The organism is Pseudomonas sp. BF-R-26 (genome assembly GCF_019947395.1).
Classification (GTDB): Bacteria; Pseudomonadota; Gammaproteobacteria; order Pseudomonadales; family Pseudomonadaceae; genus Aquipseudomonas; species Aquipseudomonas farris.
On sequence record NZ_JAGYGK010000004.1, the window covers coordinates 229,319 to 286,989 of the forward strand.

The 57,671-nt window shown below is 57.9% G+C and carries 43 protein-coding genes and 1 pseudogene (2 of these 44 running past the window's edge); 36 read left to right on the plus strand and 8 right to left on the minus strand.

All coding sequences use genetic code 11. The features are described from left to right. From KGB18_RS07060 to KGB18_RS07070, 3 genes are all read right to left on the minus strand, one after another. Nucleotides 1–3,055, minus strand: the 5' portion of a protein-coding gene (locus KGB18_RS07060; RefSeq protein WP_201060387.1) for an efflux RND transporter permease subunit. It extends 137 nt beyond the left edge of the window; 3,055 of the gene's 3,192 nt are visible here — the first part of the coding sequence; it begins with the start codon at nt 3,053–3,055; its stop codon lies off the left edge, out of view. A gap of 15 nt (nt 3,056–3,070) precedes the next feature. Next, nucleotides 3,071–4,324, minus strand: coding sequence for a multidrug efflux RND transporter periplasmic adaptor subunit MexE (gene mexE, locus KGB18_RS07065; protein ID WP_201060388.1), 1,254 nt, complete (start codon nt 4,322–4,324; stop codon nt 3,071–3,073). A 494-nt stretch (nt 4,325–4,818) separates the two neighbouring features. Next, on the minus strand, nt 4,819–5,421 hold the full coding sequence (locus tag KGB18_RS07070) for an XRE family transcriptional regulator (protein WP_003202223.1): 603 nt from the start codon (nt 5,419–5,421) through the stop codon (nt 4,819–4,821). 161 nt (nt 5,422–5,582) lie between these two features. On the opposite strand from KGB18_RS07070, the gene KGB18_RS07075 reads away from it, so the two are divergent. Next, nucleotides 5,583–6,278, plus strand: a complete 696-nt coding sequence (locus KGB18_RS07075) for a B3/4 domain-containing protein (protein WP_065946807.1) — start codon at nt 5,583–5,585, stop codon at nt 6,276–6,278. 29 nt (nt 6,279–6,307) lie between these two features. Further along, nucleotides 6,308–7,201, plus strand: a complete 894-nt coding sequence (locus KGB18_RS07080) for a dihydrodipicolinate synthase family protein (RefSeq protein ID WP_150675445.1) — start codon at nt 6,308–6,310, stop codon at nt 7,199–7,201. A gap of 56 nt (nt 7,202–7,257) precedes the next feature. Here the strand turns inward: KGB18_RS07080 and KGB18_RS07085 are convergent, their stop codons facing one another. Further along, entirely contained in the window at nt 7,258–7,740 is a 483-nt protein-coding gene (locus tag KGB18_RS07085; protein ID WP_223569595.1) for a DinB family protein, read from the minus strand. A gap of 249 nt (nt 7,741–7,989) precedes the next feature. Here KGB18_RS07085 and thrC point away from each other — a divergent pair, with 249 nt between their 5' ends. The 13 genes and pseudogenes from thrC (at nt 7,990) to KGB18_RS29985 (ending at nt 19,840) form a co-directional block, all read left to right on the plus strand. Further along, entirely contained in the window at nt 7,990–9,393 is a 1,404-nt protein-coding gene (gene thrC / locus KGB18_RS07090) for a threonine synthase (protein WP_223510693.1), read from the plus strand. Nucleotides 9,394–9,407: 14 nt separating this feature from the next. Continuing rightward, complete coding sequence (locus tag KGB18_RS07095; protein WP_003202213.1) at nt 9,408–9,845, plus strand: Lrp/AsnC family transcriptional regulator; 438 nt, start codon at nt 9,408–9,410, stop codon at nt 9,843–9,845. A 117-nt stretch (nt 9,846–9,962) separates the two neighbouring features. Next, a complete protein-coding gene (locus tag KGB18_RS07100; RefSeq protein WP_150675448.1) occupies nt 9,963–11,012 on the plus strand; it encodes a homoserine dehydrogenase in 1,050 nt (349 codons plus the stop codon). Nucleotides 11,013–11,014: 2 nt separating this feature from the next. Beyond that, nucleotides 11,015–12,433 (plus strand): aldehyde dehydrogenase family protein, encoded by a 1,419-nt coding sequence (locus KGB18_RS07105; RefSeq protein WP_223569596.1) that lies wholly within the window; start codon nt 11,015–11,017, stop codon nt 12,431–12,433. Nucleotides 12,434–12,484: 51 nt separating this feature from the next. Continuing rightward, a complete protein-coding gene (locus KGB18_RS07110; protein ID WP_191629724.1) occupies nt 12,485–13,687 on the plus strand; it encodes a trans-sulfuration enzyme family protein in 1,203 nt (400 codons plus the stop codon). Between the two features lie 139 nt (nt 13,688–13,826). After that, entirely contained in the window at nt 13,827–14,144 is a 318-nt protein-coding gene (locus tag KGB18_RS07115) for a DMT family transporter (RefSeq protein ID WP_150675451.1), read from the plus strand. Between the two features lie 170 nt (nt 14,145–14,314). Next, nucleotides 14,315–15,097: a transporter substrate-binding domain-containing protein gene (locus KGB18_RS07120; RefSeq protein ID WP_045792160.1), complete on the plus strand. Its 783-nt coding sequence runs from the start codon at nt 14,315–14,317 to the stop codon at nt 15,095–15,097. 52 nt (nt 15,098–15,149) lie between these two features. Continuing rightward, nucleotides 15,150–15,878, plus strand: a complete 729-nt coding sequence (locus tag KGB18_RS07125) for an ABC transporter permease (RefSeq protein WP_045792159.1) — start codon at nt 15,150–15,152, stop codon at nt 15,876–15,878. Beyond that, the gene (locus tag KGB18_RS07130) at nt 15,875–16,585 is read left to right on the plus strand and encodes an ABC transporter permease (RefSeq protein ID WP_045792158.1); all 711 of its coding nucleotides are present in this window, start codon (nt 15,875–15,877) and stop codon (nt 16,583–16,585) included. The genes KGB18_RS07125 and KGB18_RS07130 overlap by 4 nt, the downstream gene beginning before the upstream one ends. A 52-nt stretch (nt 16,586–16,637) precedes the next feature. After that, complete coding sequence (locus tag KGB18_RS07135; RefSeq protein WP_045792157.1) at nt 16,638–17,399, plus strand: ABC transporter ATP-binding protein; 762 nt, start codon at nt 16,638–16,640, stop codon at nt 17,397–17,399. Between the two features lie 12 nt (nt 17,400–17,411). Then, nucleotides 17,412–17,915 (plus strand): Lrp/AsnC family transcriptional regulator, encoded by a 504-nt coding sequence (locus tag KGB18_RS07140; protein WP_223569649.1) that lies wholly within the window; start codon nt 17,412–17,414, stop codon nt 17,913–17,915. 35 nt (nt 17,916–17,950) lie between these two features. Continuing rightward, nucleotides 17,951–18,982, plus strand: a pseudogene (locus KGB18_RS29980) (cache domain-containing protein); the annotation flags it as partial. 93 nt (nt 18,983–19,075) lie between these two features. Further along, on the plus strand, nt 19,076–19,840 hold the full coding sequence (locus tag KGB18_RS29985) for a methyl-accepting chemotaxis protein (RefSeq protein ID WP_411736812.1): 765 nt from the start codon (nt 19,076–19,078) through the stop codon (nt 19,838–19,840). A gap of 27 nt (nt 19,841–19,867) precedes the next feature. Here the strand turns inward: KGB18_RS29985 and KGB18_RS07150 are convergent, their stop codons facing one another. Further along, nucleotides 19,868–20,503, minus strand: coding sequence for a LysE family translocator (locus tag KGB18_RS07150; RefSeq protein WP_013693447.1), 636 nt, complete (start codon nt 20,501–20,503; stop codon nt 19,868–19,870). A 505-nt stretch (nt 20,504–21,008) separates the two neighbouring features. After that, a complete protein-coding gene (locus tag KGB18_RS07155) occupies nt 21,009–21,923 on the minus strand; it encodes a LysR family transcriptional regulator (protein WP_223569597.1) in 915 nt (304 codons plus the stop codon). A gap of 268 nt (nt 21,924–22,191) precedes the next feature. Between KGB18_RS07155 and KGB18_RS07160 the strand changes: the two genes are divergently transcribed. The 4 genes from KGB18_RS07160 to pgm all read left to right on the plus strand — a co-directional run bounded on the left by KGB18_RS07160 (nt 22,192) and on the right by pgm (nt 28,495). After that, the gene (locus tag KGB18_RS07160) at nt 22,192–23,214 is read left to right on the plus strand and encodes a zinc-dependent alcohol dehydrogenase family protein (RefSeq protein ID WP_123722834.1); all 1,023 of its coding nucleotides are present in this window, start codon (nt 22,192–22,194) and stop codon (nt 23,212–23,214) included. Nucleotides 23,215–23,779: 565 nt separating this feature from the next. Beyond that, the gene (locus KGB18_RS07165; RefSeq protein ID WP_187326493.1) at nt 23,780–25,270 is read left to right on the plus strand and encodes a hypothetical protein; all 1,491 of its coding nucleotides are present in this window, start codon (nt 23,780–23,782) and stop codon (nt 25,268–25,270) included. 67 nt (nt 25,271–25,337) lie between these two features. Continuing rightward, on the plus strand, nt 25,338–26,738 hold the full coding sequence (locus KGB18_RS07170) for a PLP-dependent aminotransferase family protein (RefSeq protein WP_223569598.1): 1,401 nt from the start codon (nt 25,338–25,340) through the stop codon (nt 26,736–26,738). 110 nt (nt 26,739–26,848) lie between these two features. After that, complete coding sequence (gene pgm / locus KGB18_RS07175) at nt 26,849–28,495, plus strand: phosphoglucomutase (alpha-D-glucose-1,6-bisphosphate-dependent) (protein WP_201060393.1); 1,647 nt, start codon at nt 26,849–26,851, stop codon at nt 28,493–28,495. An 85-nt stretch (nt 28,496–28,580) separates the two neighbouring features. Here pgm and KGB18_RS07180 read toward each other — a convergent pair whose 3' ends face one another. After that, on the minus strand, nt 28,581–29,276 hold the full coding sequence (locus KGB18_RS07180) for a pirin family protein (protein ID WP_123722830.1): 696 nt from the start codon (nt 29,274–29,276) through the stop codon (nt 28,581–28,583). Between the two features lie 279 nt (nt 29,277–29,555). Here KGB18_RS07180 and KGB18_RS07185 point away from each other — a divergent pair, with 279 nt between their 5' ends. The 3 genes from KGB18_RS07185 (at nt 29,556) to KGB18_RS07195 (ending at nt 34,798) form a co-directional block, all read left to right on the plus strand. Then, nucleotides 29,556–32,030: a UvrD-helicase domain-containing protein gene (locus tag KGB18_RS07185; protein ID WP_223569599.1), complete on the plus strand. Its 2,475-nt coding sequence runs from the start codon at nt 29,556–29,558 to the stop codon at nt 32,028–32,030. 213 nt (nt 32,031–32,243) lie between these two features. Further along, on the plus strand, nt 32,244–33,620 hold the full coding sequence (locus tag KGB18_RS07190; RefSeq protein WP_123722920.1) for a pyridoxal-phosphate dependent enzyme: 1,377 nt from the start codon (nt 32,244–32,246) through the stop codon (nt 33,618–33,620). Beyond that, a complete protein-coding gene (locus KGB18_RS07195; protein WP_123722828.1) occupies nt 33,617–34,798 on the plus strand; it encodes a cystathionine gamma-synthase in 1,182 nt (393 codons plus the stop codon). The genes KGB18_RS07190 and KGB18_RS07195 overlap by 4 nt, the downstream gene beginning before the upstream one ends. 171 nt (nt 34,799–34,969) lie before the next feature. Here KGB18_RS07195 and KGB18_RS07200 read toward each other — a convergent pair whose 3' ends face one another. Continuing rightward, entirely contained in the window at nt 34,970–35,245 is a 276-nt protein-coding gene (locus tag KGB18_RS07200) for a DUF1652 domain-containing protein (protein WP_095631396.1), read from the minus strand. A gap of 276 nt (nt 35,246–35,521) precedes the next feature. Here KGB18_RS07200 and KGB18_RS07205 point away from each other — a divergent pair, with 276 nt between their 5' ends. The 14 genes from KGB18_RS07205 to KGB18_RS07270 all read left to right on the plus strand — a co-directional run. Further along, entirely contained in the window at nt 35,522–36,337 is an 816-nt protein-coding gene (locus KGB18_RS07205; protein WP_123722827.1) for an AraC family transcriptional regulator, read from the plus strand. A gap of 51 nt (nt 36,338–36,388) precedes the next feature. After that, a complete protein-coding gene (locus KGB18_RS07210) occupies nt 36,389–37,795 on the plus strand; it encodes an NAD(P)/FAD-dependent oxidoreductase (protein ID WP_223569600.1) in 1,407 nt (468 codons plus the stop codon). Nucleotides 37,796–37,899: 104 nt separating this feature from the next. Then, a complete protein-coding gene (locus KGB18_RS07215; protein WP_123722825.1) occupies nt 37,900–38,985 on the plus strand; it encodes a polyamine ABC transporter substrate-binding protein in 1,086 nt (361 codons plus the stop codon). Nucleotides 38,986–39,076: 91 nt separating this feature from the next. Continuing rightward, the gene (locus tag KGB18_RS07220) at nt 39,077–39,535 is read left to right on the plus strand and encodes an REP-associated tyrosine transposase (protein WP_123722824.1); all 459 of its coding nucleotides are present in this window, start codon (nt 39,077–39,079) and stop codon (nt 39,533–39,535) included. Nucleotides 39,536–40,385: 850 nt separating this feature from the next. Then, nucleotides 40,386–41,843 (plus strand): serralysin family metalloprotease, encoded by a 1,458-nt coding sequence (locus KGB18_RS07225; RefSeq protein ID WP_123722823.1) that lies wholly within the window; start codon nt 40,386–40,388, stop codon nt 41,841–41,843. A 96-nt stretch (nt 41,844–41,939) separates the two neighbouring features. After that, the gene (locus tag KGB18_RS07230) at nt 41,940–42,362 is read left to right on the plus strand and encodes an AprI/Inh family metalloprotease inhibitor (protein WP_123722822.1); all 423 of its coding nucleotides are present in this window, start codon (nt 41,940–41,942) and stop codon (nt 42,360–42,362) included. A gap of 185 nt (nt 42,363–42,547) precedes the next feature. Next, nucleotides 42,548–44,335, plus strand: coding sequence for a type I secretion system permease/ATPase (locus KGB18_RS07235; protein WP_223569601.1), 1,788 nt, complete (start codon nt 42,548–42,550; stop codon nt 44,333–44,335). Then, the gene (locus tag KGB18_RS07240; RefSeq protein ID WP_223569602.1) at nt 44,332–45,681 is read left to right on the plus strand and encodes an HlyD family type I secretion periplasmic adaptor subunit; all 1,350 of its coding nucleotides are present in this window, start codon (nt 44,332–44,334) and stop codon (nt 45,679–45,681) included. Before KGB18_RS07235 ends, KGB18_RS07240 begins: the two co-directional genes overlap by 4 nt. A 2-nt stretch (nt 45,682–45,683) precedes the next feature. Continuing rightward, nucleotides 45,684–47,063 carry a TolC family outer membrane protein gene (locus KGB18_RS07245; protein ID WP_123722819.1) on the plus strand — a complete coding sequence of 460 codons (1,380 nt, stop codon included), beginning with the start codon at nt 45,684–45,686 and terminating at the stop codon, nt 47,061–47,063. A 108-nt stretch (nt 47,064–47,171) separates the two neighbouring features. After that, nucleotides 47,172–50,129, plus strand: coding sequence for an autotransporter serine protease (locus tag KGB18_RS07250; RefSeq protein ID WP_223569651.1), 2,958 nt, complete (start codon nt 47,172–47,174; stop codon nt 50,127–50,129). Nucleotides 50,130–50,328: 199 nt separating this feature from the next. After that, nucleotides 50,329–53,424 carry an autotransporter serine protease gene (locus KGB18_RS07255; protein ID WP_223569603.1) on the plus strand — a complete coding sequence of 1,032 codons (3,096 nt, stop codon included), beginning with the start codon at nt 50,329–50,331 and terminating at the stop codon, nt 53,422–53,424. A gap of 23 nt (nt 53,425–53,447) precedes the next feature. Then, the gene (locus KGB18_RS07260) at nt 53,448–55,148 is read left to right on the plus strand and encodes a polyurethanase (protein WP_123722817.1); all 1,701 of its coding nucleotides are present in this window, start codon (nt 53,448–53,450) and stop codon (nt 55,146–55,148) included. A gap of 97 nt (nt 55,149–55,245) precedes the next feature. Then, nucleotides 55,246–57,099 carry a polyurethanase gene (locus tag KGB18_RS07265; RefSeq protein WP_123722816.1) on the plus strand — a complete coding sequence of 618 codons (1,854 nt, stop codon included), beginning with the start codon at nt 55,246–55,248 and terminating at the stop codon, nt 57,097–57,099. Nucleotides 57,100–57,371: 272 nt separating this feature from the next. Next, nucleotides 57,372–57,671 carry the 5' portion of a hypothetical protein gene (locus KGB18_RS07270; protein WP_223569604.1) on the plus strand. The gene runs 75 nt beyond the window's last position, so only the first 300 of its 375 coding nucleotides appear in the window; its start codon is at nt 57,372–57,374; its stop codon lies off the right edge, out of view.

The following is a 57,671-nucleotide window of genomic DNA, read 5'->3' on the forward strand; positions in this document are numbered from 1 at the left end:
TCCCGGAGAACACCGCCACACCCATGGCATGACGCATTTCGGCACCGGCACCGCTGGAGAAAACCAGAGGCACAACACCCATGATGAACGCGAAGGAGGTCATCAGGATCGGCCGCAGACGCAGACGGCAAGCTTCCAGTACCGCTGCCAACGGGCCGAGGCCTTCTTCCTGTTTATCCTTGGCAAACTCGACGATCAGAATCGCGTTCTTACACGCAAGTCCCACCAGTACGATCAAGCCGATCTGGGTGAAGATGTTGTTGTCGCCGCCCGAGGCAATCACACCAGTAATGGCCGACAGCAGGGTCATCGGAACGATCAGGATCACCGCCAGTGGCAGGCTCCAGCTCTCGTATTGAGCCGCGAGCACCAGGAACGCCAGCAGTACGCAGAGCGGGAACACGAACAGCGCCGTGTTGCCGGACAGAATCTGCTGGTAGGTCAGGTCGGTCCACTCGTAGGTCATGCCGTTGGGCAATTCGTCCTTGAGCAGTTTCTCGATGGCTTTCTCGGCCTGGCCGGAGCTGTAGCCGGGGGCTGCCGCACCGTTGATTTCAGCGGTGATGAAGCCGTTGTAGTGCATCACGCGGTCCGGCCCCGAGGTGTCGCTGACCTTGATGAAGGTCGCCAGCGGAATCATCTCGCCCCGGTTGTTACGCACTTTCAGCTGACCGATCTGGTCCGATTCGAGGCGGAACTGTTGCTCAGCCTGAACGTTGACCTGATAGGTGCGACCGAAGCGGTTGAAGTCGTTGGCATACAGCGAACCCAGGTAGATCTGCAGGGTGTCGAAGATGTCACTGACGGCAACGCCGTGGGTCTTGGCTTTTTCCCGGTCAATGGCGGCATCGACCTGCGGCACGTTCACTGTGTAGCTGGTGAACAGGCCGGCCAGTTCCGGCACGCTGTGGCTTTTGGTGATGATGTTCATGGTTTCTTTGTACAGCTCGTCATAGCCCAGGTTGCCCCGGTCTTCGATCTGCAGGCGGAAACCGCCAATGGTCCCCAAGCCTTGTACCGGCGGCGGCGGGAAGATCGCCATATAGGCTTCCTGAATCCCGGCGTACTGGCCGTTCAATGCACCGGCAATCGCACCGGCGGACATGCTCGGATCCTTACGCTCGTCGAATGGTTTGAGGGTGACGAACACGATGCCGGAGTTAGGGCTGTTGGTGAACCCGTTGATCGACAGACCCGGGAAGGCCACCGCGCTTTCCACGCCAGGCTGTTTCAGGGCCAGGTCGGACATGCGCTTGATCACGTCTTCGGTACGGTCCAGGCTCGCGGCATCCGGCAGTTGCGCGAAGGCCACCAGGTATTGCTTGTCCTGGCCAGGTACGAAACCGGTCGGGGTGTTGGAGAAACCGAAGAACGTCAACACCATCAGGCCGGCATACACAAGCAGGGCGATACCGCTGCTGCGGATAACCCGGCCCACGGTGCCGACATAGCCGTGGCTGGCCTTGTCAAAGAAACGGTTGAACGGACGGAACAACCAACCGCCGAAGATTTTGTCCAGAACCTTGGAAAAACGGTCTTTCGGCGCGTCATGACTCTTGAGCAATACCGCAGCCAGAGCCGGCGACAAGGTCAACGAGTTGAAGGCCGAGATCACGGTCGAGATCGCAATCGTCAGGGCGAACTGTTTATAGAACTGCCCGGTCAACCCGGAGATGAACGCAGCCGGGATAAACACTGCGCACAACACCAGCGCCGTCGCGATGATAGGGCCGGTCACTTCACGCATCGCACGCTTGGTGGCTTCTACAGGGGCTAATCCGAGCCCGATGTTTCGCTCGACGTTCTCCACCACCACAATCGCATCGTCGACCACGATACCGATGGCCAGTACCAGCCCGAACAGCGACAGGGCGTTCAATGAGAAGCCGAACAGGTGCATCACGGCAAACGTACCGATCAGCGAAACCGGCACCGCCACCAATGGGATGATCGAGGCGCGCCAGGTTTGCAGGAACAGGATCACCACGAGCACAACCAGGATCAGCGCTTCGAAGAGGGTGTGAACCACCGCTTCGATCGAGCCGCGCACGAAGATCGTCGGGTCATAGACGATGCTGAAGTCCATGCCTTCCGGGAAGTTCTTCTTCAGCTCGGCCATTTTCTCCCGAACATCGTTGGAGATCTGGATCGCATTGGAGCCAGGGCGCTGGAAGATCGGGATCGCCACCGCCGGCTGGTTGTCCAGCAGGGAGCGCAGGGCGTATTGGCTGGAGCCGAGTTCGACGCGAGCGATGTCTTTCAGACGAGTGATTTCACCATTTTCGCCGGAGCGAATGATGATGTTCTCAAACTCTTCTTCGGAAACCAGACGGCCTTGCGTGTTCACCGACAGCTGGAACGCGGTGGCATTCGGCGCAGGCGGAGCGCCCAGGGCACCGGCCGCCACTTGACGGTTCTGTTCACGAATCGCGGTGACCACATCGGTGGCGGTCAGGTTACGCGAAGCAGTCTTGTTCGGATCGAGCCATACCCGCAGCGAGTAATCGCCCATACCGAACAGCTGCACGTCACCGACACCGCCCAGACGCGCCAACTCATCCTTGATGTTGAGCAAGGCGTAGTTGGACAGGTAAAGCATGTCGTAGCGTTTGTCCGGCGAGGTCAAGTGCACAACCATGGTCAGGTCGGGCGACGCCTTGTCCACAGTGATACCGATGCGCGTCACTTCCTCGGGAAGTTTGGGCTCGGTCCGGGTCACGCGGTTCTGAACCTGTACCTGCGCGTTATCCAGGTCAGTGCCCAGGGCGAAGGTGATGGTCAGGGTGATCTTGCCGTCAGCGGTGGACTGCGAGGACATGTACAGCATGTTCTCGACGCCGGTGATGGCTTGCTCCAACGGAGCGGCCACGGTTTCACCGATGACTTTAGGGTTGGCGCCCGGGAAGTTGGCACGGACCACAACGGTCGGCGGCACAACTTCCGGGTATTCGCTGATCGGCAACTGGAACAGCGAGATGGCGCCGGCGATCAGGATCAGCAGCGACAGTACCGCTGCAAAGATCGGCCGTGAAATGAAGAATTGGGAAAAATTCATCGGAGTAATTGTCCCTTAACCGCGTGGAGTGGCAGCTGCCACTTTCACAACTGCACCCGGCGCGACCTTGGCAGGTGCGACTTGAGGCAGGTTGCTGGCTTCCAGCGCTTGTCGTTGTTGTGCGAGGGCCGCGAGGGTTTCCTGGCTGGCCATCGGGATCACTTCAGGGGTGACCGGTGAACCAGGGCGAACCCGTTGCAAGCCCTTGACGATGATGGTGTCGTCCTTGTTCAGGCCACTGCGCACGATGCGCAGACCTTCGATCTTCGGACCCAGTTCGACAGGGCGGTAAGCCGTTTTGTTGTCGGCATCCATCACCAGCACGAACTTTTTACCCAGGTCGGTACCGACCGCTTCGTCGTTGATCAACACCGCGGAGTAAGTGCCGCTGCCCACCAGCTTCAGGCGTGCATAAAGACCCGGGGTGTAAGTGCCGTCGCTGTTGTCGAACACCGCACGACCGCGGATGGTGCCGGTCTTCGGGTTGACCTGGTTGTCGACGAAGTTCATCTGACCCTGGTGCGGGTTGCCGTCTTCATTGGACAGGCCGAGGTAAACCGGGGTAGTTGCACCGCGTTGACCCTGGCGGGCGAGCTGGGTGTATTTAAGGAAGACACGCTCGTCGGCGTCGAAGTAGGCGTAGACCTTGTCGGTGGACACCACGCTGGTCAGCGCGGTGGTATCGGCGGTAACGAGGTTGCCGGCGGTGATTTCCGCACGGCTGACACGGCCGCTGATAGGCGCAGTGACGCGGGTGAAGCTGAGGTTCAGTTTGGCCAGGTCCAGTTGCGCCTGGAGGGCGCCGACGGCAGCGCGGGCTTCTTGAGCCGCGCTGGTGCGCGAGTCGGCGAGTTCAGCGGAAATCGCGTTGCTGGTGCGCAGACGTTCGCCGCGCTGGGATTCGTTTTCGCTGCGGGTGGCGGTGGCACGAGCCTGGGCAACCAGGGCTTCGAGGCGGCGGACCTCAGCCTGGAATGGACGCGGGTCGATCTGGAACAACAGATCGCCTTTCTTGACCAGCGCGCCTTCGGTGAAGGCCACGTCATCGATCTGGCCGGAAACCCGTGGACGAATCTCTACCGTTTCCGGCGCTTCAAGGCGCCCGGTGAATTCGTCCCACTCGTTGACCGGTTGTTCCAGCACCTTGGCCACGCTGACCTTGGCCGCGGGCATGGTGGCGGCAGCGTCCGGGGTCTTGCCGCAAGCGCTCATCACCAGCACGGCCAACACGGCCAAGGGGAAGCGCAAATGTTTGAGTGACTGTTCCATGGATGCATCCGCCAATGTATTGAGATGGACGGATGATGCTTGGCGGGGTTGTATGGCACGAATCGAATGAACCGAAGGTAACTATCATTCGGAATGATATAAGCTCAAAGCGAGCCCTCTAGCATGCACCTTCCGTTAGTGGGCTATCAAATGAAATGATGACAAATCAGTGTTGCAGGGAGTGTAAGGGATTGACCCGAAACCGTGTCACGGCTTTCGCGGGCAAGCCTCAACCCAAAACTCAGGATCAAGCCAGACTATCCGGATCCCCAAAAAACATTTTGACTTGGCTCTAGAACAATGTTTTCAGGCAGAAAAATTTCAAATATGCCCCCAGTTTTGCCCCCAGTTGCATGCGATGCACTCGCAATTGCGAGTGCGCGCCCTGGCGGTGATGCTACGTGGGGCTTGATGGCTTTCGGTGGCACAGCCCTTTTGAAATTGGCTGGTTCGCCCGCCTTACATATGCTCACTGGCTGCCAGTCTGCCGGTATCTACTGATGCATCTCCGTCACGGACATGGTGAACACCAACTTGGATCTGCCAGCGTTGGAATAGGAATGAGGTACATCGGTTTTCGCCACTGCCGAACTCCCCGCAGGGATGACCAACTCTGTTTCCCCTACCACGCATTTCAGCGTGCCTTTCTCCACATGAAACAGTTCAAGCGTGCCCTGAGGATGCCCCTGTGAAGCGAAAGATTCGCCTGGATGCATTTCCCAACGCCACAGCTCGATCATATTAGGGCCGGACGTTCCCGCCAGGAGGCGCGCCGTTCCTCCCAGGTCACCGGTCCAGAGCGTGGGGATGTCTTGGCTGTCGATGATATGGGCGGATGGGGCTTCGGTCACATTGACGATGTCTGCAACAGACAGTCCAAGCGCGGCGGCGATTTTGCAAAGGATGCCGATACTGGGGTTCGCCGTACATTTCTCTATTTCGACGACCATTCCTTTGCTCACCCCTGAGCGGCGGGAAAGCTCATCCAACGTGATCTTCTTTGCTTTGCGCGCCTGTTTGAGCGTGCGCGCGACGGCCAGGCTGACGGCTTGAGCGTCAGCACCAGAGGTAGTCGACAGGCTGGTATTCGTGGTCATTGATGAGGGTCATGAGAAAAAATGTGTAGGGATTCTCGGCCTTTAACGATCGCCCCGTCAATCTGCACACGCGTTATAGTAGATGATAATGGTCATTATATTGACTTTATTGGTCGTCACTGACTAGCATGAAATGACATTTGGATTCCTGGAGGTTTTTGATGCTGTCCGTACTGCCGTTGATCGATCAAGCCGTTGCAGAATTGGCTCCGGAGTTCAGGGCCCTGAGCATTGTGGTGGGAGCTGCGCCGCTGATTCATCCTGAGGTTGCTCAGTCTGCGCTGGATCGCGCTTGCAAGGCCGTGCAGGAAGGTGGGCCAAGCTGGGGAGAAGCGCACCTGGCCGCATGGGCGGAGACATTCCGAAAGTTCGGCGCAAAGCCGCAGCGGACGCCTTGTTCAGCTGAGGCGCTGCGTAAACGGGTTTTACGTGACGGAAGCTTGCCGAGCCTGGATCCCATCGTCGATCTCTACAACGCAATCAGTATTGAGTACGCCATCCCTGTTGGCGGGGAAAACATTGAAGCCTATGTGGGCTCCCCACGGCTGGTAGTCGCCGATGGCACCGAGCCTTTTGACACCATGAAAGAGGGCGCTCCTGCTTTCGAGTATCCAGACCCCGGCGAGGTTGTCTGGCGCGATGACAAAGGCGTGACCTGCCGTCGCTGGAATTGGCGGCAAGGTGTCAGAACCCGTCTCGGTGCTGACGCGAAGAGCATGTGGTTCATTTTGGAGAGCTTGCCGGCGATGCCGCTTGAAGCCTTGACGGAAGCGGGGGACAAGCTGATCGAAGGGTTGCAGCAAATGATGCCAGGCGTCCAGATCGAAAGCTCACTGATTGGTCTTGGGGTCAAATAGTCGACGAGCCACTGCAAGGAGTGATGACGATGTTTACCGGCCTTAGTGCATTTCCTCTGACACCTATGAATGAGCGAGGGGTGGACGAAAATGCTTTTACCCGTCTTGTGCAGCAACTGGTGGCGGCGAAAGTAGATTCCATCGGGGCTCTCGGATCCACCGGAAGTTATGCGTATCTTTCTCGCGCCGAACGTTCTCGAGTTGCGCAGTTGGCGGTAGAGGCGGCGGAGGGTGTGCCTGTGATGGTGAGCATCGGAGCGCTGCGTACACGCGACGTTTTGCTGCTGGCCGAGGATGCGCAAGCCGTGGGAGTCAAAGCCTTATTGCTGCCACCCGTGTCGTATCAAAAACTGACTCAGGACGATGTTTTTTCGATGTACGAAATGGTTTCGGCCAACGTCTCAGTCCCGCTATGTGTCTATGACAATCCGGGTACCACCCATTTCGATTTTACCGATGAGTTACATGGGCGTATCGCGGAGTTACCCAACGTCAGATCAATCAAAATTCCGGGCGTCCCCGACGCGCCGCACCTGGCCAGGGAGCGCGTGGTACGTCTGCGAAAATTGATTCCGAGCCACGTGACGATCGGAATAAGCGGCGATGCGTTAGCGGCTATTGGCATGAATGCCGGCTGCGATGCCTGGTACTCCGTCATGGGCGGTTTGTTCCCCAACACAGCGCTCGCAATCACGCGAGCTGCATTGTCAGGGGACGCCGCTGAAGCCGCGCGCCTTTCTGAATCGTTGAAGCCGCTCTGGGCTTTGTTCAGGCAATTTGGCGGTAGCTTTCGAGTGATAGCAACAGCGGCGGAGCTTCTCGGGTTTACTCACTCTCCGAGTCTACCCCTGCCGCTCAGAACCATCGCCGGGGAAGGGCGAGAGCAAATTGCTGCGGTGATCCAGGCGCTTGAATTGAGCTGAATGTTGACAGGGATGTTCTGCCTCACCCTTGGTGGGTGAGGCAGAAGTCCCAATATCTACAGCTTCAAAAACGTTGTGAAATGATCCTGGTGCCCCTCCAGAATGTCCCTTGGGAGGATTGTGCCAACAGCGCCTCGATGCTGCAGGCCATGAGAAAGTACATGAGCAAGGATTTGCTCCTTGGTCATGTTGCCGGGTTTGCCGTCCTTGAAGATAAATGCCACCGGGTCAGACAGCTCCGTTGCAGTGACTGATTTTGTGTAGTCAACAAACCACTGATTTGCCTTTGTGAATGCCTCTTCCAGCTGACGAATGTCTTGCCGTTGCTCAGTGACGACGTCGTCAAATTCCTCCGGTTTACCTTGCAGTCTGGCGATGAACAACTGGTCCACAATATTGATGTGCCTGAGCCAATAACAGGCCTTCTCCATTTCCACAGGGAAGGACTGTGCAATGGGCGCTTTCAAGCACCGGAATAGCGCCTCCTCAGACCATGCCTTGTACTGATAAAGCGAGTGCAGCAGGTTTTTGGCACACATGGTGTTCTCCCATTTTCTAAGCGTCTTTCTAAGCGTCGTCGGCCCTTGGCACATCACAGGAGCTGGGACAAAGGGGGGGCGTGCAACGGAGCGGAATACCGTTGGCGAGATATAATAGTCACTATATTGACTTTTATAGTCAATGGTATGAAGCTTCATCAAAGGCGATTAACGCCGCCGCATTGAACTCCAACAGAGCCCCACCTTGCAGGTGGCCCGCTCGGAAATGGCTTGAGGGTGTCTTGGATCATGAAGTACGTCAGCACACGGACCCCTGGTAGAACATTCGATTTCAGCGAGGTGCTGATGGGGTCGTACGCGCCTGACGGTGGCTTGTACGTGCCCCACAAGGTGCCTCGCTTCAAAAAGGAGGAACTCTCAAAGCTCGAATGGTTGCCCTTTCATGAATTGGCTCGCTATGTAATCGAGCCATTTTTGGGGGGCTGGATCGAGCAAGGTCAGCTGTCCCGGATGCTTGAGGAGACCTTTGATTGTTTTAAAAGCAACGCAGTGACACCGCTGTACCAGACAGCAAGTAACGAGTGGATACTCGAGTTGTTTCATGGGCCGTCAGGCGTCTATCAAGACTTTGGCCTTCAATTGATGTCTCGCTTTATCAATCACGATTTGCTGAAGTCTGGAAAGAAAACGCTGATGGTAGGTTGTACAGGCGGAGATACAGGGGTTGCTGCAATAAAAGCATTTTCGGGAATGAAGGGCGTTACTGTGTTGGTGTTACATCCCGCCAAGGGTTTAACCACGGAGGATCGCCGACGCTTACTGAGTAAGGACGAAGGAAATGTTGTCAATATTGCGGTCGACGGAGATTATTCTGATTGTCATCGTTTATGTGAGCAGTTCCTGAAACAAAATAATGATGCGCAGCAGTATCTTATTTCGTTCAACTCAGTGCATTGGGTTCGCATACTCGCACACCTGTCCTTCTATTTTTATTCCGCTCTTCAGCTCGGCGCGCCTAAAAGAGAGGTTGCTTTCAGTGTGCCGACTGGGAATTTTGGCGCCCTGTACGCTGGTTATATTGCCAAGCAAATGGGGCTGCCCATTCGACAGCTAATCGTTGCCACGAATGCTAACGCCGGATTGCATAACTTTCTCCAATCAAATCTGTACAGTCGAAATGAGATTCGTACGACCAGAACGCCCACTATGAATGTTTCATTAGCCTCTAATTTTGAGCGCTTGCAGTGGAGTATTTTAAATCGATGTGGAGAAAAAGTAGCTCGTAATATGCAGTTGTTAGAAGGCGAGGGCACCATCCACTTAGAGCAGGATGAATGGTTGGAGGCGCGCAAATTGTTTGACTCACTGGCTGTGGACGATGCGGACGCATTCAGTTGTATTCATGAGGTCTTTGCACAGAGTGGGTATCTTGTCAGCCCCAATACCGCTATCGGCTTGCGCGCTGCACGTGCGAGCAGGCGCAGCTTGCTGATCCCCATGATTTGCCTGGCGACGACACATCCGTCGAAGATTGGCGCTGCAACCCATAAGTCGGAGATTGTCGGCCACCTGAATACAGGCGGTGCTCCTGCAGTCGCCGAACAAGACTGTACTTCAATTGCTAACGACATCAGGGCGCTGACCTCGCTGGTCAAGGCCTTATCCAAAGACACGGAGTCTCACTCGTTATAAGTTCGGAGCCAGAGATGAAACGTGTTTTAGATAAAGTTGATGAAAAAATTTTGGAAGAGCTCACCCGAAATGCACGGTTGGCCCACAACGATATTGCCCTAAAAGTTAATTTGTCCAGGAATGCAGTCAGGCTGCGGATTGAGCGACTGGAACGTGATGGTTATGTCCGAGGCTACACAATTATTAAAGGTATGCCCTCAGCCGATGCAGGCCCCATTAATGCATTGATCTTCGTTTATCGTCAGGACCGTATGCGAGATTCAGAAGTTGTTCGCTCCGTTGGTGCAATGCCTGAAGTCATTTCCTGCAATGTGATGAGTGGCGACCTTGATATCGTACTGACGGTTCAGGCGATGAATGCAGATCGTATCCACAGGGTATGGAGTGAAATTTCGGCGCTGCCGGGTGTCCTGAACACCGTGACCTCTTTTGTGCTGTCCAGCACTAAGTAGCAAGTTGCGTTGTTGCGTGAGCATTTTGCTCGTAACAACGTTCTGTTTGCCATATTCGTAAAGTTAAGTTGGCGGATTACTATCTCAGCACCACAACATAACAATGAGAACCCTGTCGTGACTGAATACAAAATTGCGTTGCTTGGTTTTGGTGGCGTTAACCGCGCGCTGACTCAGCTTATTGCCGATAAGAATTCGCGCTGGGCGGATGAGTTAGGTTTCACGTTGAAGATTGTCGGTGTCAGTGACCTTTACCTCGGCTCAATCATTAACAAAGACGGCTTGGATGCTCATGAATTGGCTGCAGTGCCTGCTGCTAAAGGCGGCTTCAGGACGCTACCCGGCGGCAGTGCTGAACCGGCGAACGAAACCGTCATCCGTTTCTCAGGTGCCGATATTGTGGCTGAAGCAACCTTCACCAATCCTGTGGATGGTGAACCGGCTACTACCTTCTGCCGCTGGGCGTTGGAGAAGGGCGTCAGTGTCGTGACCACCAACAAAGGGCCTGTGGCGTTGCATGCACAAAGCTTGAAGGCGCTGGCCGATAGCGCCGGTGCCCGCTTTGAATTTGAAGGTTCTGTCATGAGCGGAACCCCGGTTATCCGTTTGGCCAAGGAGTCACTGGCAGGCTCGGAAATCACCGGCTTCAAAGGGATCCTCAACGGCACGTCAAACTTTGTCCTCTCCAGCATGGAGACGGGGTTGGACTTCTCGAGTGCTGTCGCAAAAGCCCAGGAGTTGGGTTATGCCGAAGCCGATCCAACAGCGGATGTAGAAGGGCACGATGTGCGCTTGAAGGTCGTCATCCTCGCCAATGAACTACTGGGCGCAAAACTCAAACCAAGCGATGTCTTGTGCAAAGGGATCTCTGAAATCACGGCCAAGGATATCGCCGAGGCAACGAAAGCGAATGCCCGTTGGAAGCTGATTGGCAGTGCAGAGAAACGGAGCGATGGCTCGATTTCGGCCTCGGTGAGTCCACAGCTATTGCCATCGAGCGACGCACTCTCAGCAGTGAGCGGAGCCACCAACGCAATCACGTTCAATACCTCCATTCTCGGTCCCGTCACCGTAGTGGGGGCAGGGGCAGGTCGTTTTGAAACCGCCTTCGCATTGCTCGCCGATATCGTGAGCATTCACAACCACAAAACCACGTCAGGTAAATAATCATGAATAGCTTGAGTCTCTCGCTCGCTGCTGATTATAAGGCCATTAAGGTGCTCAGCCCGTTTGACGGCAGCAAGGTGGGGGAAGTGGCAGACATACCTGCATCCTCAGCCACCACGATAGTCGACACTGCTATTTTGGGGGCCTTGATTGCCAAGGATCTGCCGCGACATGAGCGCGCGCGTATCTTGGAAAAGGCCGCAAGCTCAGTCGAGCGTGACAAGGAGTCCTTTGCCAAACTGATCGTCGCGGAGTCGGGAAAAACGCTGAAGCAGGCGCGAAAGGAGGTGTTGCGCTGCGTCAACACCTTGAAGTTGTCTGCCGAAGAGTCCAAGCGTAATGCCGGTGAAGTCATCCCTTTTGATGCTTATGTCGGGTCTGAATCCCGTCAGGGCTGGTTCACCCGTGAACCGTTGGGCGTCATCGTCGCCATCACCCCTTACAACGACCCGCTTAATCTGGTCGCACATAAATTGGGACCTGCCATTGCAGGGGGAAATGCGGTCGTTCTCAAACCGTCTGAGCTCACACCGCTGTCAGCGATCAAGTTGGTGGAGTGCTTGATCGATGCGGGCCTGCCTCCGGTTGTCGTCACCGTCGCTACAGGCGGCGCCGCGCTGGGCAAGGCGTTGGTGGCCCACCGTGCGGTGCGCATGGTGTCGTTCACGGGCGGCTTCGTCACCGGTGAGCAGATCGCTCACACGGCTGGCCTCAAGAAGCTGGCGATGGACCTTGGCGGTAATGCACCGGTCATCGTGATGGCTGATTGTGATTTGGATGATACGGTCGATTCATGCGTGTCGGGCGCTTTCTGGGCGGCCGGTCAAAACTGCATCGGTACTCAGCGGATCCTCATCGAGGCCCCACTCTACGAGGTCTTCAAAACGCGCTTTGTTGAGCAGACCCGTAAGTTGATCGTTGGCAACCCTGCTGATGAGCAGACGGACGTGGGGCCGATGATTACTGAGGCATCAGCCAAGCGTACCGAAGAGGTGGTCAATGACGCCATTGCCCAAGGCGCCACCTTGTTGTTTGGCAACACACGCAACAGCTCGCTCTATTCACCTACCGTGCTGGAAGGCGTCGACCGCCATTGCAAGTTGTGGTGCGAAGAAGTGTTCAGCCCGGTGGTCATCCTCCAGAGCGTTGCGTCCCTGGATGAGGCATTGACGCTGGCTAACGAACCTGAATACAGCCTGCATGCCGGGATCTTCACCAGCAATCTGAACGTTGCAATGACAGCCGCCAAACGACTGGAGGCGGGCGGGGTGATGATCAACGACTCTTCCGACTATCGCTTCGATGCAATGCCTTTCGGCGGTTTCAAGTACGGGAGCATGGGCCGTGAGGGCGTACGTTTCGCTTACGAAGATATGACGCAGCCCAAGGTTATTTGTATCAACGGTGTGAGTGGAAGCTAAACAACTCGCTCGACTCAAGAATGAATCACACAACAATAAAGAGGAATCGACATGCGCCCCGATAAGCACAATCTTTCGACATTATCTGCAGCGACGCTGGCTGTTCATGGCGGGAATGTCGCGGATGCCACGAGTGGCGCCGTCCGTACGCCGTTGGTCATGGCTAACTCCTATCTTCTGCCGGAAGATCCGGCGACCATGGATTGGTCGAGCCCGGATGGTCTCGTGTACACGCGCAATCAAGGCCATAACCAAGTCTGCCTTGAGAAGAAACTCGCGGCCCTTGAGGGGTGTGAAGACGCCGTGGTATTCGCGACCGGTGTCGCTGCTTTGCACTCGGTGTTTTTTTCATTCTTGAAAAGTGGCGACCACGTCATTGTCAGTGACATCACCTACCAGGCGGTCTGGCGGCTTTTTGCAGAACTACTGCCTGAACGTTACGGTATTGAAGCAACCTTCGTAGACGTCGGTGACCTGGAGTCGGTGCGTAAGGCTATTCGGCCCAATACCAAGTTGATCCACACCGAAACGATCGCCAACCCCACCACCAAAGTTGCAGACATTGCCGCACTGGCTGAGATTGCACACGTGCATGGCGCGCTTATCTCTGTGGATGCCACGTTCACGCCCCCGCCATTTTTCCGTGCGAGTCAACACGGTGTCGACTTCGTCATTCACTCACTGACCAAGTACATCAACGGTCATGGTGATGCCATGGGTGGGGTGGTGATCGGCTCTAATCAGCTGATCAACAAGATCAAGAATGATGCGTTGGTTGACCTCGGCGCGACCATTTCGCCGTTCAACGCGTGGATGATCATGCGCGGATCGGTCACGTTGCCACTGCGCTTGAAGCAATTGTTGAATACGGCCGAAAAGTTGGCTCAGTTTCTGGATGGCGATGATCGGATTGCCTACGTCTATTACCCAGGCTTGCCTTCCCACCCGCAGCACGAATTGGCGCGTCGGCAATTTGCGGGCAAGGGTTATGGTGCGGTAATGGCGTTTGCCGTAGAGGGTGATCCTGATACCCAGAACCGTTTTGTGTCGAACCTGCGCATCATCACGTCGGCCGTTTCATTAGGGCATGACGAATCGCTGATCGTGCATGTGGGTGCAGAAGGTCGGGGGGGCTTTGATAAGTACCCTGAGGAGTTCCGCCAGTATGGTCATTTGCGTTTTTCTGTCGGGCTGGAAGATCCAGATGACTTGATCAAGGATATTACGTTCGCGCTGGATGCAACATTCAAGTGATTTGAATACAGGCGTCATGTAACCAGGGTTTGGTCAACCCGTCTTTACCCCCGTGCTCGCGGGGGTTTTTTTAATAAGGTTGGCGCGTTAGTGTTCTCTAGCGCGAACTATCTGTTTGCCTGTTATTTGGGAGTTGCTCATGGCTTGGGTAAGTTTGATCATTGCAGGTCTATTAGAAGTTGTCTGGGCTTTTTCGATGAAGCAATCCGAAGGGTTTACGCGGTTAGTGCCAACGGTAATTACATTCATCACCGTGATCGCCAGTTTTGCGCTGCTTTCGTTCTCGATGAAGAACTTGCCACTGGGCACGGCGTATACCATCTGGACCGGTATCGGCGCGGTGGGTGCGTTTGCGGCGGGTATTTTCTTCATGGGCGAACCCGCCACGCTGTTGCGGATCGTGGCGGCCGTATTGATTGTCAGTGGTTTGTTAATGATGAAACTGGTGTCTGCTTGAAAGGCGAGCATTTTGCTCGTGATAACGTTCAATTTGCCATATTCGTAAAGTCGCCGTACTCAGGTAACGTTCAAGTCAAGGCGCTGGCCTTGGTAAATAATAAGTGTCACGTTTAACGCTGTCAGATGTTTACTGCCCTTAATCCAACTACAATACCTAGGGATGTACTTATGATTTCGCTAAAAAAGTTGTATGTGATAATGGGCTTGGCGTTGTGCACAAGCGCAGTGTCGGCCAAAGAATACTCCACCTTGCGTTTCGGCGTAGATGCCAACTACGCACCGTTTGAGTCCAAGGCAGCCGATGGTAGCCTCAAGGGATTTGATATTGACCTGGGCAACGCGATTTGCGCCAAGCTTTCAGTCAAATGCATCTGGGTGGAAAGCGATTTTGATGGCCTGATCCCGGGCCTCAGAGCCGGTAAATTCGACGGCATCCTGTCATCCATGACCGTAACAGCCACTCGTGAAAAAGCCATTGATTTTTCAAACGAGCTTTTTTCCGGGTTCACGTCCTATGTGTTCAAGAAAGGTTCGGGCCTGAGCACAGATGTGGCATCACTCAAAGGCAAAACGGTTGGCTATTTTCAAGGCAGTATCCAGGAAGCCTACGCCAAGGCCGTACTGGACAAAGCCGGGGTAAAAATCCAGTCCTATCAGAACCAGGACCAGGTGTATTACGACCTGGTAGCGGGGCGGCTGGATGCATCCCTGCAGGATGCGCTTCAAGCTCAACTGGGTTTTATCAACTCACCCCAGGGCACTGATTACGAAATGAGCCCGTCGGTGGAGAGCCCCTACCTTCCCTCCAAAACAGCCATCGGCATCGCCAAGGGCAATACAGAGCTCAAGGCGTTGCTGGATAAAGCGATCCAGGCCCTTCACGACGATGGCACCTATGATTCGATCCAGAAGCAGCACTTTGGCGATCTGAATCTTTACAGCGGCAAATAACCACCCGGCGCTCGTCCGCCGGATGGGCGTTTTTCGCTATAGGTTGTTGATCATGTTCGAAACACTATTAGGCGCATTGGGGCTCTCTGCATTCAGCCTGCAAGGCTTCGGCCCTCTGCTGCTCGAAGGCGCCTGGATGACCGTCAAGCTGTCCCTGTGCTCCCTGGTACTTAGCGTATTGCTCGGGCTGATCGGGGCCAGCGCCAAACTTTCCAGTCTTAAGCTGCTGCGCTTGCCGGCGCAGCTCTACACCACGCTGATTCGTGGGGTGCCCGATCTGGTACTGATGCTGTTGATTTTCTACAGCCTGCAAACCTGGCTGACGGTCATCACGGTGGCGTTGGGCTGGGAGTACATCGAAATCAATCCCTTCGTCGCAGGAATTATCACCCTTGGGTTTATCTACGGTGCTTATTTCACCGAAACCTTCCGCGGCGCCATGCTGGCAGTGCCCCGTGGCCAGGTCGAAGCCGCTACCGCCTATGGGTTAAGTCGTGCTCAGCGTTTTCGCTTTGTGGTGTTCCCGCAAATGATGCGGTTTGCCCTCCCGGGGCTGGGTAACAACTGGATGGTGATTCTCAAAGCCACCGCATTGGTGTCGATCATCGGTCTGGCTGACTTGGTTAAAGCTGCCCAGGACGCGGGAAAAAGCACCTATCAATTGTTCTTTTTCCTGGTACTGGCTGCACTGACCTACCTGATCATCACCAGTGTCTCCAATTTCGTCCTGGGCTGCCTGGAAAAACACTACGCCGCGGGTTCACGGGAGGCGGTGCGATGATCGAACTACTACAAGAGTACTGGCGGTCATTCGTCTACAGCGACGGCCAGCAAATTACCGGTCTAGCCATGACGTTGTGGTTGCTCAGTGCATCGCTGTTCATCGGCTTTGTCGTATCGATTCCACTGTCCATCGCTCGAGTCTCGCCGAGGTTTTACGTGCGCTGGCCGGTGCAGTTCTACACCTACCTGTTCAGGGGCACACCGCTCTATATCCAGCTGCTGATCTGCTACACCGGGATCTATAGCCTGGCAGCAATACGTGCTCAGCCTGTGTTGGATGCATTTTTTCGCGATGCGATGAACTGCACCATTCTTGCCTTCGCCTTGAACACGTGCGCCTACACCACAGAGATATTTGCCGGGGCCATTCGCAACATCGCCCATGGCGAGGTCGAGGCGGCAAAAGCGTATGGCCTCTCGGGATGGAAGCTCTATGCGTTTGTGATCATGCCGTCAGCCTTGCGTCGCTCGCTGCCGTATTACAGCAACGAAGTGATCTTAATGCTGCACTCGACCACGGTGGCATTCACCGCCACGGTACCGGACATTCTCAAAGTCGCCCGTGACGCGAACTCTGCGACCTTTTTAACCTTTCAATCGTTTGGGATTGCGGCACTGATTTACCTGGCGGTGACCTTTACGCTGGTCGGCCTGTTCCGAATTGCCGAACGTCACTGGCTGGCTTTTTTAGGGCCGACTCACTGAGCCTTGTTTCTGACAGGGCTGCTCCCAATCCGCTTAGAGGATGATTGCGAACATGTACAAATTGACGGTTGACGGGCTACACAAAAGTTACGGTACCCATGAAGTACTCAAGGGCGTTTCCCTGCAAGCCAAAACGGGCGATGTCATCAGCCTGATCGGCGCCAGCGGCTCGGGAAAGAGTACGTTCCTGCGCTGTATCAATTTTCTCGAAACACCTAACGACGGTGCCATGAGCCTGGATGGCAAACCGATCTGCATGGTTAAAAATCATGCGGGATTGCGTGTGGCGGATGATCGCGAGCTGCAACGACTGCGTACCCGTTTGGCCATGGTCTTCCAGCATTTCAACCTGTGGGGGCATATGACTGTGCTGGAAAACATCACCATTGCCCCGCGCCGGGTGCTAGGCGTCAGCAAACAAGAAGCGGAGGACCGAGCCCGGCGATATTTGGAAAAAGTAGGTTTGCCTGCCCGTGTTGCCGATCAGTTCCCTGCGTTTCTTTCCGGTGGTCAACAGCAGCGGGTAGCGATCGCCCGCGCCCTCGCCATGGAGCCCGAGGTCATGCTATTCGACGAACCCACCTCGGCGCTCGACCCTGAGGTGGTGGGCGAGGTGCTCAAAGTCATCCATGGGCTTGCTGAAGAGGGGCGCACCATGATCATGGTGACCCATGAAATGGGGTTTGCACGCAAGGTGTCGAACCAACTGCTGTTTCTTCATCAGGGACTGGTTGAAGAGCAGGGCGGACCTGAGATTCTGGATAACCCACGAAGCGAGCGCCTGCAGCAGTTTCTGTCCAACGGGCTGAAGTGAAATGCCTTGGCTATGACCAGCGTAAGAAAGAACCACGGGGCCTCTGAGTGTTTGGGACGTATCGATGAAGCCATCGTCGACGTGCTGCGCCGCAACGGGCGCATCACCTATAAAAAACTCGCCTCACTGGTGCACTTGAGCGAGAGCCCTTGTCAGCAACGCGTTCGCAAGCTGGAAAGGCTGGGAGTCATCCGCGGTTACGGTGCGTTCATTGACGAGCACAAGCTATCACCCGGTTTGTCTCTGGTGGTTCTGGTGACGCTGGCTGAGGGCAGGGGATGCAACACGCAAAAGGTATTTGAGGCCCTTGTCAGTGCTTGCCCGCAAGTCATTGAGTGTCACCTGGTGAGTGGTGCGCTTGATTACTGCCTCCGAATGCGCTGCCGGAATATGGAGCATTTCCGCTCAGTCACTGAATGCTGGCTGGAGAGCACTGAACTGCACATCGAGAAACTGGCGGCCTATCCGCAGTTGGCCGTCATCAAGCCTTCATCGACGCACCTTGGTATCGAATAACAACTACAACACCCCAAGCCTATGGATAAACCATGATGATTGCCAACCTGAAGTTCAGTCATAAGGTATTGCTTGCGGCATCATTTGTTATTGTCGCAGCGTTTTCGCTTTTTACGCTTTACAACGACTCGATTCAGCGCAAAACCATCCGCACGAACCTTGAAAACCATCTTGAAGAAATGAGCAAGATCACGGCCGCAAGCGTTCAGTCCTGGCTCTCTGGGCGGATACTTCTGGTTGATCATGTTGCCCAGACGGTTGCCAATGATCCAGCGCCGCAAAACATCACGCGGCTGCTGGAGCAGAGGTCGTTGCTGTCGACGTTTACCTTCACTTATCTAGGTAGTCGTGACGGTAGTTTCATCATCTGGCCGAAGGACGATCTACCCGCTGATTACGATCCTCGCACCCGGCCTTGGTATACGGACGCAATGACTGCCGGAGGGACCACACTGACTGAGCCGTATCTGGACGTGACGACGGGTCAACTGATGATGACCATTGCAACGCCGGTCAGTCACGACGGCCAGGCGCTTGGAGTGGTAGGCGGGGATCTGACACTGGAGACGCTGGCAAACATAGTCAGCTCGCTCGATCTGGGTGGAATTGGCTATGCCTTTCTAGTCAACGCTGATGGCAGGGTGCTGGTTCATCCAGAAAAAGAACGGGTGATGAAGCAACTGAGCGATATTTACCCCCTGAACACGCCAGCACTTAGCACCCATATCAGCGAGACGGAGCAGGAAGGAAAACCTCAAATTTTGATGTTCTCGCCGATCAAGGGGCTGCCTTCGGTGAACTGGTATGTCGGTTTGTCCATCGACAAAAGTAAAGCTTACGGGGCACTTGGTGATTTTCGCACTTCCGCCATTTTGGCGATGGTTATTGCCGTGGCGACCACGCTGCTTCTGCTGGGCCTGCTTATTCGCGTACTGATGCAGCCCCTGAGGTTGATGGGTACAACCATGCGGGATATCGCCCAGGGAGAGGGCGACCTTACCCGCCGCTTGAGTGCGCATTCGAAAGATGAGTTCGGAGAACTGGCCGCAGACTTTAACCTTTTCGTGGAGCGCATCCAGCACTCAATACGTGAGGTGTCTTCTGCCACCAAGCATGTCAATGAAGTGGCTAGACGCGTGACGCAGACCTCCAGTGCCTCCATGACAAACTCGGATGACCAGGCCAATCGCACCAACAGTATTGCAGCGGCAATTAACGAGCTGGGTGCGGCGGCCCAGGAAATTGCGCGTAACGCTGGTGACGCTTCCCTTCAGGCGTCGGATGCCCGACGCCAGGCAGAAGATGGCCGCGAGGTAGTGACCCAAACGATAAATGCCATGGACGAGCTATCAGGAAAAATCCGCACTTCATGCAGCAACATAGAGGCGCTGAATGGTAAGACGGAAAATATCGGACGGATTCTTGAAGTGATCAAAGGCATTTCCGAACAGACCAACCTGCTGGCACTCAATGCCGCCATCGAAGCCGCGCGGGCGGGTGAAGCCGGGCGTGGTTTTGCTGTGGTAGCTGACGAAGTTCGCAGCCTGGCTTACCGCACTCAGACGTCGGCCCAGGAAATCCACACAATGATTGAGGCGCTTCAGCTTGGCGCACGTGAGGCGGTGCTCACCATGAATGAAAGCGAGCGCTACAGTAAGGACTGCGTGATTATCGCCTACCAGGCCGGTGAGCGGCTGGGCAGTGTCAGTCAGCGCATCGGCGAAATTGACGGAATCAACCAGTCGGTGGCGACCGCAACTGAAGAGCAAACTTCAGTCATCGATTCGCTGAACGTGGACATCACCGAGATCAAAACTCTCAACCAGGAAGGGGTGGAAAACCTTCAGGCTACACTGCTTGCTTGTGACGATCTTGAACGGCAAGCCACACGACTCAAGCAGTTGGTGGATGGCTTTCGAACTTAGGCCATCCTCGCAAGGGTTGGCTTTGAATCACGTGCGGGAGAACAGCAGCCTAAAACCTGCGGCGCCAAAGACCAACGCAAGGGTGCCTTCAATCCATCCGCGCGCCCTGCGATACCCCCGAATCATCGGTGCCGTGGAGAAAACGATCGCATAGCCGCAGAAAATAGTAATGCTCAACACGGCACAGCCAGCCAGGATGATTACAACCGTTTCAGGCGTCGCTTGTGGTCCTAAACCCAGTGTCATCGTTGCGATCCAACCCAGTAAAGCCTTTGGGTTGGTAAGGTGCATAAGCAAGCCCCGCCGGTAGAGGCCAAAGCCCGAGACGGTTGGTGCTGCGGCCAGCGCTTTCTCAATTTGCTCGTCAGGTGTCAGAGCAGAACGTCCCGCTTTCAGGGCTAGGAACAGCAAGTACGCTCCGCCGACGATCTTGAGTACGAAGAGTGCCTGGGTGAATTGAAGCAGAATGGCCGAGACGCCTGTGGCGGCCATTGATCCCCAAAAAAAAGAACCACTGATAACTCCGGCTGCAAGCATCAGCGCAGGTTTTCTGCCTTGGTGCATGGCAACGCCCATGATCCGCATATTGCTGGGGCCCGGGCTTGCAGCTCCAACAATGTAGGCGGTAAAAACGAGTAGAAGGTGGTGAAAATCAAATGACATTAATGGCCCCTTGAGTGGTGCGTAATAACCAGCAGCTTAAGTGTTCACAAGCTATCCGTCATTGCGTTCTTTAGTCGCATTTTCTGGCTGATTTAATTTTCATGTCATGGGACTGGATCGCGCTGAATGTGGTGTTTTCCATCGCCAACGTCCGGGATCGTGATACACCTTAGAAAACCGCGAAGAGGTCAGCATGGACCGAGCAAAGGGAACCGCTATTCTCGACAAAACCTTCGGCGTTCTTGAAGCGACTTGGGAGCGTCTCACTGAGTGAGACGCTGGCACGGCATAGTCCTCAGCCGAGTTTGCCCACGTCAATCCCATCACCAGTGTGTGACTTTTTCGAGATTGGGCTGCTGGACCTTAGGCTGGGGGCATCCTTTTCAAACCATCCCAAACATGCCCTCAGATTTGCCCCCAGGTGTCTCATCCTCTGGAAGTGGATAGATCTCCATGGTCTATGAAAAGGCAGAAATGATTAGCTGAATAGCCTGCCAGATGACGCCTAGAGACTCTCAGGGTCGCCAAAGAACATCTGAATCCGCGACCTTAACCAACGCTCACCCGGGTCATTATCCTGCGACCCACGCCAAGCCATGTGCAATTCAAAACTACGCACCGGCAACGGCGGGTCTTCCGCGCGAACGCCACCGGCCGCGGTCAACGCTTCAGCTGTGTAATCAGGCACGGTCGCAACGATATCAGTCCCGCTGATCAGCGTACTGAGCCCATTGAACTGCGGCACCGCCAGCACCACATGCCGTTTGCGGCCGAGTTTCTCGAGCTCTTCATCTATAAAGCCGCTCAGGTCGCCCGCGAACGAAACCAAAGCATGGGGGCGCTCGCAGAAATCATCCAGGCTCAATGGCCCCGGCACCGTGTCGGCCCGCAGCAGTTTCGGCATGCTGCGGCGCAGCACTTTGCGCTTGGCGTTGGCTGGCAGATCGGCGGTGTAGCTGACGCCGATGGAAATCTCGCCCGAGGCCAGCAGGTTCGGCATCAGGATGTAGTTGGCCCGACGCACCACGAGCACGATCCCCGGCGATTCCGCGCGCAGCCGCTTGAGCAGCATCGGCAGCAGCGCGAACTCGACATCGTCCGACAAGCCGATGCGGAACACCGCGGTGCTGGTCGCCGGGTCGAATTCCGCCGCACGACTGACCGCGGTGGAAATCGAATCCAGGGCCGGCGAGAGCAGGGCGAAGATTTCCACCGCTCGGGCGGACGGCTCCATGCTGCGACCGGTACGCACGAACAGCGGGTCATCGAACAGCCCGCGCAGGCGCGAGAGCGCCGCACTGATGGCCGGCTGGCCGAGGAACAGTTTTTCCGCAGCGCGGGTCACACTGCGTTCGTGCATGAGTGTTTCGAAAACGATCAACAGGTTCAGGTCGACACGACGCAGGTCATTACGATTCATCTGGAGTCCTGGCAGATTCAGCAAACTTGACGTGAGCGGCCATATGAGAAGAATGGCCGGCATGAATCTTACGGGCAAAGGCTGGTACTCTGCACAGAGTAATTCAGTTTTTTCTGAAAGGCTGCTTCGGTTTTTACGGCATTGGATGATGTCGCCGTCGCTGCGGAATCAATGACAGGCATGTCGACTATTAATAGCCACTGATGGTCTTGGGTAGAAAGCCCAGATAGAGTTCAGGGCATTAGAGGTTACTTTGACGAGGTTTGCGATGTCCCGCACGATCCGTTTTCACAAGTTTGGTCCAGCCGAGGTGCTCAAATGCGAAGAGCATGCGGCCGCTCTGCCTGCGCCGGGCGAAGTGCAGGTGCGCGTCGAAGCGATAGGCATCAGCTGGTACGACATTCTCTGGCGCCAGAACCTGGCCTCATCCCATGCTCGTCTGCCTTCAGGCCTTGGTCATGAAATGGCTGGCGTGGTCACGATGGTCGGCGACGGCGTCGATGATCTGGCCGTTGGTGACAAGGTCGCCAGCTTCCCGGCCGAGAGTCCCAATGACTACCCGGTTTACGGCGAACAGATCGTTCTGCCGCGCTCGGCGTTGACCCGCTACCCGGATGTACTTACCCCGATCGAAGCCAGCGTGCACTACACGCCGCTATTGATCGCTTATTTTGCCTACGCTGACCTGGCGCGAGTCAAACCCGGGCAATTTGCCCTGGTGACCGACGCCAGCCACTGCGCCGGTCCGTCGTTCGTACAACTGGGCAAAGCCCTCGGTGTGCGAGTGATTGCAGCGACCAAAACCGCGGATGAGCGTGAGTACCTGCTGTCCCTGGGCGCCGAGAAAGTCATCGTCACCGAAGAACAGGATCTGCTGATGCAGATCAACAAGATCACCGATAACCGCGGCGTCGATGTGGTGTTCGATGGCCTTGGCGGGCCGCAGATGTCGCTGCTCGGCGATGTGCTCGCACCTCGTGGCAGCCTAGTGCTCTATGGCCTGCAAGGGGGTAACCAGACGCCATTCCCGGCCTGTGCGGCGTTCCAGAAGAACATTCAGTTCTTCGTGCACTGCATCGGTAACTTCACCGGCAAGCCGGAACTGGGCATCGTCCAGGATCAGGCCGCACTGCAACGTGCCCTGCGTGATATCAACCAATTGACCGCGGACCGTGTGCTGCTGCCGCTCAAGACCCGGGTGTTTCCGTTTTCCGAGTTTGTCGAAGCACACCGCTATATGGACGAATGCCCATGCCGCGAACGGGTCGCCCTTCAGGTCGAGCCTGCGTAAGCTGTTCCTCTGCAAGAGTCCGTGAGAGCACGGACTCTTCTGCTGGCAGTCACTCCCAAATGAGACGTCCATCGATCTGTCGGTGGGCCGGTTCAGCAACTGAACTGGTTTTTGCTCTCAATCTGTATCTTCTAATCATTATATAAGCCCTGATAATTGAATGATTAATTTCATCTCAAGGAAAGAGTCATGGCTGAGTATCAGGCTGAAACTCCTCAATGCGCGCCGGCAATATATGCTCAACAAATAATGCAGCGTCGCTCAGTTGTCTTACATTCACTGGCAACTTCTTTCTTTATTTCTTGTGCTAAGTGTCTGTGGGACGCTGTCGGAAATTTCCTAGGACCGCGCACGGGAGCACAAGACGCCCGTTCTACCGCGCGTTGCGGCGATATTGATGTGCCAGGGGTACCCGCGACATTCAATCATTTCAAATAATTACACAATGCTTAAGTGCTAGCATTTGAATAACAATATCGGCACTCCATTCATGACAAGCAACCTGTTGCGCAATACACCTCCTTGTTTGCGCGGCGTTGAACTTATGAGTCACAGGTAAATAATGATGACCGCTACCCATGATCAGGCAATGAACTATGTTTATCAGCAAATGCTGCAGCGTTTGTTGGGTTTTTTCTCTCGCGCCGAGCGCACGGCATTGCAATTGATGATTCAGCGCCTGGTGATGTCCGCAGGAGGTATGGAGCGTATCGGCGATTACAAGGTGCTGGCGATGCAGTCCGGGTCCCGCGACAGCTGCTACACCCTGGCACTATTGCGCGCCGCACAACTGAGTATCGCCGGCCGGGCGCCGGCGACGTTTCAGCTGCGAGTGGCGACCTTGCGCTTGAACGGTGCGGCCTCGACGGCCCTGGAAAACATCCATCGCAGCTGCAGTGCGTTGTTTCTCTACGACGATCCCCGGGTCGAAGTGTTGATGGTCGATAATCGTGAAGTCCTGCCGTTCAACCATCTGGCGTCGATCTCCGAAGCCGGTCGCGAGTCGAATCGGCTCAACCTGCTGATGGTCGGGCACCGCCGTGCCTGGGATGGGCCGCTTGATCTGTGGGATGACGGGTACTTGGCGACCGGCGAGTTTTACGGACAAATCGCCCGCTGGGACAAGGGTGTCGACGCTTTGATCAGCAGCGATACGCCCCGTCGGCAGAAGCAGTTTCTCGAGGGGTTGAACCGTGCAGCAGCCAAGGCCGGGCTCAAGGCCCCGGACCGTCGTGAAGCCGGCTATGAGGGCCTGTTCGCGCGGCTCGATGAATTGGGCAGCGATTGCTATAGCGAGTTTTATCCTGAGTCTGCTCAGGCGGCGTGGCGTCCCGCCGAGCGTTTTGAAGCGTGTCGCCGCACGACCTTCATCGATATTCACGACATGCTGGTCAGCAACCTGGAAGAGCGCTGGCCATTGCTCACCGATTTTCTAGGGTTTCAACCCGACGAGTTGTCGGCTCAGCTCAGTGATAACGACTACGTCAGTCTGTCGATATCCGCGCATATCCGTGGCTTGCAAGCGTGCTATGTACACGGTCGCACCTACGAGACGGGCGTCAGCGAGTATGTACAGCGGGCGCTGGTGATGATGCGGCGTAAACACGTTCCAGAGCGCTTTTGCGAACAGGCCATGAAGACGTTCGGCAACCCGATGACAATGACTGACCAGCGCGCATTGGCAGCGGCTGAAGCACAAAAGAACCTCGGTCTGAGCGAGGCTCAACTGGTGTGTCTGCTGTTCGCGCCTTTTGCCGATAACGGCGCGGCGCTTGAGCATTTTCTTCGTCAGTGCCATCCCGGCATGCTCGTGGCATTGCCGGACTTGCACCGGGCGATGCAGGGCGGTCCGGCACCCGAGCAGGTTCTGCAGTGGATGGTCGATGTCAGCGGGTTGTCGGTGAGTCTGATCGGTACGCTTTACCGCATGGCCCCGGTGGTTCGGGATGAGGGCAGGGGGCTCGGCACGGAAAGCGGCGAGGAGGGTGTGCAAGCTGAAGCCGTGGAACCTGACCGTGAAACGAGCGTGGCTGGCGAATGGTCGACGGGGCGGTGAAAGTGCCAGGTTTGACGGATTCAGCAAGGATGCGTCATGACGTTCGTAGTCTGTTCGGCCGTTACCCATGAAAGGACCACGAGATACCGATTTTGCCTACCAGGCGGTGTACCGTTACCTGACTAACCTGATCAATGAGCCGGGCGGTGACGTGCAAGTGCGCCTGCCCTCATTGCGACAGTTGGCGCACCGACTGAGTGTGTCGATCTCGACCATTCAGTACGCCTACTCGCTGTTGGAGAAGGAAGGGCGCGTCTATTCGGTGGCCAAGTCCGGCTACTACGCCGTACCCGTATCCTCAATAGGCATACCCGGCCGCGGCAAGGACTTGCTCGAAACGGTTTATGTCAACGCCAGACGTCCCGGCATGCTGGTGCTGAGCGCCGATGAACCGGCGTTATTACAACCCCTGGATAGCCCGTTGCTGTTGCTGGAGAGAGAACTGCTGCGCCAGTACCCACGCCAGCCACAACCGTCTTCACAACCCTGCGGCGAGCTGGAGCTGCGCACAGCCCTGGCGGCGCGCTACACCACTTCGCCGACACGTTGCTGGCATGCCGATGATGTCTATATCGGCGCCGACCTGCGGGGAGTCCTGGAAATATTGATCGCCGCTCTTGGCCTCAAAGACGCTGTGATGGTGGTCGAATCACCGTGCGATTGGGGCATTCTGCGTCTGCTCCAGGCTGCGGACGTGCGGGTGATCGAGCTGCCGTTACAAGCCGATGGTGGTCTGGATCTGGAGCAGTTGAAGGAACTGCTTGAGACCGAGCAGGTGCGACTGGTGATGCTTTCATCGGGGCTGAACATGCCACGAGGCAGTGTGGCGCCTGACAGCAACAGGCAATCCGCCGCACAGCTGCTGAAGCGACATGGCAGTTGGGTACTGGAAAACGATTGCTATGGCGAGCTTGAGTTCGAGCCGAACGGCCTGCGATTTCGCGATCTGCTGGACCCGGATCGGCTGATCGTGTTTTCCACATTCGAGAAATTCATCGGGTCGGAGGCGCCCTTCGGCTATCTGCTGTCGCGACAAATGCGTGCCAGATTGCAGCGGCACTTTTTGCTGCGCGCTTTCCGTTTGTCGTTGATTCGTCAGAAAGCCATTGCGCGGCTGTACAGCAACGGGCGCATCGACCAGCACCTGCTGGTATTGCGTCGACTGCTCAAGGAACGCATGGTGCAGATGACTCAGTTGCTTGAAGAGCGCCTGCCCGACGCGCTGCACTTCGTTGAGCCCCAAGGCGGGGCGACGATCTGGATCCGCTCGTTGCGCCAGGTCAATGTGCATCGAGTGTTCGAGCGTTTACTCAAGCAGCATGTGGTGATCGCGCCGGGAGAATTGTTCAGCTTGCAGGGCCTGCACGGGCAGCATTTGCGCCTGAGTCACACCTTCGGTGGTCACCACGACCTTGCCGACGCACTGGGACTGTTGGGGAATGCCTTGCGTCTGGAATCGATCGACTGAGCCGAGGCGCGAACCCTCCTCGGTACCTGACAATTGATAACGTCGCGCCAGGAGCAAACTGTCAGTAAACTCCTTTCTATTCCCGAACCACTCTCTCTCAGAGGTTTTGCATGACACTCAGTCCTTTTGCGGGCAAACCGGCACCGGCAGAACTGTTGGTCGACATCCCGCGACTGGTGACGGCCTATTACACCGGCCAGCCCGATGCAGCCATTTCTACCCAGCGCGTCGCCTTCGGCACGTCCGGACACCGAGGTAGCTCGTTCGATCTGAGTTTCAACGAATGGCACGTTCTGGCCATCAGTCAGGCGATCTGCCTGTACCGCGAAGCCCAGGGCATCGACGGTCCGCTGTTCGTCGGCATCGACACCCACGCGCTGTCCACGCCGGCCGGTGCCAGTGCCCTGGAAGTCCTGGCGGCGAACGGCGTGACGGTGATGATCGCCGAAGGCGATGAGTACACGCCGACGCCGGCCATTTCCCATGCGATTCTTTGCTACAACCGTGGGCGCACTTCGGGCCTGGCAGACGGCATCGTCATCACCCCGTCTCACAACCCGCCACAAAGCGGCGGCTACAAGTACAACCCTACCAATGGCGGTCCGGCCGATACCCACATCACCAAGTGGATCGAAGCCAAGGCCAACGAGCTGCTGGTGGCCAAACTCGCTGGCGTCAAACGCATCAGCTACGAGCAGGCGCTGAAGGCTAGCACCACCCATCGTCACGATTACCTCAACACCTATGTCGCCGACCTGGTCAACGTGATCGACTTCGACGCCATCCGCGATGCGAAGCTGCGTCTGGGTGTCGATCCGCTGGGCGGAGCAGGGGTGCGCTACTGGTCGGCGATCGCCGAGCACTATCGCCTGGACCTGGAGGTGGTGAATAAAGAGGTTGATGCGACATTCCGTTTCATGACCGTCGACTGGGACGGGCAGATCCGCATGGACCCATCGTCCAGCCACGCCATGCAAGGCCTGATCGGTCTGAAAGAGCGTTTCGACGTGGCCTTTGCCTGTGACCCGGATCACGACCGCCATGGCATCGTGACCCCGTCCGGGGGTTTGCTGGCACCCAACAACTACCTCGCGGTGTCGATCGATTACCTGTTCCAGAACCGTCCACAATGGCGCGCCGATGCGGCCGTGGGCAAAACCGTGGTCAGCAGTGGCTTGATCGATCGCGTTGCCAAGCGTCTGGGCCGTCGTCTGTACGAAGTGCCGGTCGGCTTCAAATGGTTTGCCGACGGTCTGTTCGATGGCTCCCTCGGTTTTGGCGGTGAAGAAAGTGCTGGCGCGTCGTTCCTGCGCAAGGACGGCAGTGTCTGGTGCACCGACAAAGACGGTTTGATTCCGGCATTGCTGGCCGCCGAAATGACCGCTCGCACGGGCCGTGACCCTAGCCAGGCGTATCGCGCGCTGACCGATGAGCTGGGCGAACCGTTCTCGGTGCGGGTCGATGCCAAGGCAAACCCTGAGCAGAAAGCGCTGCTGAGCAAATTGTCGCCAGACCAGGTCACCTCGACTCAACTAGCGGGTGAAACGATCCAGAGCATCCTCAGCCATGCACCGGGTAACGACCAAGCTATCGGCGGTCTGAAAGTCATGACCGAGAACGGCTGGTTCGCGGCGCGTCCGTCGGGCACTGAGGATATCTACAAGATCTATGCGGAAAGCTTTGTCAGCGACGAGCACCTGAAGCAGTTGGTGGCGGAAGCTCAGACCTTGGTGGATGGCGCGATTTCTGCGAAGTGATTGAGGGCCCCCTCGCCACAACGGCTATACGTAAAAAAAGGGGCGACCATTAACGGTCGCCCCTTTTTTGTCCCGCTTGTCCCCATCAAGCCAAATCCACCAACACGATTTCACTGTCCTCAATCGCGGTCACGCGCAACACCTGCTCATCGGCAACCGCGACACCGTCTCGAGCTTGTGCACGCAAGCCATTGACTTCAATGACACCTGTTGCCGGCACCAAGTAAGCGCGACGGCCGTTGTCCAGGCGGTATTCCGCCGTTTCCCCGGCTTTCAGGTTGGCCGCCACCAGACGCGCATCAGCGCGAATGTGCAGGCTTTGATCGTCGCCGGCCTTGCCGCTGGCCAGGGTCACGAAACCTTCGCGCTCGCCTTTGGGGAACGGCTTGGCGCCCCACGACGGTGCCGAACCAGCTTCGTTGGGGATGATCCAGATCTGAAATATCCGGGTCTCGGTCGCTTCCAGGTTGTACTCACTGTGAGCGATCCCGGTGCCGGCGCTCATGACCTGCACGTCGCCCGCTTCGGTGCGGCCCTTGTTGCCAAGGTTGTCCTGGTGGGTAATCGCGCCTTCACGAACGTAGGTGATGATTTCCATGTCGCGGTGCGGGTGTTGCGGGAACCCGGTACCGGGGGCAATCACGTCATCGTTCCACACCCGCAGGTTGCCCCAGTTCATGCGTTTGGGGTCGTGGTACTCGGCGAACGAAAAGTGGTGATGGGCATCCAACCAGCCATGGTGTGCGCCGCCCAGCGAGTTGAAAGGTCTGAGTTCAAGCATGATCGTCTCCTGAAAAGGTTCGTCATGGGGCAGAACGCCTGAGCCACAAACGAGAACCGGTGGTTGATGGAGAGCATCATCTATCAGGCAATCATCGATAAAAAGCGTAAAAAATGCCTCAATACAATCGAATTATCTGATATCAAATAACCTCGAAATATTCTCACCCAGCCTTCACTTCATCGTATAAGCCAATGACCTGTAAGCATTTCACTAGAACTCAACGGCAAATGCAGACACCATAGCCCTCAACAGCCTCACACTCTGGAGTCCGTCAGCGTGCCGCAACACACCCCCGATCTTCCCCCCGAACTTCGTCCCTTGGCCGAAATGCCTTTGTTCAAGCGCCTGGCCGCCCGGTTCTTTGGCCATGGCCTTACCCGGTTGCGTGCGCAACACCGTGCCTCTTGGCTGCACGGCCAAGCCGACGGTTTTCGCAGCGGTCATAGCGCCGGTTTGGAGTACGGCTATAAGGAAGGCAAACTCGAGGGGCTGGAGGAAGGTCGGCAGGTTCTGTTGATTCGCGACTCGCGCTCGACCGAGCATCGACCACCCAACGTCGATGACAATCTGTTCGACGATTGGCGCCTGCCATTGAGTGCTGAGCTGAAGAAACGCATGAAGGCCGACGTGGCGCGACTGCTGCCCGCGTATGCCCAACCGAGCGCCGCCCAATGGAAGATGATTTTCAGCGACACACCGTCGACCTCGGTGATCGCCGGGGCGGGCGCGGGCAAGTCGACCACCCTGGTGCTGCGAATTCTGCTGCTCAGTCATTACCTGGGGTTTGAGTTGAGCTCGATGACCGTGGTGACCTTCACCCGCGAATCGCGCAAAGACTTTATCAATAAGCTGATCGAGCTGTTTGCAGTCTGGGGCCGGGGAATCAGCCTTAAAGAAGCGCGCGATCTGGTGCGCACTTTCCATTCGCGCATCCTGCCGATGGTTCGCAGTCTGCCGGGTTTCGAGCGGCTGCAAGCCTTCGAAAACCTCAGCCACCGCGTGCAAAGCGGCGATGAGGAGGTCGACAGCAATCCCTTCGACCTGCGCATCAACGACGCCCAGCGCCAGCAACTCAACGCCTGTTATCACAGCCTGCACACCCGCGATGAACGTTTTCGCGAACTGATCAAGCCTTTGTCTCGCCATGCCTTGCAACTCAAGGAGCTGGAGCGTGATCACCCGGATGTGCAGAAGCGCATGGCAGTGACTGAACTCGCCGCCAAACGTGATGAAGAGCTGTGCGACACAATCGAAGACTTGTGGTTTCGCGCCGGTGCCTGGCCGATCAAGGGCATCGAGCCGAATCGTCAGACCTTCGACATCAACGGTTCGACCTTTCATTGCCACGGCTACATTCCGACGCTGGACGCCTGGGTGGTGCTGGGTTTCGATCCCCGGGAAAATCCCCAGGTCAGCCGTCCAAATGCCAAGCTTTCAGTGCGCGCAGAATGGGCGGTAAAGCGCACCCTGTTTCAAGCTTTCTGTCGTAAGCCTTTGATATGGCTAGATAGTTATGAGTCTTCAAAACGTGTTTTGGCATCCCTTGCCGGAGACGCCAGTGCCGGGCCGGGCTTCGATTACAAGGTCAAGGGTGAGCTCGGCTCCGCGCCGTTGCTGGACTGTTTTGTGGCGGCAGCCGGGTTTATTGAAAACCTCGGCCTGGATGTGCCGAATGCCGTGGGCCAGATGAGTTTCGCCAAGGATGACCCGGACCGGTTCTTCTTCGAGGCGTTGAGCCTGTTCTGGCGAGCGATGGAAGATCATCTGCTGGATCAATCGCCACCGGTGATGACCTACAACCGGATGTTCGCCTTGTTCAGTGAGCATTCGCCGGAGAATCTCAAGCTGTTGAGCGATGAGCTGCTCAGGCCAATGTCGCACTTGATGATTGACGAGTTTCAGGACGTGTCGCCGCAGATCGTTTCGTGGATTCGCGCCAGCCTGGCGGAGATCCGCAGTCGCGGACCGGCCATGCATGTGGGACGCGGCGCGCAGCGTTCGTCGTTGCTTTGTGTCGGTGATGACTGGCAGTCCATCTATGGCTGGCGCGGCAGTTCGCCGACTTACTTCATGGAATTCAACAAGGAATTCCCGTCGCCGAGCACGACCAAAGTGATGCTCAGCGACAATTACCGCAGCCATCAGCACATCATCGACGCGGCGGAGCATATTGTCCGCGCGGCACCGGCGATCGCTGGCAAGAAGGCCAAGGCCAGCGGTGAACCCAAGGCACTGCTGCCGGTGAATGTGCTCGATCGGGATGACCAAGGCATGGCCCAGCGCCTGATCGAACACTATAGAAAGGGTGATTCAATCTTGATGCTTTATCGAAAAAGTAGCGATAAGTCATTGATAGATGAACATATTCAGTCTGTAGTTAATGTAGATTCTAGCTTGCCGTACGACGCTCGGCGGCTCAAACAACTGACCTATCACAGCGCCAAAGGCCTGCAGGCTGATGCGGTATTTTTGCTGGGCGATTGCCAGCACCTGACCAGTTCTCCTTACAAGAACCAGGTCTATCGCATGGCCGGGCTCGGCAAGGCTGGCGACAGCGAAGCTTACGACAGCGCACAGAAAGACGAGATTCTGCGACTGGCTTACGTGGGCATCACCCGGGCAGTCAGCCATTGCTATTGGTATGTCGATGGCCAGGATACCTCGGCTGCGAACATGCCCAAGGCCTCCGACCGGATCGGCAAAGGCAAGGCGTTCTTCGCGGATCACCGCCAAGGAAAAGTCTCTGCCTGACCCCTGAAGCTGTTCACTGAAAATCTTGAGTCAGAAAAACCTGTGGCGAGCAAGTTCGCTCGCCACAGAGACGTTACCGACTGGCTGCGAAAAGTTGCGGGGGGCGCAATCCCGGCCTAAGGTCCAAGGCGAGGCTTTGCTTGCGACTGGCGCGCAATGATTCGCCGCAGGTCGCTGTCCATCCAATGCGGATACATGCAGCGAGGTGACGACATGCCGAACGACTCCCGTCCCGCCGTGCTCGAACTGATCGGCAATACGCCGCTGGTACGCGTCAGCCGCTTCGATACCGGCCCGTGCACACTGTTTCTCAAACTCGAATCGCAGAACCCCGGAGGCTCGATCAAGGATCGCATCGGCCTGGCAATGATCGACGCCGCCGAGCGCGATGGGCGCCTGCGCCCCGGCGGCACCATCGTCGAGGCCACCGCCGGCAACACCGGTCTGGGCCTGGCCCTGGTCGGTAGGGCCAAGGGATACCGGGTGGTGTTGGTGGTGCCGGACAAGATGTCCACCGAGAAGGTCCTGCACCTCAAGGCGATGGGCGCCGAGGTGCACATCACTCGCTCCGATGTCGGCAAAGGCCATCCGGATTATTACCAGGACGTCGCTGCGCGGTTGGCGCAGGAAATTCCCGACGCCTTCTTCGCCGATCAATTCAACAACCCGGCCAACCCGCTGGCCCACGAGTGCAGCACCGCCCCGGAAATCTGGGCGCAGACTCAGCATGATGTGGATGCCATCGTTGTCGGCGTCGGTTCGGCCGGCACGTTGACGGGGCTGACCCGTTTCTTTCAGCGCGTACAACCGAATCTGGAAATGGTGCTGGCCGACCCGGTCGGCTCGGTGATGGCCGAATACAGCCGCAGCGGCACCTTGGGTACGCCCGGTTCCTGGGCGGTGGAGGGCATTGGCGAAGACTTCATTCCGTCGATTGCCGATCTGTCCAGCGTGCGTAAGGCCTATTCGATCAGCGACGAGGAAAGCTTCGATCATGCCCGCCAACTGCTGCGCGCCGAAGGTATTCTCGGCGGCTCTTCGACCGGCACATTGCTGGCGGCGGCACTGCGTTACTGCCGCGAACAAACCGAGCCGAAGCGGGTAGTCAGTTTCGTCTGCGACACCGGCACCCGCTACCTGTCGAAGGTCTACAACGACCAGTGGATGAACGATCAGGGGCTGCTTGCGCGCAAGCGTTACGGTGATTTGCGAGACCTGATCGCGCGGCGCTTCGAGGATGGCCGGGTGGTCAGCGTGGGGCCGGACGACACTTTGCTCACCGCGTTCCAACGCATGCGCCTGGCGGATGTGTCGCAACTGCCGGTGCTGGTGGACGGGCAGCGGCTGGTCGGCGTGATCGACGAATCCGATATCCTGCTTGGCGTGCACGAAGACGCTTCACACTTCCGTATGCCGGTGAGCAGTGCGATGACCGACAAGCTGGAAATCCTGCCGCCCGGCGCCAGTCTGGCCGAACTGGAGGCGAAGCTCGACCGTGGATTGGTGGCGATGATCGCCGACGACTCGGGTTTCCATGGGCTGATTACCCGCGTCGACATGCTCAATTACCTGCGGAGATCCCTTGCATGAGTCAGCACGATGAAACCGCCAAGCCACGTGCCTTCGCCACCCGTGTGATCCATGCCGGGCAGACGCCGGACCCGTCCACCGGGGCGCTGATGCCGCCGATTTACGCCAACTCCACCTATCTGCAACAGAGCCCGGGTGTGCATAAGGGTTTCGACTACGGGCGTTCGCACAACCCGACGCGCTTTGCGCTGGAGCGTTGTGTGGCGGACCTCGAGGGCGGTACTCGGGCCTTCGCCTTCGCTTCCGGGCTGGCGGCGATCGCCAATGTGCTCGAGTTGCTCGATGCGGGCGCACACATCGTTTCCGGCAATGACTTGTACGGCGGTACATTCCGGCTGTTCGACAAGGTACGCCAGCGCAGTGCCGGGCATCGTTTCAGTTTCATCGATCTGACTGATCTGGCGGCATTCGAAGCGGCGCTTCAGGATGACACGCGGATGGTCTGGGTCGAGACGCCGAGCAATCCTTTGCTGAGTCTCACTGACCTCGCCGCCGTCGCGCGCACCTGTCGCGAGCGAGGCATCATTTGTGTGGCCGACAACACTTTCGCCAGCCCGTGGATACAGCGTCCGCTGGAGTTGGGTTTCGACATCGTGTTGCACTCGACGACCAAGTACCTGAACGGCCACTCCGACGTGATTGGCGGCATCGCGGTGGTCGGGCAGAACGCTGAGCTGGCCGAGCGCTTGGGTTTCTTGCAGAACGCAGTGGGGGCTATCGCTGGGCCATTCGACGCTTTTCTCACGTTGCGCGGCGTGAAGACCCTGGCACTACGCATGGAACGCCACTGCAGCAATGCGCTGGAGCTGGCGCAATGGCTGGAGCGTCAGCCGCAGGTGGCGCGCGTTTACTATCCGGGCCTGCCATCGCATCCGCAGCATGCACTGGCGCGGCGGCAAATGCGTGGGTTCGGCGGGATGATTTCCCTCGACTTGAACTGCGACCTGGCTGGCGCCAAGCGCTTCCTCGAGAGTGTGCGGATCTTCGCCCTGGCCGAGAGCCTGGGCGGGGTGGAAAGCCTGATCGAGCACCCGGCGATCATGACCCATGCCAGCATCCCCGCCGAAACCCGGGCACAACTCGGCATTGGCGATGCGTTGGTGCGTTTGTCAGTGGGGGTCGAGGATGTCGAAGACCTGCGCGCCGATCTGGCACAGGCGCTGATGCAGATCAGTTAAACGTTTAAGCCGCGACGCAGACTTTGTAGCAGCTGCCGAGCCTGCGAGGCTGCGTTCGGCTGCGCAGCAGTCGTGAGTCCGGCTGATGCGGTCTGTCTGACATACCGTAATTGCTGATTTTACGACGGCTTCGCCGCCGAACGCAGCCTCGCAGGCTCGGCAGCTGCTACATCAGGCATAACTCCTGAGGGCCTGCGGTGGAATGAACGTCTCCAGCTCATCTTCAACAGCTTCGATAATTCGTTCTACATCTGCTGCATTCATGACCGTTGCGCAAGGAATGCCGGCAATGGCGATCATGGTTTCGCCACTGGCGCGGTCGAACAGCCGGGCAACCATACTGCCCGGTGCATCCATGGTCGCTTCGAAACCCATGGGATGAAAATGCCAGCGCATCAGCTGGCAGGCATTTGGAAAAGTGACTTTGCTGAAGGAGCCTTTATTCATGTGTTGCCCACCTTATTCATCGAGCGCTTCCTTTAGCTCATGTTAGGAGGGAAGAACCTTCAATGGCTCAACCGGTGACTGTCTTTAAAAGTAGCATCCGGATGTGAAAGTCACGTGATTTTTTCAGTCCGTTTAGCGATTGGTTCATTTTTTTTTGACGCAGATCACGAGACACCGATTTTGTGGCGAAAGGCCAATATTACCGGGGCATTCCACGGGGCCATTGAAGCCTGGCGAGAACTTCGGCAAGCTCGGTTTTTTCTCATTGAGTCCTTTATGCACGCCGATGATGATGCTCCGTTGCAAACCCAGGCCACGGGCGAGACGGTCATGCGTTACCACCTGCGCTGGAAGCACCGGGATCTGGACGGCGTCATGGCGCTTTATCACCCGGACGTTCAGTACAACGATTTTTTCCAGAATCGCATGATGGGGCTGGATGAGTTGCGCGAGTATGTGCGCGACAGCATGCCCCGCGATCCGGATGAAGCCCTGGAGCATTCGGACCGTATTCGTCTGGACGACGACACGGCGTTCATTCAGTACCGCATCACCCTTCGCGGCGGCGAAGGACTGGTGTCGTTTCGGACCAGCGAGGCAATTACCGTACGTGACGGGCTGATCTGGCGGGTCAATGAATACGCCACGCTCGTACACGAACACGCGACCGGCAAACCCGCCCGCAACCAGCGCCCGGCGGTCAGTCGACTCGGGCTGTCACCGCGGCAGCTGAGTTTCATGGCCGAGGACTTGCAGCAGTACTTCCAGCGCCAACAACCGTATCTGGATCCCGAGCTTGATCTGCAACGGGTGGCGACGGAATGCGGGTACAGTCGCAATCAGATTTCCTATCTGCTGAATCAGGTGTTCGGCCAAAGCTTCTACCGTTACGTCAATCAGGCGCGGTTGCAGCATTTGCTTACCGCACTGGACGCCGCCATGCCGCCACTGCGCATCGACGAACTGGCCTTCGCGGCTGGCTTCAATTCGTTATCGGCGTTTTACAGCTGTTTTCGCCGACACACCGGTCTGTCGCCCAAGGCGTACACCAAACAAATTTCTTTGCGTGCACGCGCGCAAGACAATCCCTGAGCCCACGCACTAGGATCGACGCCATCGAAGGTTTGAGTGGCGGAGTCTTGCATGTCGGCGTGGCGCACGATCAGTTTGTGGATGGATCAACTCGACGAGCCATTGCTGGCGCGCCCGGCGCTGGAGCAGGATCTGGATGTCGACGTGGCCATCATTGGCGCCGGGTACACCGGGCTCTGGACCGCGTATTACCTCAAGCGTCTGGCGCCGGGGCTGAATATTGCCATCGTCGAAGCAAGCATCGCGGGTTTTGGTGCGTCGGGCCGTAACGGTGGCTGGTTGATGGGCAATCTGCTGGGCGAGGATCGGTTGCTTGCCGATTTACCGGCCGAACAGCGCCGCGCTTCTTTCGACCTGCTGCACGGTATCCCTGACGAAGTAGAGATCGTCATCGAACGAGAAGGCATCGACTGCGATTATCGCAAAGGCGGAGTGCTTTATTGTGCTGCGCGTTATCCAGAGCAGGAAGCCAGCCAGCGTCATTATCTGGACACGCTCTACCGCCAAGGGCTGACCGAAAGCGACTACCGCTGGCTCAGTCCCGAGCAATTGGCGCAACAGATCAGAATTGCCAAACCTTATGGCGGTATCTATGCACCGCACGTCGCGACCATTCACCCGGCAAAGTTGGTCCGAGGTCTGGCGCGTACGGTGGAGCGCATGGGGGTCAACATCTATGAGAACAGCCCGGTCTCTCAATGGCAGTCGGGCAGTCTGCGTACAGCCAAGGCTCAGGTTCGCAGCCGCTGGATCGTGCCGGCGGTAGAAGGGTATGCGGCCACATTGCCACCGTTGGACCGTTATCAATTGCCGGTCCAGAGTTTGCTGGTGGCGACCGAACCACTGTCCACCGCGATCTGGGACGAAATCGGCCTGAGCCACGGTCAGGCCTTCAGTGAAAGCAGCCGACAAGTCACCTATGGCCAGCGCACGGCGGATAACCGCTTGGTATTTGGTGCCCGTGGCGGCTATCAATTTGCTGGCAAGTTGCGCCATGACTTCGACCTGACCACCAGCGAAGTGGAGTTGCGGCGCTACCTGTTCAGCGAACTTTTTCCGCAGCTCAAGAACGTACGAATCACCCATGCCTGGGGCGGCAACCTGGGCATGTCCCGGCGGTTCAAGCCGCACATGCTCTGCGATCAGGCCAGCGGCATCGCCTTGTCCGGCGGTTATGGCGGGGAGGGCGTCGGCGCCAGCAATCTCGGCGGGCGAACCCTGGCCGACCTGATTCTTCAGCGCGATACCGAGTTGGTCCGCCAACCGTGGGTCATTCCTCAGGGCGGTCTCGACGTGCTCAAGGCCTGGGAGCCGGAGCCCTTCCGCTGGTTGGGCTACAACGCAATCATCCGCAGCTTCGTCCACGAAGACCAGACCCTGGCCAACCCGACCACCGCGCCCTGGCGTCGCAAACTGGCCAGTCGGGTCGCGGGGTTCATGGAGGGTTTCATGCACTGAACGACGACGTTCTGATGTTGCCAGTCCGTGCGCAAGACTTACGTTTTGATTTTTTGATCCATTGATTGCCTGCCAACAAAAAAAGCCCATACAGGAATCGACTCATGATCCGAAAGACACTGACGCTTGCTCCAATTGCGCTCGTCGCGACCCTCAGCCAGGCCGCCGAGACCGTGAAAATCTACAACTGGTCGGACTACATCGCGCCGGATACCACCAAGAACTTCCAGAAAGAAACCGGCATCGCCTTCAGTTACGACGTCTTCGACAGCAACGAAACCCTTGATGGCAAGCTGATGACCGGCACATCCGGCTATGACGTAGTGTTCCCGTCCAACCACTTCATGGCGCGGCAGATTCAGGGCGGGGCGCTGAAGAAACTCGACAAGAATCAGCTACCGAACTGGAAAAACCTCAATCAGGTGCTGCTCAAGACGTTGCAGGCAAACGACCCTGGCAACGAGCATGGCTTCCCGTATTTGTGGGGCAGCACTGGCATCGGCTACAACATTGCCAAGGTCAAGGCAGCGTTGGGCGACGACGCACCAGTGGATTCCTGGGACCTGATCTTCAAGCCCGAGAACATGGCAAAGCTGCAGAAGTGCGGCGTGGCGATCCTCGACAACGGCCCCGAACTGTTGCCGGCCGCGTTGAATTATTTGGGGCTGCCACATCACAGCAAGAACCCCGAGGACTACAAAAAGGCTGAAGCGCTGCTGATGAAAGTCCGGCCTTATGTCAGCTATTTCCACTCATCCAAGTACACCAGCGACCTGGCCAACGGTGACATCTGCGTGGCTGTCGGCTTCTCTGGCGACATTATCCAAGCGGAAAACCGCACCAAGGAAGCCAAGAATGGTGTCGACATCGGCTATTCCATTCCCAAGGAAGGCGCCGCCATCTGGTTCGACATGGTCGCCATGCCCGCCGACGCCCCGGACGAGAAGGCCGGTTACGCTTTCATGAACTACCTGCTGCGCCCCGACGTCATGGCCGGCATCAGCAACTACGTGCACTACGCCAACGGCAACGAACAGGCGGATAGCCTGATCGACCCGGCCATCAAGAACGACACCAAGGTTTATCCGAGCCCGGAGATGATGGGGAAATTGTTTGCGCTGGAAGCCATGCCGTTGAATGTAGATCGGGTGCGGACGCGGGTGTGGAACAAGATTCGGACGGGTAGCTGAGCGGTCATATCTTGTAGCCAATGGCGCCAGTCGGGCTGACTGCGATGGGTTAGATTCCATGCCTTCTATCAATAGACAAGGAGGCAATGGAATGCCTGTCTGTTCGAAAGCTGGTCATCTGCGCATTGGGCGTTATTCCGAACCTGGACGCATCTACTTGTTAACAGCCGTGGTTCACGAACGGCAACCGATATTCACAGATTGGCAAATGGGAAGACTGGTTGCTCAGCAATTGCATCAGGCACAGGAGGAGCGCTGGGCGGATTTTCTGACTTGGGTGGTGATGCCAGACCATATGCACTGTTTGGTACAAATGCAGGATAAAACGCTGGCCGAGCTGATGTGCCGAATTAAATCCCGTAGCGGTCTGGCCGTTAATCAGGCGCTAGGGCGAAGCGGGCGTTTGTGGCAGAAGGGTTATCACGATCGAGCGGTCCGGCGAGAGGAGGACGTGAAAAATCTTGCTCGATATGTCGTCGCCAATCCCATTCGGGCGGGACTGGTTTCACGAGTTCATGATTATCCGCTGTGGGATGCGTGTTGGCTGTGATATTTCACGACTGCTGCGCAGCCGAACGCAGGCTGCGCCAGCTGCTACAAAACCATAGCGCACTGGAAAGCTGTAGCAGCTGCCGAAGGCTGCGTTCGGCTGCGCAGCAGTCGTGAAAATAGTCCATTCCGGAGTGATATCTATGCCGAACGCAGGCTGCGCCAGCGGCTAAAAGAAAATGTCGCATCCCGGAAACCTGTAGCAGCTGCCGAAGGCTGCGTTCGGCTGCGTAGCAGTCGTGAAAATAGTCCATTCCGGAGTGATATCTATGCCGAACGCAGGCTGCGCCAGCGGCTAAAAGAAAATGTCGCATCCCGGAAACCTGTAGCAGCTGCCGAAGGCTGCGTTCGGCTGCGTAGCAGTCGTGAAAATAGTCCATTCCGGAGTGATATCTATGCCGAACGCAGGCTGCGCCAGCGGCTAAAAGAAAATGTCGCATCCCGGAAACCTGTAGCAGCTGCCGAAGGCTGCGTTCGGCTGCGTAGCAGTCGTGAAAATCCCCCATCCAATAAAGTTAGAGTTGATATCAATACACTGGCACTTATATTAATAAGTCCAAAAATGAGAACTCCTCTACAAAAAAACAACTTACCCATATTTAATATTTAAATATCAGATTGTCGGACAATCCGGCTAAAGCCTTAAACTAAAAACTATATTTCGACAGCGCACGCACTGTTTACTGGAGTTCGCCGGAACAAATCAATTTGACGTCAAAAAAAATGTAGACGTTTGATTTCGAATTGTGTCAGTTTTTATACGCCTTCATTGGGCGAGTGATAGGACGATCTCGCCAGAGATTGTCGTATCGGACAAAAACTGTTCCATTGCTAAACAAGGAAGTGTGTTTATGTCGAAAGTAAAAGACAACGCTATTGATCTTGCCGAACAGGCCTTTGCGCCATTGCAAGCGCTGGCTGCACCCAGTTCCGCCTACAACCAGATCGATAGTTTCAGCCATCAGTATGATCGGGGTGGCAATCTCACGGTCAATGGCAAACCCTCCTTCTCCGTCGACGAGGCTGCTACCCAGCTGCTGCGTGACGGCGCTGCCTACCAGGACAAGGACGGCAGCGGCAAAATCGAACTCACCTACACGTTCCTGACCTCGGCTTCGTCGAGCACCATGAACAAGCACGGCATCACCGGGTTCAGTCAGTTCAGCGCGCAACAGAAAGCACAGGCTGCACTTGCCATGCAGTCCTGGGCCGACGTGGCCAATGTCACCTTCACCGAGAAGTCCTCAGGTGGTGACGGTCACATGACCTTCGGTAACTACAGCGGCGGTCAGGACGGCGCGGCGGCATTCGCCTACCTGCCTGGCACCGGTGCAGGTTATGACGGTACTTCGTGGTATCTGACGGGTGGTGGTTATAACGTCAACAAGACGCCGGACCTGAACAACTACGGCCGTCAGACCCTGACCCACGAAATCGGTCACTCCCTGGGCCTGGCTCACCCTGGCGACTACAACGCCGGTGAAGGTGCGCCGACCTACAACGACGCGACTTACGGGGAAGACACTCGCGGCTACAGCGTCATGAGCTACTGGAGTGAAAGCAATACCGACCAGAACTTCAGCAAGAGTGGTGTGGAAGCCTATGCGTCCGGCCCGCTGATGGACGATATCGCCGCCATCCAGAAACTCTACGGTGCCAACACCACCACTCGTACCGGTGATACCACCTACGGCTTCAACTCCAACGCCGGTCGCGACTTCCTGAGCGCGTCTTCGTCGTCGGACAAAGTCGTGTTCTCGGTCTGGGATGCGGGCGGCAAGGACACCCTGGACTTCTCCGGCTTTACCCAAAACCAGAAGATCAACCTCAATGAGGCCTCGTTCTCCGATGTTGGCGGCATGGTGGGCAACGTGTCCATCGCCAAGGGTGTCACCGTGGAGAACGCGATTGGCGGTTCGGGTAGCGACCTGCTGATCGGTAACAGCGTGTCCAACGAGTTGAAGGGCGGTGCCGGCAACGACATCCTCTTCGGCGCGGGCGGTGCCGACAAACTGTGGGGCGGCTCGGGTTCGGACACCTTTGTGTTCGCGGCCAGCAGCGACTCCAAGCCAGGTGCCGTCGACCAGATCCTCGATTTTGTCAGTGGCCTGGACAAGATCGACCTGACCGGCATCACCAACGGCGCGGGCCTGCACTTCGTGAATTCGTTCACCGGTGCGGCAGGTGATGCGGTATTGACCACTTCGGGCGGCAATAGCCTGTTGTCGGTGGACTTCTCCGGGCACGGCATGGCTGACTTCCTGGTCAGCACCGTTGGCCAGGCGGCGTTCTCGGACATCGTGGCCTGATTCAAGGCAAAAGGAGGGCGGCGCTTGAGGCGCCGCTCTCTGTCCCTTGAACGGTAGGTGCTATGAGTAAGGCTATAACCATGAGTAAAACGCCCTATGATCCAGAACGCTTTTACCTACAAAGCAACCGCGTGGCTGTTGGCGACGCTGATGATGTTTCTTGGAGATGTAGCCATGGCTCGCAGTCTTAAATTAGCCGACCCGTCGGAACTCGCGGGGAAATGGCAGGCCACCTTGAACACCGCGCAAGACTCGCCCGAGTCCCAGGCGCTGCAGGACAAACCGTCGAATGTTTGCTCGATCGAGCTCAAATTGAACCAGACCCTGGGTGAGGGGGCCGAGTGCCTTGGCGCCTGGCTGAACGAGTCGGCGATTGGCTGGTTCCCGGAACCGGATGGCATTGCCGTGACCGGTAAAGAAGGCTCGAAAATTGTGTTTTTCAGCCGACTGCATGAGGGGCTTTATAAAAGCACCTTGAAGTCAGGTCTGATCATTACGCTCAAGCGCACTGCGCATTAAGTAAGTAATGCCTGACTGAATAAAAATTATAAGCAGCACATCAATAGCCGGAACTCTCTGAAGAACTCAAAGGGTTGTTATTGATGTGCAAGCGATAGCCGGTAAAAAAATGTCTCGGCCCATGTGCGGACAGTTAATTGGAACCTCGTCAAGTAAGGCGAGGAATAACACCTCAGGAAAAACCAATGAAGAAGGCGAAGAGCCCGGCCACCGCACCGTTATTCAAGGCACTGGGCGACTATAAAAATATCCTGATCAGCGTCGGATGTTTCACCGCACTGATTAATGTGCTGATGTTGGTCCCGTCGATTTATATGCTTCAGGTCTATGACCGGGTACTGTCTTCGCAAAACGAAACCACACTGGCGATGTTGTCGTTGATGGTGGTCGGGTTTTTCGCTTTTATCGGTCTGCTGGAGATCGTGCGCAGCTTCATTGTCATTCGTATCGGCAGCCAACTGGAGCGCCGTTTCAACCTGCGGGTTTATCAAGCCGCTTTCGAGCGCAACCTGTTCAAGGGTGAGGGCAACGCGGGGCAATCCTTGGGCGACCTGACCCATATTCGCCAATTCGTCACCGGCCCGGCGCTGTTTGCCTTCTTCGATGCACCGTGGTTTCCGGTCTACTTGTTCGTGATCTTTCTGTTCAACGTCTGGCTCGGCGTATTGGCCACCGCAGGCGCGGTACTGCTGATCGGGCTGGCCTGCCTCAACGAGGCGATGACCAAAAAGCCCTTGGGCGAAGCCGCAGGGTTTTCCCAGAAATCCAGCCAACTGGCCACCAGTCACCTGCATAACGCCGAAACCATCCAGGCCATGGGCATGCTCGGGGTCTTGCGCAAGCGCTGGTTTGGGGTGCACTCGCGTTTTCTCGGCTTGCAGAATCAGGCCAGCGACACCGGCGCGGTCATCAGCTCCCTGAGCAAAACCCTGCGCCTGTGCCTGCAATCCCTGGTGCTGGGGCTGGGCGCCTTGCTAGTGATCCAGGGTGACATGACCGCCGGGATGATGATCGCAGGGTCCATCCTGATGGGCCGGGTGCTGAGCCCCATCGATCAGTTGATCGCTGTATGGAAACAGTGGAGCGGCGCCAAACTCGCTTACCGCCGTCTCGACGCCTTGCTGCAAGCCTACCCGCCGACTGACGAGGCCATGGCGCTGCCGGCGCCGAAAGGTCAGATCACGTTCGAACAAGTCAGCGCCGGCCCGCCCGGGCAACGCGCAGCGACTTTGCACATGGTCAATTTCAACCTGGGTGCCGGGGAAGTGCTGGGCGTGCTCGGGGCTTCCGGCTCCGGTAAATCGACCCTGGCCCGGGTGCTTGTCGGCGTCTGGACGACGTTGGGCGGCACGGTACGCCTCGACGGCGCGGACATTCATCGCTGGAACCGCGACGACCTCGGCCCCTACATCGGTTACCTGCCTCAGGACATCGAATTGTTCAGCGGCAGCATCGCCGAAAACATCGCCCGATTCCGTGAGGCGGACCCGCAAAAAGTCGTCGAAGCCGCGCAACAGGCCGGCGTCCATGAACTGATCCTGCGCATGCCCCAGGGCTACGACACCGTGCTTGGCGAGGACGGCAGCGGTTTGTCCGGTGGCCAGAAGCAACGTGTGGCCCTGGCTCGCGCGCTGTACGGCAACCCGAGTCTGGTGGTGCTGGATGAGCCGAACTCCAACCTCGACACCGTCGGCGAAGCCGCGCTGGCCGGCGCCATCGCGCACATGAAGGCCCGGGGCACCAGCGTGATTCTGGTTACCCATCGTTCTTCGGCGCTGGCCCAGGCCGACAAGTTGCTGGTGCTCAACGAAGGTCGCTTGCAAGCCTTCGGCCCAAGCCAGGAGGTGCTGAAGGCGCTTGCCGGTAATCAGTCAGGCGCTCATGAACAACCACGTGAAAAAGCCGCGCAAGCACCGGGCGGGCTCAGCATGAGCCGGCAGTATCAGCCCACGACAAGGAATTCGGGTGTATGAGCAGCCCACGCATGAACGACGACAGCGAAGCGACGATGGAACACGACTACATCGCCGAACGTCCTGAGCGCGACGCGCGCTTCTTCGCCCGCATGGGCTGGATTCTGGCGATTGTCGGCGCCGGCAGTTTCTTCACTTGGGCGAGCCTTGCGCCGCTCGATCAAGGGATTCCGGTTCAGGGGACCGTGGTGGTCTCGGGCAAGCGCAAAGCCGTGCAATCGATGAGCAGCGGTGTGGTCAGCCAGATTCTGGTGCGCGAAGGCCAAGTGGTGAAGCAGGGCCAGCCGCTGTTCCGCCTCGACCAGACCCAGGTCGCGGCCGACGTGCAATCGCTGCAGGCGCAATACCGCATGGCGTGGGCCAGCCTGGCGCGCTGGCAGAGTGAGCGGGACAACCTCAAGCAGGTGAATTTCCCCGCCGAGCTGAGTAACGATCCTGACCCGCGCCTGGCCTTGGTGCTCGAAGGCCAACGGCAATTGTTCAGCAGTCGTCGCGAAGCTTTTTCCCGTGAGCAAGCCGCCCTGCGCGCCAACATTGAAGGCGCCAGCGCGCAACTGGCCGGCATGCGCCGCGCGCGCACCGACCTGACGGCCCAGGCCAGTTCCCTGCAACAACAGTTGAGCAATCTTCAACCCTTGGCGGACAACGGCTACATCCCGCGCAACCGCTTGATGGATTACCAGCGTCAGTTGTCGCAAGTGCAGCAACAGCTGGCAGAAAACACCGGCGAAAGCGGCCGGGTGGAACAGGGCATCCTTGAATCCCGGCTGAAACTGCAACAGCACAGCGAGGAATACCAGAAGGAAGTCCGCAGCCAACTGGCTGACGCGCAGCTCAAAAGCGTGACCCTGGAAGAGCAATTGACCTCCGCCGGCTTCGACCTGCAACACAGCGAAATCATCGCCACCGCCGATGGCATCGCCGTCAATCTTGGGGTTCACACCGAAGGTGCCGTGGTACGTCAGGGCGACACCCTGCTGGAGATCGTGCCGCAAGGCACTCGCCTGGAAGTGGAAGGGCACCTGCCGATCAACCTGATCGACAAGGTCGGCACGCACTTGCCGGTGGACATTCTGTTCACCGCGTTCAACCAGAGCCGTACCCCGCGAGTCCCCGGCGAAGTCAGTCTGATCTCCGCCGACCAGATGGTCGACGAAAAAACCGGTGTGCCGTACTACGTGCTGCGCAGCAGCGTCAGTGACCAGGCCATGGAAAAACTCAACGGTCTGGTGATCAAGCCCGGCATGCCGGCAGAAATGTTCGTGCGTACCGGTGAACGTTCACTCCTCAACTATTTGTTCAAACCGCTGCTCGACCGGGCAGGCTCCGCGTTGACCGAGGAATAAGGATGTTCGGCTGTATGAATAAGCTTTCCCTGCTCGCAGCGACCCTGGCGTTGCTGACGTGCAACAGCTCGATGGCCATGGGGCCGTTCGACATTTATGAGCAAGCGTTACGCAATGATCCAGTGTTCCTCGGCGCCATCAAGGAGCGCGATGCAGGCCTCGAAAACCGTGCCATCGGCCGCGCCGGACTGTTGCCCAGGATCGGTTACAACTACAACAAGGGGCGTAACACCTCCAAGGTCACTCAAATTAATAAGGGAAGACCAGACTTCACCGAGGACCGCAACTACAGCAGTTACGGCTCGACCTTGACCCTGCAACAGCCGCTGCTCGACTACGAGGCCTACGCGGCGTATCGCAAAGGCGTGGCGCAATCGCTGTTCGCCGATGAGAGCTTTCGTGGCAAGAGCCAGGAACTGCTGGTTCGCGTACTGGAGAATTACACCAAGGCGCTGTTCGCTCAGGACCAGATCGACATCGCGCGGGCCAAGAAAAAAGCCTTCGAGCAGCAGTTTCAGCAGAACGAGCAGATGTTCCGCCAAGGGGAGGGCACGCGCACCGATATCCTCGAAGCCGAGTCACGTTACGAACTGGCGACCGCCGAGGAAATCGAGGCGCGCGATGAACAGGATGCGTCCTTGCGGGAGCTGGGCGCACTGATTGGCGTGCCGGCGATCGACATTGGCGACCTGACGCCGCTGGATCAGAACTTCCAGACCTTCACCCTGCAACCGGCCAATTACGACACCTGGCACGAGATGGCGGTGGCCAATAACCCGAACCTCGCCTCCCAGCGCCAGGCGGTGGAAGTGGCGCGTTACGAGGTCGAACGCAACCGTGCCGGCCACCTGCCAAAAGTTAGCGCCTACGCCTCGGTGCGCCAGAACGAATCGGAAAGCGGCAACACCTACAACCAGCGTTACGACACCAACACCATCGGCATCGAAGTCAACGTGCCGCTGTATGCCGGCGGCGGGGTCTCGGCCTCGACCCGTCAGGCCAGCCGCACCATGGAACAGGCCGAGTACGACCTGGACGGCAAGACCCGGGAAACCTTGATCCAGTTGCGCCGTCAGTTCAGCGCCTGCTTGTCGGGGGTCAATAAATTGCGGGCTTATCAGAAGGCATTGGTGTCGGCCGAAGCGCTGGTGGTCTCGACCAAGCAAAGCATTTTGGGCGGCGAACGGGTCAACCTCGATGCGCTGAACGCCGAACAACAACTGTTCACCACCCGCCGGGATCTGGCCCAGGCACGTTATGACTATTTGATGGCCTGGACCAAGTTGCACTACTACGCCGGCACCTTGAACGAGCAGGACCTGGCCAAGGTGGATGAGGCCTTCGGCCAGGGCCCGAACAAGGAAAATCGCACATCCCCGTAGGAGCTGCCGAAGGCTGCGATCTTTTGATCTTCCGGCGTCTTGCTGACGCTAAAAGATCGCAGCCTGCGGCAGCTCCTACAAAAAACAAGAAAAGCGAGAGTCATGAACATGGAAGTACAGATCAAGCCGATGTCGGTCGGCACGCTATTGCTCTTGATTTCATCAGTACCAGGCCCAGCCCAGGCGCTTTATCTGGAAACCGGCACCCTCGGTGACCCCGCCAGTTGGCGCTCGGCAGAGTTCCAGCGCGATTGGGGACTGGCGCGCATGCAGGCCGATCAAGCCTATGCCGCCGGCGTCACCGGCAAGGGCGTGAAAATCGGCGCGCTGGATTCCGGTTTCGATTCCAGCCATCCCGAATTTGCCGCAGATCGTTATCACGCTGTGACCGCCAGTGGCAGCTATGTCGACGGCTCAGCATTCAACGTCGACGGCACGCTCAACACCAACAACGACTCTCACGGCACCCACGTCACCGGCACCATGGGTGCTTCCCGGGATGGCAGCGGCATGCACGGCGTGGCGTACAACGCGCAAATCTACGTCGGCAACACCAACAAGAACGACAGTTTCCTGTTCGGCCCCAGCCCCGACCCGCGCTACTTCACCGCGGTCTATAACGCCCTGGCAGATGCCGGTGTACGTGCGATCAACAACAGCTGGGGCAGCCAGCCGCCGGATGTCAGCTACCGAACCCTCGACGACCTGCACGCTGCCTACGCCCAGCACTGGAACAAAGGCACCTGGATAGATGCTGCCGCCGACGTTTCACGGCGCGGCGTGATCAACGTGTTCAGCGCTGGCAACAGCGGCTACCCGAATGCCAGCGTGCGTTCGGCCTTACCGTATTTTCAGCCGGACCTGGAAGGCCACTGGCTGGCGGTGTCGGGGCTGGATCAAAGCAATCAGCAGAAATACAACCAGTGCGGGATCGCCAAGTATTGGTGCATCACCACACCGGGCGCGAAGATTGACAGCACCATTCCCGGCGGCGGTTACGCGATCAAGTCCGGCACTTCCATGGCCGCGCCGCATGCCACCGGGGCACTGGCGCTGGTGATGGAACGCTATCCGTACATGAACAATCAGCAGGCGCTTGAGGTGCTGCTGACCACCGCAACGCAGCTCGACGGTTCAGTCACCGACGCACCGAGTACGCGCATCGGTTGGGGTGTGGCCAACCTTGAGCGGGCGATGCGCGGGCCGGGGCAATTGCTCGGGGCGTTCGACGCCAATCTGGGGGCAGGGCAAAGCGATGTCTGGAGCAATGACATTTCGGACAAGGCGCTGATTCAGCGTCAGGCCGAAGACGCCGCCGAACGCATCGCCTGGCAACAGACATTGAAGGACAAGGGCTGGGAGAACGGTGTCCCGGCTGGCGCCAGTCAGCAGGATCAGACCGATTACGCAGTGGGCACAGCTCGCGATTCCGCTGCCGCCAACCGAGTCTACGAAGGCAGCCTGATCAAGTCCGGTGCCGGGCGGTTGATGCTGACCGGCGACAGCACTTATCGCGGCCCGACCACGGTCAACGGCGGGTTGCTGGCAGTGAATGGCTCGCTGACGTCGGCGGTCACCGTCAATGACAGTGGCACCCTCGGCGGTAACGGACGAATCGCTGCGTTGACCGCCAATCCCGGCGGCACCGTGGCGCCCGGTAATTCCATCGGTACGTTGCAAGTCAGCGGCGATGTGACATTTGCGCCGGGTTCGACTTATGCCGTCGAACTGTCACCCACCAGCAGCGACCAGATTATTGCGGGTGGTACGGCCACGATCAGCGGCGCCACCGTGAGCCTGTCGCTGGAAAACAGCCCGACCTTGCTCAGCACCCAACAAGTGCAAAGCCTGTTGGGCAATCAGTACAACATCTTGCAAGCGGCGGGCGGGATTCAAGGCCAGTTCGGCGCGGTGCTGCCGAACTACGTGTTCATCGGCGGCAGCCTCGATTACGCCGCGACTGGCATCCAGCTCAGCGTGGAGCGTAACGCCACAACCTTCGCCAGCGTCGGGCAAACACCGAATCAGCGGGCCGTCGCGGCCGCAGCGGAAGGGCTTGGAGCGGGTAACGCGGTGTACGAAAGCCTGCTGCTGTCACCGACCGCGAGTTCGGCGCAACAAGCCTTCCAGCAGTTGTCGGGGGAAATTTACCCGGCGCTGGGCTCGGTGCTGATCAACGACAGCCGTTATCTGCGCGACGCAGTCGGTGAGCGTCTCAATGAAGCCAATGGTTCCCAAAGCAATGGCTGGATCAAGGCATTGGGCGCTTGGGGCAAGACCGATGACAGCCACGATACCGCCGGCTACACCACCTCAATTGGCGGTTTGCTGGCCGGTGTCGATGGTGCGGTGGATGACCAAACCCGTGTAGGTCTGGTCGCCGGTTATAGCGACAGTTCGGTCAGCATGGGCTCTGGAACTCACTCATCAGCGCAGGTCGACAGTTATCACCTGGGCGCCTATGCCGGCCACGAAATGGGCGCCTGGCGCCTGAGTGCCGGCGGTGCCTACAGCTGGCATCGGGCCGACGTCAAACGTGACCTGCAATACGGTGACGTCAGCGCCAAACAGAAAGCCAAGGTCGATGCCGGGACTACCCAAGTATTCGGCGAGGCAGCGTATCGCCTGAACCTGCAAGCACTGGCTTTGGAACCGTTCGCCAATCTGGCTTACGTGCACCTAGACACTGAGGGCTTCACCGAAAAAGGTGGCGCCGCGGCGCTCAAAAGCAGTGGAGACCGGCGTGACGCGGTACTCAGCACCCTGGGCGTGCGCGCACTGAAAACGGTGACGCTGTCTGGCCAGCAACAGCTGGACCTGAGCGGCAGCCTCGGCTGGCAGCACAACCTGAGCAACACCGATTCCGAGGAACACCTGGCGTTTGCCAGCGGTGGCACTCCGTTCGTGGTGGAAAGCTCGCCGCTGGTTCGCGATGCGGCGCTGGTGGGTGCCCATGCCAGCCTGGCCTTGAGCCGGGATGTTCGGCTGAACCTCGATTACACCGGCCAACTGGCCAGCCGCGAGAAAAGCCACGGCGTCGGGCTGAGTCTCAATTGGCAGTTTTAACGCAGGCGAGGGGGGCTTGGTGCAATCCCTGTGGGAGCGGGCTTGCCCGCGATGAGGAAGTGTCAGTCGACATTAATGTTGCCTGGCACACCGCCTTCGCGGGCAAGCCCCCTCCCACAGGTTCCGCGCCTTGACTGGCAGGATTGGGCTGGCCTTGAGGCACAAGGATTTTGGCAACATAACTAAGGATGGTCGCTGGATGAGAGCTGAAAACAACAATTCGCCCGCTCGGTCGGGTAGCACGTTTACTACTTTAAAAACCCTCAATCGCGCCTTGCTCTGCGCATTGGCCACCCTGGGCACCGCACACGCGGCGCCCTATGTGGAAAACGGCAGAACGGGCGATCCCGATAGCTGGCGCAGCACAGAGTTCAACGCCGATTGGGGCCTGGGAGCGATCAATGCTCAGGAGGCCTACGCCGCCGGTTACACCGGCAAAGGGGTGAAACTGGGGATTTTCGACCAACCGGTTTACGCCTTGCACCCGGAGTTTTCCGGTGCCAATAAAGTGATCACGCTGGTCACCAGTGGCATCCGCGAATACACCGACCCATACATTCCGGTCAAAGCCGGGGACGCCTTTCTCTATGACGGTTCGCCGTCGGTGGGCTCCAACGGCAAACTCGGTGCACACGGCACTCACGTTGGCGGGATCGCCGCAGGCAGTCGCGATGGCGGCCCGATGCACGGCGTCGCCTTTGGTGCGCAAATCATCAGCGCCGACAACGGCGACCCGGGCCCGGAAGATGGGATCATTCGCGGCAACGACGGCGCGGTGTACAAGGCCGGTTGGGATGCCCTGATCGCCAGCGGCGCGCGGATCATCAACAACAGCTGGGGCATCGGCATTACCGACCGCTTCGACTTGGGTGGTCGGGACCCGGCGTATCCGCACTTCACCGTGCAGGACGCACAACTGCAGTTCAACGAGATCCAGACCCTGCTGGGGACCAAACCCGGCGGTGCCTACGACGGCGCCATCGCCGCGGCCCGCAGTGGCATCGTGACGATCTTCGCCGCCGGCAACGACTACAACCTCAACAATCCGGACGCTATCGCCGGTCTCGGTTACTTCGTCCCGGAGATCGCGCCGAACTGGATGACCGTCGCCGCGTTGCAGAATAACCCGGACACCAGCAGCCCCGACCCTTACAACATCAGCACCTTCTCGTCGCGCTGCGGCTACACCGCGAGCTTCTGCGTGTCGGCACCGGGCAGCCGGATCTACAGTTCGATTATCAGCGGCACCAATGCCGATGACCTGACCACCGGCTACGCCAATTACAACGGCACCTCCATGGCGGCGCCGCACGTTGCAGGCTCGGTGGCGGTGTTGATGGAGCGCTTCCCGTACATGACCGGCGCGCAAGTCGCCAGTGTGCTGCGCACCACTGCCACCGACCTCGGCGCAGCCGGCGTCGACTCGCTGTATGGCTGGGGCATGATCAACCTGCGCAAAGGCATCGATGGCCCGGCGATGTTCGTGACCGAGCAGGACATTCCCGAGGAATTCCGCATCGAAGGCGCCTACGGCTCAAGCCAGTTTGTCGCGGACTTGCCAGGTATCGGCGCGATCATCGATGCCGGCAAACCCACCGAGCGTGTGTGCAATGACGTGCACTGCGGGCTCGACGTCTGGCGCAACGACATTTCCGGCCATGGCGGCCTGACCAAGCAGGGCGTCGGCACACTGGTGCTGACCGGCGCCAACACCTACGCCGGCCCGACCCTGGTCAATCAGGGCCGATTGGCGATCAATGGTTCGCTGCTGTCGGCCGTCACCGTCAATGACAGCGGCATCCTCGGCGGTAATGGCAGCATCGCGGAGCTGACCGCGAAAAGCGGCGGTACCGTGGCGCCCGGCAATTCCATCGGTACCTTGCAGGTGGCGGGCGACGTGACCTTCGAGCCTGGTTCGACCTACGCCGTAGAACTGTCGCCCACCAGCAGCGACCAGATCATCGCTGGCGGCAAGGCGATCATCGAGGGCGCAACCGTCAGCCTGTCCCTGGAAAACAGCCCGACATTGCTGACCACCAGCGAAGCGAAATCCCTGCTCGGCAATCAGTACAACATTCTGCAAGCGGCCGGCGGAATCGAAGGGCGTTTCGGTGCGGTGGTGCCGGACTACCTGTTCCTCGGCGGCACCCTCGACTATTCGGCTAGCGGCATTCAGCTGGCAGTGGTGCGTAACGCAACATCCTTCACCAGCGTGGGCCAGACCCCGAACCAACGCGCCGTGGCCGCTGCCGCCGAGCAATTGGGCGCAGGCAATCCGCTCTACGAAACCCTGCTGCTGTCGCCGACCGCCGCTGTCGCGCAACAAGCATTCCAGCAACTCTCCGGGGAAATTCATCCGGCAATCGGCACGCTGCTGATCAACGACAGCCGTTACCTGCGCGATGCAGTCGGCGAGCGTCTGCGTGAGCACGATCTGTTCGACGCCGGGGCACCCACCGATGACCGCAGCAACGCCTGGCTCAAAGTACTCGGTGCCTGGGGCAAGAGCGATGGCGGGCATGACAACGCCAGTTCCAATAGCTCCATCGGCGGGCTGCTGGCTGGTGTCGATGGCTTGATCACTGAAGATACGCGACTGGGTTTCGTCACCGGTTATAGCGACAGCTCGTTGAGCATGGGCGATGGCACGCACTCGTCGGCATCGGTCGACAGCTACCACTTGGGTGCGTACCTGGGCCATGAAATCGACGCGCTGCGCCTGAGCGTCGGCGGTGCTTACAGCTGGCATCGCATCGACGTCAAACGTGACCTGCAATTTAACGGTGTCAGCGGCAAGCAGAAATCCAAACGCGATGCGACCTCCGCGCAACTGTTCACCGAAGCGGCGTATCGCCTGGACCTGCAACCGATCGCTCTGGAGCCATTCGTTAACTTGGCTTACGTGCACTTGAACACTGAAAGCTTCAGCGAAAAAGGTGACGCCGCTGCACTCAAGGGCGGTGAAAACAACCGCGACGTGGTGCTTTCGACCCTTGGCTTGCGGGCGAGCAAAGCCATTGCGTTGTCCGACCAGCAACAGCTGGAACTGTCCGGCACGCTCGGCTGGCAGCACAACCTGAGCAACACCCGTTCTGAAGACCACCTGGCCTTCGTCAACGGCAACACCGCGTTCAGCGTGCAAAGCGTGTCCATGGACCGCGATGCCGCAGTGGTCGGTGCCCGTGCCGGATTGGCGCTGGGCCGTGATACCCGTTTGAACCTGGATTACAACGGGCTGCTCGGCTCCCGGGAAAAAGACCACGGTGTGGGCCTGACCCTGGACTGGCAGTTCTGATTTGACGCTAAGGAAGCAAGAACATGGGACTGTTTGATTACAAAAATGCCGGCAGTGAGGCCGGCAAGGCGCTGTACTCCGACGCGATCGCGCTGACGCTCTACGCGTACACACCGACCGGCCAGCCACTGCCGGCGACCGCTTGGGCGCCGATTGGCGCGGCAGCGTTGGGCTATCAGGGCAAGGTCGGGGCCCAAGGCACCTTCTATGGCGAGAAGGACGGCTTCACCAGCGCCGAAGCCGAAGTGCTCGGTAAATACGACGGGGCAGGGAAGCTGATCGGCATCGGTATCGCCTTCCGTGGCACCGGTGGCCTGGGCTACAGCGACACTTTCGGCGACATGAAAAACAATCTGCTGGCCGCGGTCGGCCCGGTGGATTACGCGACGAACTACGCGAAAAACGCCTTCGACACTTTGCTCAAGGACGTCGCCGCGTTTGCCATCGCCCACGGCTTGAGTGCCAAGGACGTATTGGTCAGCGGGCATAGCCTTGGCGGGTTAGGGGTCAACAGCCTGGCAGAGTTGAGCGGGAACAATTGGGATGGTTTCTTCAAGGACGCCAACTATGTTGCGTTCGCCTCGCCGACCCAAAGCGCCACCGGCAACAATGTGCTGAACATCGGCTATGAGAATGATCCGGTGTTTCGAGTGCTCGACGGCACCACCTTCAGCAGTGGCTCGCTGGGCAAGCACGACGGACATCAGGATTCGGCGACCAATAACATCGTCAACTTCAATGACCAATACGCCTCCACCGCGCAGAACCTGGTGCCATTCAGCATTCTCAACCCGCTGAACTGGTCGGCCCACGGTTCGTTGGGCTATGCCGACGGCTTGAACCGGGTGATCGACTCGCGCTTCTACGACCTTACCGACAAGGACTCGACGCTGATCGTGTCCAACCTGTCGGAATCGTCCCGAGGCAGCACCTGGATCGAGGACCTTGGCCGCAGCGGCGAGCCGCATACCGGCAGCACGTTCATCATCGGCACCGACAGCAATGACTTGCTCAAGGGCGGCGCGGGCAATGACTTCATCGAAGGCCGTGACGGTAATGACCGGTTCCGCGATGACGGAGGCTACAACCTGCTGCTGGGTGGCAAGGGCAGCAACACCTTCGAGCTGCAGAAGCCGTTGCAGAACTTCAGCTTTGCCAATGACGGCGACGGCACGCTGTATGTGCGCGACGCCTACGGCGGCATCAGCATGACCCGTGATATCGGCGCGCTGGTGAGCAAGGAATCGGGGTCGTGGTGGGGCAGCAAGGACATCACCTACAACGTCACCGCCAATGGCTTGCTCAATGGCAGTGAACTGACCCACTACAACCACTCGCTCAACGGCGATGGCTATGGCAACACGCTGGTGGCCAGTGTCGACGGTGACTGGCTGTTCGGCAACGCCGGCGACGATCTGCTGCGCAGCGACAAAAGCCACGTGACCTTCGTCGGTGGCGCGGGCAATGACGTGATGCATGCCTCGGGGAGCGGCAACAACACTTTCCTGTTCAGCGGCGCCTTCGGCTTCGACGCGATCAATGGCTACCAGGGCAGCGACAAACTGGTGTTCATGGGCGTCCAGGGCGCGGGGCAGGGCTATGACTACGCGCAGCACGCGACCCAGGCCGGCAACGACACTGTGCTCAAGATTGGCGATTACGCCGTAACGCTGGTGGGCGTGGGTCTGGATAATCTCTCGGCTTCGGGAATTACGTTTGCGTAAAAGCTGCATGCACTAGAGGCTCCGGGGCGTCTCGTGATTGAGGCGTCCTGGCTGTGAGCTATCTCTGACAATTCCAACAAAGAGAGAGGCAATACCAATGGGTGTGTATGACTACAAAAACTTCGGCACAGCAGACTCCAAGGCGTTGTTCAGCGACGCCATGGCGATCACGCTGTATTCCTATCACAACCTCGACAACGGTTTCGCCACCGGTTATCAGCAAAACGGCTTCGGCCTGGGCTTGCCGGCAACCCTGGTCACCGCACTGATTGGCGGCACCGATTCTCAAGGCGTCATTCCCGGCATTCCCTGGAACCCCGATTCGGAGAAGGCTGCTCTCGAAGCTGTGCAAAAAGCCGGCTGGACGCCGATCACCGCCGCGCAACTGGGCTATGACGGCAAGACCGACGCTCGCGGAACCTTCTTCGGCGAGAAGGCCGGTTACACCAGCGCTCAAGTGGAGATCCTCGGCAAGTACGACGCCCAGGGACATCTCACCGAAATCGGCATCGCTTTTCGCGGCACCAGCGGCCCGCGAGAAATCCAGATCGGCGACTCCATCGGTGACGTGATCAACGATTTGCTTGCGGCCTTGGGTCCCAAGGATTATGCGAAAAACTATGTGGGCGAAGCCTTCGGCAATCTGCTCAGTGACGTTGCGGCATTTGCCCAGGTCAATGGGCTGTCGGGCAAGGACGTGCTGGTCAGCGGCCACAGCCTCGGTGGCCTGGCGGTCAATAGCCTGGCGGACTTGAGCAGCGAAAAATGGTCCGGGTTCTACCAGGACTCCAACTACATCGCCTACGCCTCGCCGACGCAAAGCAGCAGCGACAAAGTGCTGAACATCGGTTATGAAAACGACCCGGTATTCCGCGCCCTTGATGGCTCGTCATTCAACCTGTCCTCGGTTGGCGTGCACGATGCCGCCAAGGATTCGACGACCGATAACATCGTCAGCTTCAACGACCACTACGCCTCGACGGCGTGGAACGTGCTGCCGTATTCCATCCTCAACATCCCCACCTGGATTTCACACTTGCCCACCGGTTACGGCGACGGCATGACCCGGGTGCTGGAGTCGCAGTTCTACGACCTGACCAGCAAAGATTCGACCATCATCGTCGCCAACCTCTCGGACCCGGCGCGCAGCAACACGTGGGTCCAGGACTTGAACCGCAACGCCGAAACCCACAAAGGCAGCACCTTCATCATCGGCAGCGACGGTAATGACCTGATCCAGGGCGGCAAGGGCAACGACTACCTGGAAGGGCGCGACGGTAACGACACCTTCCGCGATGGCGGTGGCTACAACATTCTGTTGGGCGGCAAGGGCAGCAACGTGCTGGACCTGCAGCAGTCGGTGAAGAACTTCGTCTTTGCCAATGACGGTGCCGGCAACCTGTACGTACGCGACGCCAATGGCGGCATCAGCATTACTCGCGACATCGGCAGCATCGTTACCAAGGAGCCAGGTTTTCTCTGGGGTGTGTTCAAGGATGACGTGACTCACAGCGTCACCGCCAATGGCCTTGCGGTCGGTAGCAATCTGACTCAGTACGCTTCAAGCGTGAAGGGCACGACCGGCGCCGACACCCTCAACGCTCACGCAACGGGCGACTGGTTGTTTGGTCTCGATGGCAACGACCATTTGATTGGCAGTATTGGCAACGACGTGTTTGTCGGCGGGGCGGGTAATGACCTGATGGAGTCGGGCGGCGGGGTCGACACGTTCCTGTTCAGCGGTGCGTTTGGCCAGGACCGTGTGGTGGGTTATCAAGCCAACGACAAACTGGTTTTTTTCGGGGTTCAGGGGGTTGCGCCGAACGACGACTTCCGCGCCCATGCCACGGCGGTGGGGCAGGATACGCTGCTGACGTTTGGCAGCGATTCGGTGACCCTGGTGGGTGTCGGGCTGGACAGTTTGGCCAGTGGGGGAATTGTGATCGCCTGAGTTTAGCGGGGCGCCTGTCAGGGCCCTATCGCGGGCAAGCCCGCTCCCACAGTGGTTGGTGATGTTCACAAAATCTGTGTCCGCATCAAATCCCTGTGGGAGCGGGCTTGCCCGCGATGAACGATAACGCGGTAATTCAGTGACTCACCATTCACTCCCGGACTCCAATACCTGCACCAACAGGAACTGGCACTAAACCATCAGCCCATCCACGCGTTATCCCTATGACGCCGGTGCTGCATGCCGCCATTGAGTACAGGAGATTTTGCAACGTGAGTAACAGCAAGAGGTACACCTTCGGTTTGGCGCTGGCCTTGTTATCGGCAACCGCCGCCGCAGAACTGCCTCAAAGCTCGATTCTGACCCGTTACGGGGTCACCTCCGATCAACTGCCAAAACCGGCCGCGATCGAAACCACCAAACCCACCACGCCCGTCGAAGAGAAAAGCCGCTTTCAGGTCCAACCGGAACAGCCTTGGGTGACAGTGCGCCTGGGCGACGGCAAACAACCGGAGAAGACCGGCAATATCAGCATCGATCGTTCGATGCAGCAGGAACGGGAGCGTTGCCAG

Excerpts from the sequence above, each read along its gene's own strand:
- mexE (WP_201060388.1), bottom strand. The coding sequence starts at position 4,324 with ATGGAACAGTCACTCAAACATTTGCGCTTCCCCTTGGCCGTGTTGGCC.
- KGB18_RS07070 (WP_003202223.1), bottom strand. The coding sequence starts at position 5,421 with ATGACCACGAATACCAGCCTGTCGACTACCTCTGGTGCTGACGCTCAA.
- KGB18_RS07075 (WP_065946807.1), top strand. The coding sequence starts at position 5,583 with ATGCTGTCCGTACTGCCGTTGATCGATCAAGCCGTTGCAGAATTGGCT.
- KGB18_RS07080 (WP_150675445.1), top strand. The coding sequence starts at position 6,308 with ATGTTTACCGGCCTTAGTGCATTTCCTCTGACACCTATGAATGAGCGA.
- KGB18_RS07085 (WP_223569595.1), bottom strand. The coding sequence starts at position 7,740 with ATGTGTGCCAAAAACCTGCTGCACTCGCTTTATCAGTACAAGGCATGG.
- thrC (WP_223510693.1), top strand. The coding sequence starts at position 7,990 with ATGAAGTACGTCAGCACACGGACCCCTGGTAGAACATTCGATTTCAGC.
- KGB18_RS07095 (WP_003202213.1), top strand. The coding sequence starts at position 9,408 with ATGAAACGTGTTTTAGATAAAGTTGATGAAAAAATTTTGGAAGAGCTC.
- KGB18_RS07105 (WP_223569596.1), top strand. The coding sequence starts at position 11,015 with ATGAATAGCTTGAGTCTCTCGCTCGCTGCTGATTATAAGGCCATTAAG.
- KGB18_RS07110 (WP_191629724.1), top strand. The coding sequence starts at position 12,485 with ATGCGCCCCGATAAGCACAATCTTTCGACATTATCTGCAGCGACGCTG.
- KGB18_RS07115 (WP_150675451.1), top strand. The coding sequence starts at position 13,827 with ATGGCTTGGGTAAGTTTGATCATTGCAGGTCTATTAGAAGTTGTCTGG.
- KGB18_RS07120 (WP_045792160.1), top strand. The coding sequence starts at position 14,315 with ATGATTTCGCTAAAAAAGTTGTATGTGATAATGGGCTTGGCGTTGTGC.
- KGB18_RS07125 (WP_045792159.1), top strand. The coding sequence starts at position 15,150 with ATGTTCGAAACACTATTAGGCGCATTGGGGCTCTCTGCATTCAGCCTG.
- KGB18_RS07130 (WP_045792158.1), top strand. The coding sequence starts at position 15,875 with ATGATCGAACTACTACAAGAGTACTGGCGGTCATTCGTCTACAGCGAC.
- KGB18_RS07135 (WP_045792157.1), top strand. The coding sequence starts at position 16,638 with ATGTACAAATTGACGGTTGACGGGCTACACAAAAGTTACGGTACCCAT.
- KGB18_RS07140 (WP_223569649.1), top strand. The coding sequence starts at position 17,412 with ATGACCAGCGTAAGAAAGAACCACGGGGCCTCTGAGTGTTTGGGACGT.
- KGB18_RS29985 (WP_411736812.1), top strand. The coding sequence starts at position 19,076 with ATGACAAACTCGGATGACCAGGCCAATCGCACCAACAGTATTGCAGCG.
- KGB18_RS07150 (WP_013693447.1), bottom strand. The coding sequence starts at position 20,503 with ATGTCATTTGATTTTCACCACCTTCTACTCGTTTTTACCGCCTACATT.
- KGB18_RS07155 (WP_223569597.1), bottom strand. The coding sequence starts at position 21,923 with ATGAATCGTAATGACCTGCGTCGTGTCGACCTGAACCTGTTGATCGTT.
- KGB18_RS07160 (WP_123722834.1), top strand. The coding sequence starts at position 22,192 with ATGTCCCGCACGATCCGTTTTCACAAGTTTGGTCCAGCCGAGGTGCTC.
- KGB18_RS07165 (WP_187326493.1), top strand. The coding sequence starts at position 23,780 with ATGACCGCTACCCATGATCAGGCAATGAACTATGTTTATCAGCAAATG.
- KGB18_RS07170 (WP_223569598.1), top strand. The coding sequence starts at position 25,338 with ATGAAAGGACCACGAGATACCGATTTTGCCTACCAGGCGGTGTACCGT.
- pgm (WP_201060393.1), top strand. The coding sequence starts at position 26,849 with ATGACACTCAGTCCTTTTGCGGGCAAACCGGCACCGGCAGAACTGTTG.
- KGB18_RS07180 (WP_123722830.1), bottom strand. The coding sequence starts at position 29,276 with ATGCTTGAACTCAGACCTTTCAACTCGCTGGGCGGCGCACACCATGGC.
- KGB18_RS07190 (WP_123722920.1), top strand. The coding sequence starts at position 32,244 with ATGCCGAACGACTCCCGTCCCGCCGTGCTCGAACTGATCGGCAATACG.
- KGB18_RS07195 (WP_123722828.1), top strand. The coding sequence starts at position 33,617 with ATGAGTCAGCACGATGAAACCGCCAAGCCACGTGCCTTCGCCACCCGT.
- KGB18_RS07200 (WP_095631396.1), bottom strand. The coding sequence starts at position 35,245 with ATGAATAAAGGCTCCTTCAGCAAAGTCACTTTTCCAAATGCCTGCCAG.
- KGB18_RS07205 (WP_123722827.1), top strand. The coding sequence starts at position 35,522 with ATGCACGCCGATGATGATGCTCCGTTGCAAACCCAGGCCACGGGCGAG.
- KGB18_RS07210 (WP_223569600.1), top strand. The coding sequence starts at position 36,389 with ATGTCGGCGTGGCGCACGATCAGTTTGTGGATGGATCAACTCGACGAG.
- KGB18_RS07215 (WP_123722825.1), top strand. The coding sequence starts at position 37,900 with ATGATCCGAAAGACACTGACGCTTGCTCCAATTGCGCTCGTCGCGACC.
- KGB18_RS07220 (WP_123722824.1), top strand. The coding sequence starts at position 39,077 with ATGCCTGTCTGTTCGAAAGCTGGTCATCTGCGCATTGGGCGTTATTCC.
- KGB18_RS07225 (WP_123722823.1), top strand. The coding sequence starts at position 40,386 with ATGTCGAAAGTAAAAGACAACGCTATTGATCTTGCCGAACAGGCCTTT.
- KGB18_RS07230 (WP_123722822.1), top strand. The coding sequence starts at position 41,940 with ATGATCCAGAACGCTTTTACCTACAAAGCAACCGCGTGGCTGTTGGCG.
- KGB18_RS07235 (WP_223569601.1), top strand. The coding sequence starts at position 42,548 with ATGAAGAAGGCGAAGAGCCCGGCCACCGCACCGTTATTCAAGGCACTG.
- KGB18_RS07240 (WP_223569602.1), top strand. The coding sequence starts at position 44,332 with ATGAGCAGCCCACGCATGAACGACGACAGCGAAGCGACGATGGAACAC.
- KGB18_RS07245 (WP_123722819.1), top strand. The coding sequence starts at position 45,684 with ATGTTCGGCTGTATGAATAAGCTTTCCCTGCTCGCAGCGACCCTGGCG.
- KGB18_RS07250 (WP_223569651.1), top strand. The coding sequence starts at position 47,172 with ATGGAAGTACAGATCAAGCCGATGTCGGTCGGCACGCTATTGCTCTTG.
- KGB18_RS07255 (WP_223569603.1), top strand. The coding sequence starts at position 50,329 with ATGAGAGCTGAAAACAACAATTCGCCCGCTCGGTCGGGTAGCACGTTT.
- KGB18_RS07260 (WP_123722817.1), top strand. The coding sequence starts at position 53,448 with ATGGGACTGTTTGATTACAAAAATGCCGGCAGTGAGGCCGGCAAGGCG.
- KGB18_RS07265 (WP_123722816.1), top strand. The coding sequence starts at position 55,246 with ATGGGTGTGTATGACTACAAAAACTTCGGCACAGCAGACTCCAAGGCG.